Raw genomic sequence first — 57,671 nt, 5'->3', positions numbered from 1 at the left:
TTCCGCCTATATCAAGGGTCTCGACGGCGCGGCTGCCGAGGTCGTGGCCGATATCGTCCGCTGGACGCTCACGGCGATCTGACAACGCCGTGCTTCGACGCCGGAGCGGACGAACAGACCGCTTCGCGCGGTCTGTTGATGTCGTCACGTCCGGTCGGATGGAGCGCGTGCGGCTTCAGCCGCGGGCCGCGGGGATCGTCATCTGGTTGATCACCTCGTCGACGCCCTCGATCGACGTCGCAGCCTCCACCACACGATCGGCCTCGTCCGGCGAGCCGATGAAACCGCCGAGCACGATGGTGTTGCCCCGGGCCACGACGCTGACGTCGCTGACCTCCACATCCCGCATGGCGGCCAGCATGTCGGCCACCCGGGCTTCCAGGCCCGCCGGCTGGTTGGCCGCCGCATCGCCCGGGTCCGTGCCGAAGAACGTCCGTTCCTTGTAGACCATCATCGCGTCTCCTCTGCTCCTGCGCCATGGCGCGAAAACTCGTCCCGAGGCAAACGTCTCTGGCGATGATTGGTTGCGCGCGTGCCGACCCGGCGCGCCAAGCCGTCAGGGATAGCGGACGACAGGCGGGAGCGAGGAGAGGATCGATTCGACATTGCCGCCGGTCTTCAATCCGAAGATGGTGCCGCGGTCGTAGAGCAGGTTGAACTCGACATAGCGTCCGCGCCGCACGAGCTGCTCGTCGCGGTCTTCCTCCGTCCAGGGTGTGTTGAAGTTGCTGCGGACGATCTTCGGATACAGCATGGCAAAGGCTCGCCCGACATCCTGCGTGAAGGCGAAATCCGCTTCCCAGCCGCCCTGTTCCGCCGGGGAATGCAGCCAGTCGTAGAAGATGCCGCCGGTGCCCCGCGGCTCGTTGCGATGCTTGAGGAAGAAGTATTCGTCGCACCAGGCCTTGTAGCGGGCGTGATCGGCGACGGAGTGACGACCGCAGGCAATCTCGAGACCCTTGTGGAAGAGCACGGTGTCCGGGTCGGTCATCACGCGGCGCCGATCCAGCACCGGCGTCAGGTCGGCACCGCCGCCGAACCACTGACTGGTGGTCACCACCATGCGCGTGTTCATGTGCACTGCCGGAACATTGGGATTGACCGGATGAGCGATCAGCGAAATGCCCGAGGCCCAGAACCGGGGGTCCTCGGTGGCGCCTGGGATCTGCGCGCGGAACTCGGGCGAAAATTCGCCATGGACGGTCGAGGTGTGCACGCCGACCTTTTCAAAGACGCGTCCGGCCATCATCGACATGACGCCGCCGCCGCCTTCGCCCCCATCCCGCTGCCAGGGTTTTTGCGTGAAGCGTCCCGGAGGCTCGTCGGCGAGCGGCCCCGTCAGGTCGTCCTCGATCGCCTCGAAGGCGGTGCAGATCGTATCGCGCAGGCTCTCAAACCAGGCGCGCGCCTGCCGCTTCTTGTCCTCGATATCGTCGGGCAGGCCGGGTGTCAGGTCGGGTCTTTCCATCGCGGCGGTCCTCGATACGTTCTGATCCGGCAGTCCTAGCCCATTTCGCAGGCCAGCGGAATCGTCACGCCGGCCTATCCTGTTGTTTTCCCGGATTTCCGGGGCAATGATTCGACTCGCAAATCCGCGTCGCGACGCCTATCTTCAAGAAGGTACCAGATCTCCCGAGACGAAAGGGCGTGGCATGGCAAGACCTCCGACACCTCCATCCCTTGATGGGTTGAAGCGGCAGATCGCGCGGCATCGCGACCAACGCAGCGCGTCGGGCGGCAGCCTGTTCGTTCGCGAGACCTTCCTGCTCGATCGCGCGTCCGCACGCCGGAAGGCGTTGGAATGGTTCGAGCATTTTCCGAAGGCGGCCTACTGGACCGAAGTCGAAAGCTGGCGCCAGCTGGAGGGCGACCGGATCGAGTTCACGATGCGCCGCCTGCCGACCGCCGATTAAACCGAGGACGGGAACGGCGCCGTGGATGTCTGTCGGAGCGCTTCGCCCGCGATCATCGCCACCGACATGGCAAGATTGAGCGAGCGCTGGCCTTCGACCATCGGAATGACGACGCGGGCATCGGCGGTCGCGTGGACCGTGTCCGGAACGCCGGCGCTTTCGCGGCCGAAGAGCAGCGTGTCCCCGGGTGCAAAGGAAAAGCCTGTATAGGGCAGCGCGGCCTTGGTGCTCGCCAGCACCAGCCGCCGTCCCTCGGCCTGCCGCGCTTCCTCGAAGGACAACCAGTTGACATGACGCGTCAGCGTGACAGAGGCGATGTAGTCGAGGCCGGCGCGCTTCAAGTTGCGGTCGGAAAGGTCGAAGCCGGCGGGCTCGATGATGTCGACGCCGAGGCCGAGGCAGGCCGCGAGCCGCAGGATGGTGCCCGTGTTTCCGGCGATGTCGGGCTGATAGAGAGCGATGCGCAGCATGGATGTCGGGTAGGCGATCCGTGCCGAATTGGCAACAGGGCAAGCGCCGTCACCCGGCCGCGCGAAAAAAGCCGTCCGGCGATCTGGCACCGGCCTTAAAAAATCGTTAAAGGGTTGTCAGCGCCCACACGAACGTACGGAGGATTGCATGGATATCACAGTGACCGTCAACCTCCGGGTGATGTGGCTCCGACCTGTTCGGACGACCTCTCGCCGCTGACCGGTTCGCGCCGCTTCTTTTCCGCTCGAGGAGAAACCAGCGCCGCTCGCCGAGGTTCGATCATGCTTCTCCAGCCCTGATCCCCGTAACCTTCGTCTGACGCCCATCGCGGCCCCGTTATCCCGAATGCGGACGTTTCCGCCTTCCTGACCCCCACTTTTCGCCGCGATCTCGTGGACCGACCGCATTGCGGTCGTCGGGAATCGCTCCGGAATCTCCTGTTCTTGGAGTCTGATCATGTTCGGCTGGTTTGAATCCCGCCTCGAAGCCTATCCCGAGGCGGAGCCCGAAGCTCCGCCGGAGGGGCTGTTTGCCTTCTGCTGGCACTATTCACGGCCAGCGGCCCCGTGGCTGCTGCTGATGGCCATCTGCGCGATGCTGATCGCCGTCGGGGAAGTCGCGCTGTTCCAGTTTCTCGGAAATCTCGTCGACTGGCTGTCGGCGGCCGACCGGAACACGTTCTTCCAGACGGAGGGAACGCGTCTCATGATCATGGGCGCGATCATCCTCATCGGCCTGCCGGGCATCGTGGCGTTGAACTCCATGGTCATGCACCAGATCCTGCTCGGCAATTATCCGATGATCGCGCGCTGGCAGATGCACCGCTACCTCCTGCGGCAGAGCATGACGTTCTTTGCCAACGAGTTTGCGGGCCGCGTCGCCACCAAGGTCATGCAGACGTCGCTGGCCGTTCGCGAGACGGTCATGAAGATCCTCGACGTGTTCGTCTATGTTGTCAGCTACTTCGTCTCGATGCTCGTCGTCGTGGCGGCGGCCGACTGGCGGCTCTTGGCACCTCTCGTCCTCTGGATGGCGTGCTATATCGGCATCGTCGCCTATTTCGTGCCGCGCCTGCGCAAGATCTCCAAAGAGCAGGCCGATACGCGCTCGATGATGACCGGCCGGATCGTCGACAGCTACACCAACATCGCGACCGTCAAGCTGTTTTCGCATGCGGGCCGGGAAGAGGTCTATGCGAAGGACAGCATGGACGCCTTCCTCGGCACCGTGCACCGGCAGATGCGCAAGGTCACGCTGTTCCACGTGCTGGTCTACACCAACAACTGCGTCGCGCTGTTTGCGATCGCCGCCCTCGGCATACACCTGTGGATGACGAGCGACGTGTCGATCGGCTCGATCGCGATCGCGGTCTCGCTCGCCATGCGCATCAACGGCATGTCGCAATGGGTCATGTGGGAGGTTTCGGCGCTCTTTGAAAACATCGGCACGGTCTATGACGGGATGGCGATGATGACGAAGACGCACGACATCATCGATGTGCCCGATGCCAAGGTGCTCGACGCGTCGCGCGGCGGGATCGTCTTCGAAGCGATCGGCTTCGACTATGGCAAGCACAAGCAGGTCATCGACCGGCTGTCCCTGTCGATCGCGCCGGGCGAGAAGGTGGGGCTGGTCGGCCGGTCGGGCGCCGGCAAGACGACGCTGATGAACGTGCTGCTGCGATTCTACGACCTTAAATCCGGTCGCATCCTGATCGACGGGCAGGACATTGCCCAGGTGACGCAGGACAGCCTGCGCCGGCAGATCGGCGTCGTGACGCAGGACACCTCGCTGCTGCATCGCTCCATCCGCGACAACATCGCCTATGGGCGGCCGGAGGCGAGCGACGCGGATATCATCGCCGCCGCCAAGCGCGCCAATGCCTGGGACTTCATTGCGGTCCTCGAGGACAACCAGGGCCGAAAGGGCCTGGACGCGCAGGTCGGCGAGCGGGGCGTCAAACTGTCGGGCGGCCAGCGCCAGCGGATCGCGATCGCGCGCGTGTTCTTGAAGGACGCGCCGATCCTGATCCTCGACGAGGCGACCTCGGCGCTCGATTCGGAAGTGGAGCAGGCGATCCAGGAGAACCTGTTCGCGCTGATGTCCGGCAAGACTGTCATCGCGATCGCCCACCGGCTGTCGACGCTGACGGAGATGGATCGCCTCGTCATTCTCGAACAGGGCGAGATCATCCAGACCGGCACCCATGCCGAACTCGTCGCGACCAAGGGTCTCTATGCCGACCTCTGGTCCCGCCAGTCGGGCGGGTTTCTGCAGGAGGACGACGCGACGGACGCGGCGGCGGAGTAGGCGCCTCGGGTCGGCGCAGGCTGCCGACCGTCATGCCGCATCTCGATTTGCTCCGTGGGCTTGGCTGTCCTTCTTCTCTCCGTCTTCCCTTTCCGTCTCCCCGTGCGCGGGGAGACGGTCGCGCCCGTGAGACGAGAGCCAAGCCCTATCCCTCGGCTCGGTCCATCATGGACGGAATTTAACGCGCCCTGACGCCGCCCGTGCATTGTCGTGACCGGCTTGGCGCGTATATTCCCCGCCATGTTCCTGCGCCCCATCTTCCGCACCTTCGAAACCTGGATCCAGCCCTTTGCGCACAAGGAGGCCCTGCAGCCCCCGCGCGGTTTGGTCGGGTTCATCTGGTTCTATATCCGGCAGGCCAAGGCGCCGTTCGTCGCGATGCTGGTGCTCGGCGGAATGAGTGCGGCGATCGAGGCGGCGCTGTTCTGGTTCGTCGGCCGGCTCGTCGATATCCTGGCGACGGTGGACCGGAGCGCGGGATGGGACGGGCTGCTCGCGAGCCACGGGCGGGAACTCGTCGGCATGCTGCTCCTCATCGGCGTCGTGCGCTTCGTGGTCACGCTGCTGATGGCGCTGGTCGATCAGCAGATCATCACGCCGGGCTTCTACAATCTGGTGCGCTGGCAATCCTATCTGCATGTGGCGCGGCAGTCGGTCTCCTTCTTCCAGAACGACTTTTCCGGGCGGATCGTCACCAAGGTCTGGTCGGGCGGGCAGGCGGCGGGCGACGTCGTGACCTCGCTCATGGAGAGCGTCTGGTTCGTCGGCATCTATTCCGTCTCGACGCTGGTGCTGGTCGGGCAGCTCGACCTGACGATGGCGGCGGTCGTGCTCGTCTGGCTCGTCATCTTCTCGGCGCTGGCGCGCTATTTCGTGCCGCGCATCCGGGCCCATTCGAAAGAAACGGCCGAGGCGTCCTCCATGCTCTCGGGCCGGATGGTCGATGCCTACTCCAATATCCAGACGCTGAAGCTTTTCGGGCGCGACGAGGAAAACGATCGCTACATGCGCGACGGTTTTGATACGTTCCAGGCGACAACGCTGCGCTTTACCCGCTTCATCACGGGCGTGCGGGCGTCCATGGCGCTGCTCTCCGGCATCATGATCGTGACGATGGCCGCCCTCAGCGTGCATCTCTGGCTTGCCGGCGCCATCAGCTCCGGCGCCGTCGCCTTTACGCTGGCGCTTGTCCTACGGCTCAATTTCCTGCTGTCGCGGATGATGGTGCAGTTCAACGGCATCATGCGCAATATCGGCACGATCCAGAACGCGGCCGACATGATCGCCCAGCCGATCGATCTCGTCGACAGACCGAAAGCGCCCGACCTCGTGGTGCGGCAGCCGAGCATCGCCTTTAAGGGCATCCGCTTTCACTATGGGCGCGGCCAGGGCGTGATCGACGACCTTTCGCTGACGATCCGGCCGGGGGAGAAGGTGGGCATCGTCGGGCGCTCGGGCGCGGGAAAATCGACGCTCGTCAACCTGCTTCTGCGGTTCTACGATCTGGAAGGCGGGAGGATCACGATCGACGGGCAGGATATCGCCGGCGTCCGGCAGGAATCGCTGCGCGCCCAGATCGGCATGGTGAGCCAGGACACCTCGCTTCTGCATCGCTCCATTCGCGACAACATCCTCTTCGGGCGACCGGATGCCGACGACCGCGCGCTGCGGCTGGCGGCGGAGCGGGCCGAGGCGCTGGCCTTCATCGAGCGGCTGGAAGACCAGCGCGGGCGCACCGGTTTCGATGCGCATGTCGGCGAGCGGGGCATCAAGCTTTCCGGCGGGCAACGCCAGCGGATCGCCATTGCCCGCGTCATGCTGAAGGATGCGCCCATCCTCGTGCTCGACGAGGCGACGTCGGCCCTCGATTCCGAGGTGGAAGCGGCCATCCAGGACAATCTGGACGAGCTGATGAAGGGCAAGACGGTGCTGGCCATCGCGCATCGGCTTTCGACGATCGCGGCGCTCGACCGGCTGATCGTGATGGATGGCGGCGCGATCGTGCAGGACGGCACGCATGCCCAGCTGATCGCCCAGAAGGGGCTCTATGCCGAGCTCTGGTCCCGACAATCCGGCGGCTTCCTTGCCCGGGAAGAGGCGGCCCAATAGAGCGGTGTCGCCGGGCCGGCAGCGAGGGTCACGGCCTGCGGATGGCAAAGTCGGCGACGAGACCGTAATGGTTCGATCCGAAATCCCGATCGAGCCGCTTCACCGATAGCGGAACGAGGGGCGGGCGGCTGAAGATGTGGTCGATCGCCACGCCGACCCCCGTATCCACCAACTGGACCGGCCACGTCGCGGGCTCGCGCGGGACGGTGCGGAAGCGCAGCAGCCGGACCATCTTCTGCATGTCCGGTGCGATCGTGCCGGAGTTGAAGTCGCCCGCCAGCACCACCGGTTCCGTCGTATTGCGCAGGAAGGCGGTGAGGTGGGCGAGTTCCCGGATGTGGTAATCGTCGAAAAAGGGTTTCGACAGATGCGCGGCCACCATGCGGAAAGCGCCGCCCGGTAGCGCGATCCGCGCCGACATGACGCGATCCTTGCGAAGGTCGCTGAGGTCGCCGACGGCGATGTCCGTCATCGGGTATTTCGAGAACATGAGCAAATCGCAGGTCGGCGTGTGTTCGCCGCAGCCGAGCCGATAGGGGTAGACGGCGGCCAGACGCTGCAGCTGCATGAAGAGCGGCTCGCCCTCCAGGATCACGACGACGTCGGCCTTCGACGCCATCACCATGTCGGCCACGGCAGTAGCGCCCGTGAGATTGTCGCCGAGCATGTTGAACGAAACGATTCGCAGCGCCGGCCCCGCAGCTTTGTCCGCAGCCGTCGCCTCGATCGCAAATTCGCGCTTCATCAGGACGCCGTGACCGGCAAGCCCGAGCGCTGCGACGAGCAGCACAAGGCTGACGCGGCTCCGGGTCAGCAGGAACGCGACCAGCATGGACAGCGCGATGGCCACGGCGACATGGGTCTGCATGCTGTTGAGAAGCAGCAGCGGCCAGAGGACCACGACATAGCGGAAGGCGCATAGGGAAAGGCCGATGACCGCAAGCGTGTTGAGGACGGTCCCGAGGGTCTGGCGCATAGCAGGGCTCCTTCTGCCGATCCGGTCAAGCGCCGGTAGCACGAAGCGGCAGATGCTGCAATGCAGCATAAGCTGTCCGGCATAAGCCCGCGGGCCTATCCGCGGCTGTGCGGGCCAAGGCGAGACCTCTCCTGCGGTCGAGGCCAAGCCGTCTGTTCGGGACGGAAACCGCTGTGCCTTCGGCCTGCGACGTTCGGCCGCGACAATGCGTCACGGCGGACCTGACGCAAGGCTGCCCTGCGGCGTTTGCAAGGCTGGACAGGCCGGTTTTTCAAGCATAGAACCCCCGGACAAGGCTCGGGAATCCGCAGCAGCTGACGGCTGCCGGTTGCCCGACGGGAGGCCGCGGGGCAAGCGGTGAAGAAAATGTGGCGAGCCGGGCTCGCCTTATTGATTTGGCGCCGTTCTTTCGATCAAGTGCGGGAGGACAGAACCGGCGTCGGGGACGCGTGCGCGGCTTTTTTGAAGTCGCCGGGTTGAGAGGATGAAGAAGGCCGTGAGCGAACACCACACGACAAGCGAGACACCGAGCGAGCCGACGCGCCGCGACTTCCTGTATCTGGCGACCGGCATGGCCGGCGCCGTCGGCGTCGCAGCAGTGGCCTGGCCGTTCATCGACCAGATGCGGCCGGATGCATCGACGCTGGCGCTGGCGTCCATCGAGGTCGACGTGTCGAGCCTGCAGCCCGGCATGTCGCTGACGGCGAAATGGCGCGGCAAGCCGATCTTCATCCGCAACCGGACCGAGAAGGAAGTGGAAGAGGCCAAGGCCGTCCAGCTGTCCGACCTCAAGGATCCGGTGGCGCGGAACGCCAACATCGCGGCCGATGCGCAGGCCACCGACATCGACCGCTCGGCCGGCGAGGGCAAGGAAAACTGGATCGTCATGATCGGCTCCTGCACCCATCTCGGCTGCGTCCCGCTCGGCCAGGCCGGCGATTTCGGCGGATGGTTCTGTCCCTGCCATGGCTCGCACTACGATACGGCGGGCCGCATTCGAAAAGGCCCGGCGCCGATGAATCTCGCCGTGCCGAATTTTGCGTTCACATCCGATACAGTCATCAAGATCGGTTGAGGGGGATTGCCGATATGAGTGGGGAACATTCAACCTATACACCGACGACGGGACTGGAAAAGTGGGTGGACTCGCGGCTGCCGCTGCCGCGGCTGGTTCATGACAGCTTCGTCTCCTATCCGGTTCCGCGGAACCTGAACTACGCCTATACCTTCGGCGCCATGCTCTCGGTGATGCTGATCATCCAGATCGTCACCGGCGTCGTGCTCGCCATGCATTACGCCGCCGAAACCACCGTCGCGTTCAACTCGGTCGAGAAGATCATGCGCGACGTGAACCACGGCTGGCTGCTGCGCTACATGCATGCGAACGGCGCGTCGTTCTTCTTCATTGCCGTCTACCTGCACATCGGACGCGGCCTCTATTACGGCTCCTACAAGGCGCCACGGGAAATCCTCTGGATCCTCGGCGTGGTCATCTACCTCCTGATGATGGCGACCGGCTTCATGGGCTATGTGCTTCCCTGGGGGCAGATGTCCTTCTGGGGCGCGACCGTCATCACGGGCTTCTTCTCCGCCTTCCCGCTGGTGGGCGAATGGATCCAGCAGTTCCTGCTCGGCGGCTTCGCCGTGGACCAGCCGACGCTCAACCGCTTCTTCTCGCTGCACTACCTGCTGCCCTTCATGATCGCCGGCGTCGTCGTGCTGCACGTCTGGGCCCTGCATGTGACCGGCCAGACGAACCCGACCGGCATCGAGGTCAAGACCAAGACGGACACCGTGGCCTTCACGCCCTATGCCACGCTGAAAGACGCGCTCGGCGTATCCGTGTTCCTGCTCGTCTATGCCTGGTTCGTGTTCTACATGCCGAACTTCCTCGGCCATCCCGACAACTACATTCCTGCCAATGCGCTGAAGACGCCTGCCCATATCGTGCCCGAATGGTACTACCTGCCGTTCTACGCGATGCTGCGCGCCATCACGTTCAATGTCGGCCCGATCGATTCGAAGCTCGGCGGCGTTCTCGTGATGTTCGGGGCGATCATCGTCCTGTTCTTCCTGCCCTGGCTCGACACGTCGAAGGTCCGCTCGGCCGTCTACCGCCCCTGGTACAAGCTGTTCTTCTGGCTCTTCGTCGTCAACGCCATCCTTCTCGGCTGGCTCGGCTCGCGCCCGGCAGAAGGCGCCTATGTGGTGATGTCGCAGATCGGTACGCTCTACTATTTCGGCTTCTTCCTGGTGATCATGCCGGTTCTCGGCCTGATCGAGACACCGCGGCGCATTCCCAACTCCATCACCGAAGCGGTGCTGGAACAGAAGGCCCGCAAGACCCCGGTGGCGGCGTGATGCCGAGAGAAGAGACCAAGGAACGTACGACGATGAAACAGCTGATCACCGGCCTCTTCCTGACGGCCTTCGTGCTGGGCGGCACCGGCGCCGGAAGCGCGCTGGCGCAGGAAAACGCGCCGCATGAAGGCAAGACCGCCACCGAGGAGCATGGCGGCGGCACGCCGCACTTCCCGATCAAGAAGCCGCAGGAAGAAGACTGGACCTTCGCCGGTCCGTTCGGACACTACGACAAGGGCCAGCTGCAGCGCGGGCTCAAGGTCTACACGGAAGTCTGTTCCGCCTGCCACTCGATGAACCTCGTGGCCTACCGCATGCTGGAAGAGCTTGGCTATTCCGAAGCGCAGGTGAAATCCTACGCGGCCAACTACGAGGTCCAGGACGGGCCGAATGCGGACGGGGAAATGTTCACCCGCAAGGCCCTGCCGTCCGACCATTTTGTGTCGCCGTTCCCGAACGTCGAAGCCGCGGCTGCCGCCAACAACGGTGCGGCTCCGCCCGACTTCTCGCTGATCGCGAAGGCCCGCGGTATCGAACGCGGCTTCCCGACCTTCATCTTCGACATGTTCACGCAGTACCAGGAAGGCGGCCCGGACTACATCCACGCGCTGCTCAACGGCTATGAAGAGCCTCCGGCCGGCGTCGAGATCGCGGCGGGCACCCACTACAACCCGTACTTCGCCAATGCCGCGGCGCTCGCCATGGCCAAGCCGTTGTCCGACGGTCAGGTGACCTATGAAGACGGGTCGCCGCAGACGGTCGAGCAGTATTCCCGCGACGTGGCGTCCTTCCTGATGTGGGCGGCAGAGCCCCATCTCGAAGAGCGCAAGCGGACCGGCTTCATGGTGCTGATCTTCCTCCTGATCTTCACCGGCCTGATCTACCTGACCAAGAAGTCCGTCTACGCCAACAAGGAACACTGAACCGTCCCCGGCAGAGGCCGGATCGTTCGGCGACCTTGAGGACGACACCCATCGTAAAAAGGCCCCGCATTGCGGGGCCTTTTTCGTTGGTGGGTATTTCGGGAGCCGATCGGCGCCTGCCTGGGCGGCCTATGACCAGAAGCGGCGGAAGGTCGGGATGTGGTCGGATTCGGCTTTCCGGTAGCCGACGCCGTGGCCGATGAGGAAGCCGGCGAGGCCGACGAGGCCGAGGAGCAGGAGGGTCGAGGAGGGATGCTCTGCGGCCGTCTGGCGAACGGCCGTGGCTTCCGAGCGGACGAGGTTTGCCGCCTTGGTTGCCGTCGATTCGTGTTCGCGATGCCCTTCGGGCAGGTCGAGATTGGTCATGTCTTTCTCCTTTGCTTCATGGTCCGCCCGTTGCGGAGGCCGGAAGAACCGCCCGAGCGGCGGGCGCTTGTCCTGTCCGCAAAACCGACGATGGCTGCCGCTGCACGGGACTCAAGTGCGTTGCGTCAAAAGGGTTCACCCAACGCGCTTTGAGGTCTTGTTTTGATGCATCTCGTTTCCCGAAATCGCTGCACACGTTCGGGCGACATGCATTAGCGATTGTTGTCGATGTCCAACTCGATCTGGCGTCGCGAAATCAGCTCGAGCGACCGGTCCGGAGCGACGCGATAGGTCTCCTGCCACTCCCGCCCGTCGGGTGCGCGGAACCGGTGCGGGAACGTGCTGCCGATCGGCGATTTGGTCAGCCTCGTGGTCGGTTGCCCACGATAGGTGATGCTGCCCGGAATGGGTTCGACCGCATTGCCGGATGTGCCCGAGGCGGTTCCCTCCGTGGTGCAGGCCGTGAGGCCGAACAGCGCGGCGGCGACGATGGCAAGAGCCTGTTTCTTCATGGATCACCTTTCTGGACATCGTCCCGCTGAGGGGCGCGAGGTCGCCGATTAAACGCGCCCGAAGGGGCGATCGTTCCACAACAGGTGATCTGGCGTTGCGCGCCGACATGTCAATATCTCGGGGTTTTTGCTGCGGCCGGAGCGACGGCGCGAGCGTCGGGACGCGGAACCCGCGATGGGCTCAACCGCCAAACGCCTGACGTGAAAAACCCGCCGCACGGGAAACCGGGCGACGGGTCGAAGACATCAGAGAAGCTCGGGACCGCTGTGCCCCGGCAGAATGGCCGGCGGGAGCGATTGTGCCCCCGCCCGGCGAGATCAGCTGAACCGTCCGGCGGCATGGGCCAGCATGGTATAGACCTTGCCGGTGTCCGAGGTCAGGTAGGTCTGCGTGATCACGCGATCGCGATCGTTGCGGGCGACGTCCGCCAGCAGCTTTTCGAAATCGGCGATGTAGCGATCGACGGCCGTCCGGAATTCCGGCTCGCGGTCGTATTTCCGCTGGATCTCGTCGAACGTCTGCTGCCCCTTCAGCGTGTAGAGGCGGCGCGTGAACACGTCGCGCTCGCCGCGCTGGTAGCGGCGCCAGAGATCGACCGACGCATCGTGATCGATGGCGCGGGCGATATCGACCGAGAGCGAGTTCAGCGATTCCATCACATGGCGCGGATTGCGGCTGTCGGCGCTGCGCTGGCCCTGGGCCGCCGGGGCAGGCGACGTCTCGGGCCGCAGCCGTGCGGGCGGGATCTGTTGCGGCTCCTCGTCACGCGAGGCACCGCGCAGCAGGTCGCGCATCCAGCCCGAACCGCCTTCGCGCATGTCGTCTTCTGCCGCGGCCGGGCGGAGCGGCGAGCGATCGGCAAGGCCGACGCTGCCCCGCAGCGGCGTGTCGGCCGGTGCGGAGGGCCGCAGGGGCGTTGCCGTTTCCTGCCGGGCGCGTGCGGCGTCCGCCTGCGGACGGGCGGCGGCTGCCGCCGAAGACGAGGCCTCCGCCCGGGCCTCGGACCGGGTCTCAAAGCGGCTCTGCGGCGCGGACTGGGCCGGCTCGACCGACTCTTGTGCGGGCTGGTTGGGTGCCCGGGTCTGCACAGGCTGGCGCTGCGCCGGCTGAGACGGGGCAGAGGCAGGGGTCTGGGCCTGGGCCTGGGCCTGGGCCTGCGCAGGGCTCGTCGCCGGGGTTGCAGCCTGTCTGTCCTGCGGGGCCTGCCTGTCAGACGGGGCGTCAGCGCGCTGTTCGGTCGCCTGCGGACGGTCCATTGGCGCAGGACGCGGCGTGGCGGACGTTGCCGAGGCCGGGGTTGGTGCCGGGGCCGGGGTCGGAATCGGGGCCGGGTGGCGGCGCGGCGTCATCTCGGCCTGCGGCGTCGACACGGGCCGGACAGCGCCGGCATCCGACGTGCGGGCGCCGAGAAGCGTCCCGGGCGTTGCCGGATAGGCCGCATAGGGATTGGCCGGGGATGCCGGGGCCACGGCCGTCTGGACCGGCTGCGGCTCGGCAAAGAGCGGCTGTGCATAGGTCTGCGTGGCGGGCGCATAGGCCTGCTGCGGCATGCCCGGCTGACCGAAGGCCGGGGCAGGCGCAGGCTGGGCATAGGCGGGCTGGGCATAGGCAGGCTGGGCAGGTGCCTGCTGGGCAGGTGCCTGCTGGCTCGCCATCCGGGCGCGATGCGGCGTCGGTTCGCCGATCTCGAGCTGGCTGGACGAGCGTCCGACGATGTCGGACAGTTCCTGCAGGGCCTTGATCTGTTCCGACACGGCGCGGCGCATGACGGCCGCGTTTTCCTTGGCTTCTTCCGGCAGGTCGAAGGCGCCGCGCTTCAGTTCGGCGCGGGTCATGTCGAGTTCGCGGCGAATCTCCTCGCCCGAGCGGCGGATTTCGTCCGTCGCGCCGGCGAAGCGCGCGATGGCTTCGTCGACCGACTGACGGATCTGCTCGCGCATGGTCTCGGAGACGGCGTCGGAGCGCTTGCCGGTTTCGTCGAGCAGGCCGTCGATCTCCGACAGCGACGCCGCGACGCTGCCGCGCAGGCGGGCCGCAACATCGCTCGAGCGTTCGTCCGCACGGGCAAACGTCCGGTCGACGGAGGCGCCGGCCGCATCGGTTGCGGCAGCGATCGCCTCGCGCATGGCGTCTCCGGCGGTCCGGGTGCGGGTTTCCGCCTCGGCCAGCGTGCGATCGACATCGGAGAGGGCGCCACGGACGCCGTCGCGCAGCGTGCCGGCGACCTGGCCGGAGCGTTCCTGCGTCCGGGCAAGCAGCGCGTCCACGGACTGACCGGCATCCTCGCCGGCCTGGGCGAAGGCATCGCGCATGGCGCTGGCGGCCGTCTGCGTGCGCTGTTCCGCATCGGTGAGGATGCGGCCGACCTCGTCAAACGAGGTCTGGATGCCGGTGCGCAGATTGCCGGCGATCAGGTTCGAGCGATCCTCGGCGCGCTGGAACGAGCCTTCCACGAAGCCTTCGAGGGCGCGCATGGTGCGCTCAATGTCCTCGGAGCGGCTGACGAGGCCGACGGACAGGGTGCGAAGGGCCTCCTGGCGTTCCTCGAGCGTGCCGGCGAGGTTGGACTGGGCAGCGGCCAGGAGATCGGAGGCCTGGCCGAGCATGCGCGAATGGTCTTCGAACCGGCCGACGAGGCTGCCGACCTGGGACAGCGTGTTGGACGAGATCGCGACCAGCCGGTCGGCCTTGCCTTCGAGCAGGCGGGTGGAGGCCGACAGCATGTCGGATGTCCGGCTTGCCGTTTCGGAGAAGCGGTCGCCGGTGGCATTCAGGCGTTCGTCCATGTCACCGAAGGTGCTTGTGGCTTCCCCGACGACATCGGCGATGGCCGCATTGCTGGCGGACAAGCGATCGATGAGCGCTTCGGCGGTCGACTGCAGGCGGTTCTCGACCATCTGGATCGCCCGCGCCGTTTCCTCGGCGCGCTGCGAGATCGCACCGAGCTGTTCGCCCGTGCGGGCGGAGAGGGCCGTGACGAGGGCGTCGTTTTCGGCGCGCAGGCGCTCCGCACCGTCTCGGGCGGCCGTCGTGAGCCGGTCGGCAGCCTCGCGGCCGGCGACGACGTAGGACTCGACGACCGGGCGGGCCTGCTCCTCGATCAGGCGCGACAGTTCGCTGGTGCGGCCCGACAGCATGGCGTTCAGATCGCGCGTCCGCGCGTCGAGCGTGGTGCGGATCGCTTCGCCGCGGGCTTCGAGCGCCTTTTCGACATCCGAGAGATTGCGCTGCAGGGCGCTGCCCTGTTCGGCGATGCGGTCCTGCGTGGCGGCGGCGCGGACGAGGGTCGCATCTGCGGCCTCCCCGACGCTACGCGCCAGTTCGGCGCTGCGCATGGCGGCCGTGGCCGCCGTCCGCTCGATGGCGTTCTGGAAATCGGCCTGGCGCGCGGCCATGGCTTCGGCGAAATCGCCGCCGACCTTGGCGAGCACGTCGGACGACCGGACGGCTTCGGCATCGATATCCTGGGTGGTGTCCGAAACGGCGGTGCGCAGGCTGCCGACGAGATGCGCGGCCTTGCCCTCGATCGTGCGGCTGACATTGTCGAGGCCGACGGTCAGGGCGCGGTCCATGGTGCCCAGGCGCTCTTCCAGACGCCCCGTGCCGCGATCGATCGACGTTTCGATGCGCGTTGCGGCTTCGTTGCTGATCCGGTCGAGGTCGTCGGTGCGCGAGGCCAGGGTTTCGGCGATGCGGCTGGCCGCCTCGCTGCTGATCCGGGCAATCTCGTCCGTGCGTCCGGAAAGGCTGTCGGAGATCCGCTCGGCGGCCGTGCGGCTGGCCTGATCGAGCTCGGAGACGCGCTCCGAGAGGGTGCCAACGATGCGGTTGCCGGCCGCGTCCACGCGGGCATCGACCGTTTCGACGCTGTCGCGGACGCGGGTCTCGAACTGGCCGAGGCTCGCCTCGATGCGGGCGCCGGTTTCGTCGAAGCGGGTGGTGATGCCGGTGATGGACGTGTCCATCCGCTCGGTCAGGCCGTCGGCGGCGCGCGTCAGTTCGGCCATGGTGTCGCCGAGGCTCAGAGCCATGCGCGTGGCGCTGTCGCGCAGGCGGTTGTCGAGGGCTTCGGCGCTCTGGTCGATCGTGCGGGCGAGGGCCTCCTGGCGCTCCTCGAGTGTCATCTCCAGCATGCCGGCGCTGGCGGCGATCGTGGTGGCGATGGTCGCCGCCTGGTCGTTCAGCATGTCGGCAAGCTGGCTGGAGCCATCGGCGACCGCCGTGTTGAGCGCCGCGATGCGGGTGTCGAGCGTGACGCGCAGACGGTCTTCCGTGGTGGACATGGTCTGGTCGAGGCTGGCGGCGCGGGCCGACAGGGTCTGTTCGATCGCACCGGCGCGGACGTCGATGGCGGCGGCCAGTTCTGCGGCATGGGCCGACAGCGCACCGGCGATTTCGCCGCTCGCGCCCGTCATGGTGCCGGCGATGGCGGTGACGCGGCCGGTCATGTCGTCCGCAATCTGGCCGCTGCGGGTGGTCAGGTCGCGGTCGATCTCGGCGATCCGGTCGGTCAGCGTTTCCGAGATGGTCGTCGCGCGGAAGGCCAGCTGGTCGGCGATGTCCTCGACACGCGTCGTCAGGGTGTCGCCGAGTTCCGAAGCGCGGCCGGTGAGGATGCGCGACAGGTCTTCCGTGCGTTCGGCAAGCCGGTTGTCGATGGCGGCGGTCTGCCCGGTCAGGGTCTCGTCGAGGGCGCGGGCGTGCTGGTCGATCATCGTGCCCAGGCGGGCGGTGGTGCCGTCAAGCGCCTGTTCGATCCGATCGGTCGCGCCTGTGAGGGAGCCCGACAGAGCGGCAGTACGCTCCTCGATGCCGCTGGTGGCGTCGTTCAGTATGTCGCCGATGCTGGAGGCGCTGGTGGCCAGCAGGAAGTCCAGGCGTTCGGTGGTGCCTTCGATGGCGTTCTCGATGGCGGCGGTCGAGCCGCTGAGCACGCCGGTCAGCGCCGAGGTGCGGCTTTCGAGCATCGCGTCCATGCGGTCGGCGGTGCCCGATACCGTCTTGTCGAGCTGGCGCGTGGCTTCCGAGAGCGTGCTCCGGATCGTGCCGGCGCCGCGGACGAGAACCGCGTTGATATCCTCGGCATTGCCGTCGACGGCCGCCTCGATGGTGGCGCTGGTGGCCGCCAGCTCGCGGGCCCGGGCGGCAAGGACCGCGTCGATGCGCTCGGCGGATCCGGCGAGCGTGCCGTCGAGCAGAGTGGTCGCACCAGCAAGCCGTTCCGATAGACCGGTCGTGCCGCGGGCAAGAAGGCTGTCGAGCTGTTCGGTGCTGCCCTCGATCACGCCTTCGATGCCGGCGGTGGACGAGGCGAGAACGCCGGAGAGCGACAGGGTGCGCTCCGACAGGACCTCGTCGATGACATGCGCGGAACCGGCAAGCGTCGTGTCGAGCGCGCGGGTGGCAAGGTCGAGCGTCTGGGACAGTTCGGCCGTCCGGCGGGAGAACACCTGGTCGATCTGTTCGGAGGTTCCCTCGATCGCACCCTCGATGCCGGCGGTGGACGACGCCAGCACGCCCGACAGGGTCATGGTGCGCTCGGTCAGGATGTCGTCGATGCGCTCCGCAGTGCCCGTGAAGGTTGCGTCGAGAGCGCGCGTGGCCTCCGACAGCGAACCGGTGAGGGTCGTCGTGCCGCGGCTCAGCACGCGGTCGATCTGCTCGGCCGTGCCGTCGACGGCGCTTTCGATGCCGGCAGTGGACGACGCCAGTACGCCTGACAGGGTCATGGTGCGTTCGGTCAGGATGTCGTCGATGCGCTCTGCGGTGCCCGTGAAGGTGGCGTCGAGCGCGCGCGTGGCCTCCGACAGCGAACCGGTAAGGGTCGTCGTGCCGCGGCTCAGCACGCGGTCGATCTGCTCGGCCGTGCCTTCGACGGCGCTTTCGATGCCGGCAGTGGACGAGGCCAGCACGCCCGAGAGCGACATCGTCCGCTCGGCCATGATGTCTTCGATGCGTTCCGCCGTTCCGTCGAACGTCCGGTCGAGAGTCCGGGTGGCCTCGGCCAGGCGGCCGGTCAGGTTTTCGGTGTTGTGCGAGAGAATGCGGTTGATGTCGCCTGCGGCACCCTCAACGGCGCTTTCGATGCTGGCGGTCGAGGAGGCGAGGACGCCGGACAGCGTCAGGGTGCGTTCGGTCAGGATCTCGTCGATCTGCTCGGCCTTGCCGGCGAATGTGGCGTCGAGGGCACGTGCGGCCTCTGATAGCGTGGTGTTGAGGGTGGTCGTGCCGCGCGAAAGGATCTGCTCCATCTGCTCGCTCGTGCCTTCGAGCGCCGCCGTCGACCCCGCGAGGGCGCCGGCCAGACGGGTCGTGCGCTCCGCCATGACCTCGTCGATGCGATCGGCCGTTCCCGAGAACGTCGCGTCGATGGCGCGCGTAGCGCCCGTCAGGCGCTCAGAGAGGTTCGCCGTGCCCTGCGACAGAAGCGTGTCGATCTGCGCGGTGGTTCCCTCGAACAGGCTTTCCATCCCGGCCGTCGTGCCGGCGAGGACGCCGGAGAGTTCTAGCGTGCGCTCCGTCAGCAGGGAGTCGATCTGTTCGGCCGTGCCTTCGAGCGCCGCCGTCGAGCTGGCGAGAACGCCCGAGAGCGTCATGGTGCGCTCGCTGATGATGTCGTCGATCCGCTCCGTCGTGCCGGTGAATGCGCCCTCGATCGTGCGTGCAGCGTTCGACAGGGTGACGTCCAGCGCGCCGGCGCGGTTGCTGATCAGCGATTCGATGCGCGCCGCATTGTCGGACAGCGTTTCGGTGATGGTGGCCGCGCGGGCTGCCATGATGCCATCGATCCGGGCGCCATTGTCCATCAACGCACTGTCGAGCGCTTCGGTGCTGGTCGCCAGCATGATCGAGAGTTCGAGCGTGCGGTCCGACAGGGTCTCGTCGAGGCGCTGATGGCTGCTGGCGATCGTTTCGGCCAATTCGTCCGCCCGTGCGGTCAGTGATCCCTCGATGCGACCCTGGGCAGCATCGAGGCCATCGAGCAGGCCGCGGGCGCGGGTATCGAGCGTGTCCTGCAGGCGCTGCTCGGCACTGCCGATCGCCGCGGCGACATCCTCGCTCCGCGTTGCAAAGGCCTGTTCGATATTGCCCCGGGCCGCGTCGAGCGCGCCGAAAAGGCGCTCGCTGCGGCTGTCGAAGGCATCCGACAGGCGTCGTTCCGTCGTGTCCAGCGCCGCCGTCACGGCGCTCGTGCGCTCGGCCAGGAGGCTGCCGATCCGGGCCTCGGTGGCGCCAAGACCGCCGATGAGGGCGCTGGTCCGGGTGTCGAGCGTTTCGGTCAGGCGGGCCTCCGTGGAGCCCAGCGTCGTTTCGAGCCGTCCGGCACGGTCGGCAAAGCCGGTCTCGATCCGCTCCTGCGCGGCGGTGAGCGCACTCATGAGCGAGCCCGACCGCGCTGCGAGAACGCCGTCGATCCGCTCATGCGCCTGGTCGATCGCGCTGCCCATCTCGCCGGTCCGCGCCGAAATGCTTTCCTCGATGAGGGCCTGCGACGTGCCGAGCGTCGTGGCGATGGCGAGCGACTGGTCGCTGATGGCCGAGTGAAACTTGTCGAGCCCGTCGTCGAGCAGGCGACCGAGCGTGTCGGACCCGCCGGCCACGGTCCGGTCGATGCGCGAGAGGCTGTCCGCCATCTTGGCGTCCAGTAGGCCGGCGCGGCGATCGAAGGCGGTGGCGAATTCGTGGAACCGGCTGTCGAAGGTCGTCGCCAGCTGGCCGACCGTGCCCTGCAGTTTCTCCTCGAAGAAACCGGAGCGCAGGTCCAGATCCATGATCGCGTCGTCGGCCGCGGTCTTCAGGTTCTGACGGAAGCTTGCGCCCTTCTCGTCGAGCGCGCCGTTCAGCGTGTTGAGAATGTCGTCGAGGCCGCCGGTGATCGCCTGCTGGCCGATGACGAGGCTTTCATTGAGGTCGCGCGTCCGGGCGATCAGCGTTTCGTTGAGCTGGCGCGCCCGCTCGTTCAGCGCGGCGTTCAGCTTTTCCGTGCTGCTGTCGAGCGTCGAGGCCCGCGTCTCGAACTGTCCGAGCAACTGCTGGCCGCGTTTGATCAGCGTGTGGTTCAGGGCTTCGAGGCGGGTGTCGAACTCGTCGGTAATCTCCGCACCTGCCGCCGTCAGGCCGGTGACGAGCGCTTCCGCGCGGGTGCCGAGGAGCGTGCTGATCGACTGCGATGCGGCCTGCGACTTCTCCATGAGCGCGGCGGCACGGGTCTCGATCAGCGACGCCGCCGCTTCGCCCGAAATGGCGAGACGCGTCTGCAGATCTTCGCTCGCATGCGTCAGGTCGTCGCGCAGCTGGGCATGGACGCCGGTAATGGAGGAGCGGATGCGCTCGGCATGGCCGACGATCGCCTCGCGCTCGAGACCGAGTTCCTGCACCAGGGTGCGAACCCGCAATTCATTGTCGCTGTAGCTGCGTTCGAGGGCATTGACCTCGGAATGCACGAGGGTCTCGAGCTCCGTCGCGCGGGCGATCGTGCGTTCGATGCCTTCGTTCATGGCCGAGACTTCGCGGCGAACGGCCTGACCGACGGTCATGATGCGGTCGGATGCGGTGGTTTCCGGCTCGGCCAGGCGGAGTGCGACCTCCGTCATCGAGCGTGCGGCGTTCCGCATCTCCTGCGCACGCGCCATCATCACCCCGAAGGCGAAGAAGAGCATGACCGGCAGGACGATGAAGATGGCGGCGACGATGGCGCCGGGCAGGGCGGCGAGCGCCGCCAGCGAGCGGATCTGCCAGATCTCCGGTCCGTAGAGCAGGTTGGAAATGCCGAGGCCGGCGACGATCCAGACGAGCGACAGAATGGCGGCACCCCGCATCGCGGCACGGCCCGAGCGCGTCTCGAGCGAGCGCAGCATGGCGGGGCCGGAGCGGCGGCTGTCGTCATTGGCCGGGACGAAGGTCGGCGATTTCGCGCCCGGTGCGGCCGGCACGGCCTCCGGCGCGAGGCTGCGCGGCACGGCCAGCGGATCGTCGATGGGCTGCTCGGCGCGCGACGGCGCGGCTGCGGCTCGCGCGGCGTCTGGTCGCTGGGCTTCCGGTCGTTGTGCTTCGGGTCGTGGTGCGGGTGGCCTCTGGCCTGCGGCTCCGGTCACGCCTGCGGGCTGGGCGGGGCGGGCAGACGCTGCCGGCCGGGCGGGGCCCGCCGGACGGGACGGGGCGGCTGCGGCGCCCGGCGCCTTCGGCGCGGGCCGGCTCGCTTCCGGCGATGTCTCGTTGAGGGCGGACTTCAGTTCGTCGAAGTCGATCCTCAAAGCGTCTTCGAGCGCTTGGAAGGCCTTGTCGTCGATCGACTCGTTGCTCTTGTTCGTCGCCATGCAGATACGCCTCGTTACCGAACTTCCGTCTCGACATCGCGCAGCCGCAAGGCTGCCGACGACGCCGGATCGGGGGGTGAGGACAGTTCCTGCGCATTGGATGCACGCAATACAATGACCGCACCAATTTCATACCGCGACCGGCACTGCTTTTCCCATGGTCGCACAGCCATGGAAAGAGCCTTCCGGACAGATGTCGGTCCCGCTGAGAAACCGATATCCTGTAACGTATCGTAGTGACACATCCGGGGTAGTCTTACAATTAACGCCCCCGGCCAATCGTTAAAATGCTAACAAGTTCTTAACGAAAAACACGCCTGCGAGGCTGCGAACTCCCTGCAATGCCGCATGTTTTCCCTTGTTAACCATAGTTGACGAAAGGCGCCCTGATTGCGCCCCGTTTTCATCTGATAGCAGCCGCGCTGCTGTGAAATCCACAGGAGACGCCGATGCGGCTGCAGGCCGGGCGCGCAGGGCCGAAAGGTGCCTGCCGATCCGGCGATCACGACAGACCGCAACGACGAAAACAGGACAAGGAACACCGCGCATGGCCGCCCTCAATATCGCCTTCGACAGTCCCGAAACGGCACTCGACCCGCTTCATGGACGCGGCCGCCCGATCGACCTCGAGCATCTTGCCCACCAGACGATGGGCGACAAGGCGCTGGAGCTCGAGGTGCTGCAGATGTTCGCGCGCCAGTCGCGCCAGATCGTCAAGACGTTGATGGACGGGGATGCCGAGGTCCGCAAGGCCGCCGCGCACCGCCTGAAGGGTGCAGCGCTTGCCGTCGGCGCGTTCCCGGTCGCCGAGGTCGCCGCCGGCGTCGAGGACCGCCCGGAGGAGGCCGAGGGGCTCGCTGCCTTGTCGTCGGCCGTGCTCGACGCCGAGATCTTCATCTTGAAGCTCTGCCGCTAGGCTGACGCTCCCCAAGCGCTGCTCATCGACGACTCTCTCGGGCGACCCTCCCGGGCGAGCCATGAGCAGCGCCCAAGGCGATCGCCGCGGAGCAGGCGGGAACGTGTCTTTGGAGAACAACCGACCTGTTTTCTTGACGGCCCGTGCGAAACAGTGTGAGAAAAACGGGCACCCCTTTTTGCGGGCGCCTTGCCTCCCGGCACCGGCGGTCCCGCGCAGTCAGCACTCGAGACCGCACCATCATGACAAAACTCAGCATCATCGCCTTCGACGGCACCCGCCACGACCTCGAGGTCCAGACGGGATCGACCGTCATGGAAAACGCTGTCCGCAACTCCGTGCCCGGTATCGAGGCCGAGTGCGGCGGGGCCTGCGCCTGCGCCACCTGTCATGTCTATGTCGACGAAGCCTGGGCGGCGGCCGTCGGAGCACCGGAAGCCATGGAAGAGGACATGCTGGATTTTGCCTATGATGTCCGCCCGACCTCGCGGCTGAGCTGTCAGATCAAGATGAGCGACACGCTGGATGGTCTCGTCGTTCACGTGCCGGAACGGCAGGCCTGATCGCGCCCTGTTCTGCGCCGTGTCACAAAAAAAAGCCCCGCCTGTCACAGGGACAAGCGGGGCAGGAGGGCGCATCGCACACAGGATCAGGGAGGGATCATCTGCGGCAACAGGATACGCCAGGAGAACAACGGGGCAGAGCAAGCATTTCCGATCGCGACGCGACCAAAAGTCCTGCAGCTCCTGCAATTTCATCATCAGCCTTACATCGAGAACGTCGCGGTTACGGCTCGCGTCTGCATCTCGGTGGCTTTTAAGCTTCGTCTATTCTTCGGTTTCGATAATGAGACTATAGCTCAACATCATCGTGTAGACTATCGCTAGAAATCACCAATGAGTTATTGCGCCCGTCCGTTGTGCGGACGTGCGGATTCCGAGCCGGCGTCGGGTTCATTCCGGCCTTGCGCGTTTGGAAAGAGGCGTCTTAGCGCCGTTCGGACCCGGCTTTCTTCAGGCGCTCGAGGCGATACTGGAGGAGCCGCACCATGCGGACGTCGAAGTTGACGGCTTCGCGCCGGTCGAAGGCGGCCTGGTCCTTGTCATGCGCGGCGATCGCGTCTTCGCTGACGCGGGCGACGCGCGCCTGCATGCGCTCGCAATCCGCTTCCGGCTGCAGGGAAAGGAGCGCCTTCTCCATGTCGCGCGCGTGATTGCGGGCAATCTCGGCGTGCCGTTCCTCATGGCGCTTGATATCGCTCGACAGCGTGTCCCAGACGAGCGCGAGATCGCGGCCGGCCTTGTTGCGGTTCGTCCACCGCGGCAGGATGAGCTTGGTGTTGAGCGTCACACGGGCGCTGCCGACGGCGCAGAGACGGCCGCGGCGGACATAGCTGACCGTGCCTCCGAACTTGATGCGCGTGGCGCCCGGATGGCGTGCGCCGGTCTCGCGCATCTGCGGACCCTGCGACGACAGGGCCGCGTCGAGTTCGGCCGCGGTGTGGCCGCCGACCGCGAAATAGGTGATCGTCTTGTTCATCACCGTTTCCGCGCCGGCCGAGAGCGGTTCCGAGAGCATCACGAGCGCAGCCAGCGGAACAAGAAGGTATTTGCGGGCCGTGTTCATGGATAAGCTGTCTCGACGGTTGATGTCGTCCGAAGCTTGGGGCATAGGCTGGGCAAGCGCAACTGGAAATGCCCGCCGCCTGCAAACAAGGTTAGCGCGGCTGCCCCACAAGGTCGGCCCTTGTCGCCGAGATCCGTCATGGTTGATTCCATCAAAGCCGCCGACCCGTTTTCCGCCTTCGAATGGTCGCTCGCGCACGGGCGCAGCCTGACGCTCGGTCCGCGCGGCATCCTCATGGCGATCGTCAACGTGACGCCGGACTCGTTTTCGGACGGCGGGGCTTTTCTCGACGGCGAGCGCGCATTCGCGCATGCGCGACACTGCCTGGAGGCGGGCGCCGAGATCCTCGACATCGGCGGCGAATCGACCCGACCGGGCGCCGATCCCGTGTCGGCGGCCGAGGAACAGGACCGCGTGCTTCCCGTGATCGCGCGCCTCCGGCGCGAAACGGACGCCGTGATCTCGGTCGACACCTATCGCGCGGAGACCGCGCGGCTGGCGCTGGCGGCCGGCGCGCACATCGTCAACGACGTGCACGGCCTGCAGCGCGAGCCCGACATTGCCGACGTCGTGGCCGCTGCAGGTGCCGCGGTCTGCATCATGCACACCGGCCGCGGGCGTGAGAAAGCCGTGGACGTGATCGAGGATCAGAGGATCTTCTTTCGACGGTCGCTGGAGATCGCGGCCTCGGCGGGGCTCGGTGCGGAGGCGATCGTGCTCGATCCCGGCTTCGGCTTTGCCAAGGACACCGCCGAAAACTGGGCGCTGATGGCACGGCTCGACGCGCTGCACGGGCTTGGCCACAAGCTTCTGATCGGCACATCGCGCAAGCGGTTCCTCGGTGCGGCGACCGGGCGGGAGGCGGACGCGCGCGGTGTTGCGACGGCCGCGACCACGACGGCCGCGCGCCTGGCCGGGGGTGCGATTTTTCGCGTCCACGACGTCGCTTTCAACAGGGATGCCCTGATGGTCGCAGATGCTATTCTGGCGGCACGACCCTGACGCCTCGACTTTTCCAAGCGGCCGGCCTCATGCCGGGACCGCCTTTCCTCGGCAGGAGACCTTGTGATGACGCCGACCTACACGATCACGCTCAAGAACTGCGCCTTCTTCGCGCGGCATGGCGTTCACGACGAGGAGGAGTTTCTCGGACAGCGCTTCTTCGTCGATGCCGAACTGGTGGTCGAACAGGGCTCGGCTCTCCGGGATGACCGGATCGAGGACACGGTGCATTACGGCATCGCCTTTGCCGAGATCGAGAAGATCATCACCGGCCGCAGGCGCTACCTCATCGAGGCTCTGGCGCTCGAGATCGCCGAAATGCTCTGTTCGCGCTGGCCGCAGATCCACCGGGCAAGGATTACCATCCGCAAACCGAATGCGCCCGTACCTGGCGTGCTCGACCATGTCGCGGTGACCGTCGAGCATGTCGCCAAGCCATGACCGCGATCGATGACGGACGATGGCACCAGGCAGCGATCGGGCTTGGAGGCAATATCGGCGACGCCGCGACCGCCATCGCGCGGGCGCTGGCGCAGCTCGACGCGCGTTCCGACGCGACGATTCTGGAGGTGTCGCGCCTCTACCGGACGCCGCCCTGGGGAAAGACCGATCAGGACTGGTTCTTCAATGCCTGCGCGGTGGTGCAGACGACGCTCGACCCGCTGGGGCTTCTCGAAGCCTGTCTCGACGTGGAAAAGGCGATGAAGCGGCTGCGGCTCGAACGCTGGGGACCGCGTACGATCGATCTCGACGTCCTGACCTACGATACGATCACGATGGAGACGCCGGAACTGACCCTGCCGCATCCGCGGATGACGTCGCGCGCCTTCGTGCTTCTGCCGCTGTGCGACATCCTGCCGGACCACGTGGTGGCCGGGCGGCGCATTGCGGCCTGGGCTGGGGATGCCGATGCGGCGGGGATCGAGCTGGCCGACGGTCGCGCGGACTGGTGGCGCGACCGGGTCTGAGTCCCATCACAGGATTCCCGGGCATGGGACCGCGGAAAGGCTCTGGCGGAAAGCCGGAGACGGCGTCCCGGTCCGGTCTAGCGGATCGCGCCCACGGCCATCGAATCGGTCTGGCGTGTCAGGGCGACGCCGATGACGGGAACCATGGTCTCGTCGACCTTGACGGAAATGGTGATGTTGAGCAGCGAAGGATCGGACATACGGGCGATCATCGCCCCGTTCAGCTTCTTGCGGTTGATGCCGACGACGATCTTGTCCTTCGAGACATTGCCCGACACGATGTCGAGGCCCTTGCCGTCGGCGCCGTCGAGGAACGTGCCGGTGTAGCTGTTGCCCTTCTGGCTGATGACGGCCGACATCGGCTGCTTGAAGACGCCTACACGGCAGAAGCCGTCCAGCTTGATGCCGGTGGCCTCGGTGGGTTCCCCCGAGAGTTCGCAGGTGAATTTCGTGCCCTTGTACTTGCCGGCGACGATTTCGCCGGGGCCTTTCCACTGGCCGCCGACCTGCTCGAAGAAGGCCTTGTCGCGGCCTTCGGCAAGCGCCGGGGCAGGGACGGCAGCCAGGGCCGAAAGGGTCAATGCGGCGATACAGGCGGCAGGGCCGCGCGCGATCAAAGAAGGGCGCGAAAACATGGGCGATCCTTGAGGGTCGGTGTCGAGAACGTGATGTGACATTGGCACTTGAATGGTTAATGGAGCGTTTCAGTCGGGCAAACGGCGCGCGCAAACCGCGACGATCCGAGAGAGCGCTGCAGATTTGCAACGCTTTCTCTCCGTCGCGGCCACGCGCACTTGCCATGGCCCGTGCTCGGGCATTTTGGTAGGCTGCAGCATGCGCCTTCAACACGCGCCTTCACTATGCGCTTTCACTATGCGCTGGGGATCGCAAGCGGCGATCACGGCGGGGGAGATCATCGATGACGCCTGTTTCCGAGGAAGCCGGTTCCGGCACGACACGCAAAGGTCGGCTGATCTACCGGCATGGGATCATGACGCGGCTGACGCACTGGGCGTGGGCCGTCGCGCTCTTCTTTCTGCTCCTGAGCGGCCTGCAGATCTTCAACGCCCATCCGACCCTCTATATCGGGGCGCAATCGGGCTTTGCCTTCGACAACAGCGTCCTGAAAATGGATGCGATCTATGGGCCGGATGGCCAGCCGCAGGGCCGCACGACGGTGCTCGGCCACAGCTTCGACACGAGCGGCATGTTCGGCATGAGCGGGCCGGCGGAAAACCCCTCCTATCGCGGGTTCCCGGCCTGGGCGACGATCCCGTCCTATCAGGATCTCGCCACGGGTCGCGTCGTGCATTTCTTCTTTGCCTGGGTGCTCGCAATTACGCTGCTCGTCTGGCTCGTTTCCGCGATCGCCACCCGCCGTCTGCGGCGCGACCTCCTGCCGTCGGGCCGGGAGCTCCGTCACATTCCGCGCGATATCGCCGACCATGCCCGCCTGCGGTTTCGGCATGACGGCCGCTACAACGTTCTGCAGAAGCTGTCCTACGGGGGCGTGCTCTTCGTGCTCTTTCCCCTGGTGATCCTGACAGGGCTGTCGATGTCGCCGACGATGAATGCCGCATGGCCGTTCCTGCTCGATCTCTTCGGCGGACGCCAGACGGCGCGCACGCTGCATTTTGCCTGCATGCTGGCGCTCGTCCTGTTTTTCGTGGTGCATCTCCTCATGGTGTTGCTGGCAGGGCCGCTGAACGAGTTGCGCTCGATCATCACGGGGCGCTACCGCACGCGGGACGATGCGCTTGCGACCGAGGCCGTTTCCGGAGATCCGAGATCATGAGCCGAACCTTCCTTGCCAATCGCCGCCGCTTCCTCACGCTTGCCGGCGTGGCCGCCTCCACCGTGCCGCTGTCGGGCTGCGACGCCTTCGATGGTCTCCTCTCGGGCGACAGTGCCGTCCGCCGGACGCTCGCCTCGGCCAACAGCCTCAGCTATCGCGTCCAGCGCATGCTGGCGGGCGACAGGCTCGCGCCGGAGTTTTCCGCCACCGAGATCCGGCAGGGGCAGCGTCCCAACGGCTCCACCGATCCGAACGGCGCCGACTATCTCGCGATGAAGGCTGCAGCGTTCGCGACCTACAGGCTGCCGGTCACAGGGCTGGTGGAAAAGCCGCTCGACCTCGGCCTCGACGAGATCCGTGCCATGCCTGCGCGGACCCAGATCACCCGCCATGACTGCGTCGAGGGCTGGAGCTGCATCGCCAAATGGACCGGCGTCCCGCTCGCGACCATCCTCGACGAGGCCAGGGTGCGGCCGGAAGCCCGCTATGTCGTGGTCCGCTGTTACGACGCGATGGATCTCGGACGGGGCGGACCGACGCCCTACTACGAATCGATCGACCTGCTCGACGCCCGCCACCCGCAGACCATTCTGGCCTATGGCTGCAACGACGAGACCCTCTCGGTGGCAAACGGTGCGCCGCTGCGCATGCGGGTCGAGCGGCAACTGGGCTACAAGATGCCGAAATACATCAAGTCGATCGAACTTGCCGCGACGCTGGCCCCCTATGGCGGCGGCAAGGGCGGTTTCTGGGAAGACGTCGGCTACGACTGGTATGGCGGCATCTGAGCGGTCGACCGCGCTCTCGCCCGGCTTTCCCGGCCTTTCAGCCCACGGTCCGCCCGCGCTGATCCTGCCGCGGCCGAACCGGTGTCAGACGTCGTCCACGACCGGCTTTCTCTGGCCGGGCGTGAGGTCGCCGATGAAGTCGCCGACGCCCGGGCGCTTGAGGGCGCGGAAGGGCATGGGGCGGCAGAGATCCATGGCGGCGATGCCGATGCGGGCCGTCATGAGGCCGTTGACGACGCCTTCGCCAAGGCGGGCCGACAGCTTGGATGCGATGCCGTGACCAAGGACCTGCTGGACGAGACCGTCGCCGACGGCAATCGACCCGGTGACGGCGAGGTGGGCGAGGACATCGCGGATGAGGCGGACAAGGCCGAGCGTCCCCGGCCGGCCACCGTAGAGATCGGCCATCGCGCGAATGAGGCGCGACGATTCGAACACCACATAGCCGAGATCGACCAGGGCACGGGGGCTGACCGCCGTGACGATCGAGACGCGCTTGGAGGCGTTGAGGATGAGGGCGCGCGCTTCCCGGTCGAGCGGCGTCAAGAGTTCGCGCTCGGCAAGGTCGATCAGGTGGGGGCCATCGATGATCTCGCCCTCGGTCGCCTTCAGCCGCTCGCGGCCGCGGGCGGTCTCCGGGCGCGCGGCGAGATGGTGCACGAGGTCCGCCACGGTCTTGCGCGCGACCGCATGACCGCTTGCCGCGACCGCGGCGCTCACCTCCGCCTTCAGGGCCTGGACGGCCTTCAGCCGCATCAGGCCGAGCACCTCCCGGCCGATGATGCCGAGAACCGCGAGCACGACGATGGCGGCGGCGGCGATGGCGATGAAGCCGAGCGCGTCATTGCGCGAGAACAGGTCGCGCACGAGGCTGTCGATCCAGAGACCGAGGGCGAGCGACACGAGGACGCCGAGCGCGCTGAAGGCGAGCTTTGCCAGCGAGAAGCGCCGTTTCGGACGTCGTTCCTGCAGCGCCGTGACGACCGGGGTCGCGAGCGTGGTCTCGGCGAAGGGGTCCTCTGCGTCCGGCGTCAGGACGACGCCGTCACCGAAGCTTGCGGGCGCGCGCTTCGGTTGCGGGCTTGCCGGCGGTTCTCCCTCGATGGTGAAGGCGGCGGGTCGGCGGGGAAGGTCGCTCATGCGAGACGGTCTCCGAACAGGAACTGCATGGCCCGATCAAGCCGGATATGCGGGACGGACAGCTTCAGCCCGCCGCCGGTCTCCTCGATATGGGGCGGACGGAAGCGCACGAAGTTCACCTCCGGCGCGTGGTCCGGCCCGTGGTCCCGCTCGGGGCCAGGCCCGGACCCAGCCAGTCCCTCGGCGTGCTTGCGAAACAGCGTGTCGGGATCGCGCGGCAGGTCGCCCGGAAAGATCGCCGTCTTGCGCTCGCCGTCGAAGAGTTCGCCATTGATGCGTTCGCCGGCGATGGGCGTACCCACGATGACCGGCAGGGGGTGGCCATCATGGTTGACGGTCGCCTCGCGCGTGGCGCGCACCGATGCGAGCGCCATGACCTCGACGCCGGCACCGCTTCCACCGATGCGTTCCACCGCCCGGGCGACGATGCGCGCCGTGATGCGTTCCAGCCGGTCGTGGCTCTCGTGATGCAGGTGGTCGGCCTTGGTCGCGGCGATGAGCACCTTGTCGATGCGGCGGGTGAGAAAGGACGACAGGAAAGAATTCGTTCCCGGCTGGAAGCAGCCCATGACGTCGGCCAGAGCATTTTCCAGATCGAGCAGGGCCTCGGGGCCACGGTTGATCGCCTGCAGCGCGTCCACGAGAACGATCTGCCGGTCGAGGCGGGCAAAGTGCTCGCGGAAAAAGGGCTTCACGACATGGGTCTTATAGGCCTCGTAGCGGCGCTCCATCATGGCGTGTAGCGAGCCGGACGCGGCGCGGCCGTCCGGCAGATCCGGCAGCGGGGCGAAGGTGAGGGCGGGGGAGCCCTCGAGATCGCCCGGCATCAGGAAGCGCCCGGGCGGCAGGGTCGACAGCGAGCGCTCGTCCGTGCGGCAGGCGCGCAGATACCGCGTGAAGGCGTCGGCCAGCGCGCGCGTGCGTGCTTCGTCCGCCTCCGCGCCGGCCTGCGTGGTGTCGCAGAGCGCCAGCCATTCGGCGGACAGCTCGCGGCGGATGCCGCTGCGGGCCCGCGCGACCGTGGCGGCACTGAACTGGCGGTAGTCCTGCGAGAGCAGCGGCAGGTCGAGCAGCCATTCGCCGGGATAGTCGACGATGTCGATGGACAGGCGGCCGGGCGAAAACATGCGGTTCCAGCCGCTGGCGCTTTCATAATCGAGCGTGATCCGCAGCTGCGAGATGGCGCGGGTCGAATCCGGCCAGACGCGGTCGCGCACCAGGGCCGTGATGTGATCCTCGTACTGGAACCGCGGCACGGCATCGTCGGGCTGCGGCTCCAGACGGATCTTCGACACGCGACCCGAGCGAACGGGCTCAAACACCGGGAGGCGGCCGCCGTTCAGGAGATTGTGGACGAGGGAGGAGATGAACACCGTCTTGCCCGCCCGCGACAGGCCGGTAACGCCGAGGCGCACGGAGGGATTGACCAGCCCGGCGGCGCGATCGGTGAGGGTATCCAGAGCGAGCTTCGCATCATCGGACATGCGGGTAAGAAATGACACGCGGCGGGGCTTCCCTCTTGAGAAATCGATGGTATGCGCGGATATCCGGGCCGCAGCGACCCGGATGCGGGACGACGTTGGGGCCGGAGACCCGGATGCGATATAGGGAGCCGCACGCTCTGCGGAAAGATGAACGGGACGGTTCTCGAGACCGGGCGGCCGGTCGCATCCTCGCGGTTTATGGTTTCAGAACCGCCACGAGCCGGCTCGGACGCTCGTCCGGGGCGGCATCCCGCCTGCGGGCGATCGCGACGACCATTCCCGGCAGGAAACCTGTCGGCAGGGCGCCCGCCGCGACCGTCGTGCCGAGACACTCCCAGGCCAATTGCTCGAGGATCGGGTTGTGCCCGACGATCGTCAGCGGCCGGCCAGGGTCGGCTGACGCGCTGTGGTCGTCGATGGCGGCGAGATAGGCATCGAGCCCGCCATCGTAGAGCGGTTGCGCAAAGGAGATCGATGCCGAGGGCGCGGCGCCCTGCAGAATGCTGGCGGTTTCGCGGCAGCGGCGTGCGGGCGAGGCGGTGATGTCGCCGAGAGACCAGCCTTGGTTCGCGAAGAGGTCGGCAACGCGCGCCGCGTCGCTCCGGCCGACATCGTCGAGGGTCCGGTCGAAATCCCTTTCTCCGGCCCTTGGGGCTGCCGCACGCGCATGACGCACGAGAAACAGGGCGGGATGGGACATTTCGGACGACATGGATCGGGCACCGGACGACTGCGATCCGGTCTTGTCTCCCGCGCGCCGGCAAAGATCAAGCGTCCTCGCGAATTCCCGCGAGCGTTGCGGGGACGACCTGACGGGCGCGCGAAAAACTTTGCCCGTTTTTTGGGCCGCGATTGTATCCTGTGTGATCCCGAACCTGGCGTGGCAAGGCAGCGCGTCGGCGTCGACCCATCGGGTCACTGTCATGGTCTTGTAATTCTGGTGAAATATGAGGCCGCTAGCTTCGTTTTCGAGCAATTTGAAATATGCGCGTGGCTCTTGCTGAGACTTGAAACACGCAGTTCATAGGTCTATAGACCCGCCGCATGAGATGTTCTTCAGGAGAATCGCGTTGAGTGAGAAGATCGATCTTGGTACCTTCGTTCTTTCCGAAGACGATGAATTCATGAATTCCAACCAGCGCGCCTATTTCAGGGCGAAGCTGAATGCCTGGAAGAACGATATTCTCCGGGAAGCGCGCGAAACGCTGGGCCACCTTGCCGAAGAAAGCGCCAACCACCCCGATCTTGCCGACCGCGCCTCTTCGGAAACCGATCGTGCCATCGAGTTGCGCGCGCGGGACCGCCAGCGCAAGCTGATCTCCAAGATCGACGCCGCCTTGCAGCGGATCGACGAGGGCACATACGGTTACTGCGAGGAAACGGGAGAGCCGATCGGCCTGCGCCGCCTCGACGCCCGTCCGATCGCCACCCTCTCCATCGAAGCGCAGGAACGCCACGAGCGTCGCGAGAAGGTCTATCGCGACGAGTGATCGTTCGCCCCGACCGATCCGTCCTGTCCCCCTGCCAAATGGTCGCCTCCGGCGGCCATTTTTCGTGACGAACGAGGCGCTTGTCACGTCAGCCTGGTGTCGGACGTGTCGCGCACAGGTCTTTCAGGACACCGGTAGTTCTTTCAGGAGACGGGCGGTGGTTCACCGGGCATGATCGCTTCGTCGCGAAACGCGACCGACGCCTTACGCCTTTCGGTCGTTCCCCATCTCGCTGAGCATGCGGTTCATCTCTTCCTCCAGCGTTGGCTCCTTGCGCGGCGCGGCGCGGGGCGCTTCGATCGAGGGCGCGCGGGGTGCGGGGTCCGCTGCGAGGCGGCCGAGATCCCCGGAAATCTGCGCGTCGAGCAGGCGCTCGAAATCGCGGGCCTCGTCGCGCCTGCCGGCTTCGGCTGCTGCGGGACCGCCCTTGGCCGCAGTTGCGGGGGGCGACGATAGCACTGGGGATGTCGCATGCGACGGGGCCACCGCGGCGGGCGCCGCGGCGATCTGCGGAAGAACGCGCGCACGGGCGGCCTCGAGGATGTCTTCGGGCGCGGCGCGGGGTGCGGGCGCTGCTGCGCGCGGGGTCGTGCTGGGCGATACAACGGCGCGGGGGTCGGGCGCGGTTCGGGGGGCGCTTGCTTCCTCTCCGTAGAGCGCCTGGCCCATGTTGGACACGCCCGTCGCGGCGACGGCCGGAGACGGTGCGGCCGGGCTGGATGGGCGCGCCACGGGACGGGTGTCCTGCCGGGTCTCGAGACGCGCGTCTTGCCGCGCATCGGGCCGCGCCTCGGGCCTGGCTTCGTTGCGGGCATCAGGCCGGGCGGGCGGTCGCGGCTCGGCACGGGTCTCCGCCGGTCGCTCCTGCGCGATCCGTGCGGCGGGCGCGGGCAGGGCGTCGGCCCGCGGGGGTCGGGCAAGGTTCGCCGGCGCGGCTTGAGGGGCGATCCGGGCCGCCGAGGGTGCGGCTGTGATCGCTGCGTTTCCGGCGTTCATCGGTTCCAGTCCCGGATTGGCGCCGACGATCCGGCTTTCGATGACGATATCGGTCGGACCGCCGATCATGATGAGATGCTCGACATCGTCGCGACGCACGAGAACGAGGCGTCGGCGGGTGTCCACCGCGGCAGCATCGAGGACGGCGAGGCGGGGCTGGCGATTTTTGCCGCCGCGGATGAAGGGCGACGAGGCGCGATTGCGCATGAACCAGAGGACGGCCACGAGCAGCAGCAGCCCGGCAGCCACGGCGACGGCCGCGATGATGAACCGACCGCCGTTGTTGCCGACGACATCTTCAAACATCTTCGCTCTCCTCGTCTGAAACGGACGGCGTGGGACGACGCCGTAAAATGGGAATTGACGTCTTTTTGCCGGTGGAAACAAGCCGTGAGAACGCGTTGTCCCGGTAAATGGAGCGGGAGGCGATTGCGTCCAGAGATCGAGGGGTGGAAAACCGGCCGCATCGCGCAAATCGCGGCGGACGCTTCCGCTCCGGTGCCGACGGTTGCGGGGGCAGGCTGAGGCGGTCCTCTCGGGACGTATGTCTTAGCGGGCAAGCGACGGGGCACGCACGCGGCCGAAGGCCGGAACCCGTGCCGGAATAGGTCCCGTTCGGCTACGATCCCGAGATTCCTTGTGAATTCGGATCGGTTTTGTCCCGGTAACCCCCTGAGAACGCTTTGTCAGACGGACGCCGGCTGATAAAGAGAATCGACCAATGACGTCGCATGCGCGGACCTTTCATGGGCCGGGACCCTTCAGGCGGCGGGGCAACGAGGACCCTGATGACGAAACTGCGACAGGCAGACGAGTATCGCATGCCGATCGTCGATCGGGGAACGCGTCCGGGGACCGTGCTGCGCATCGTGCTTCTGGCGATCGTGCTGATCGCCTCGGCAGCGACGTTCGTGATCTTCAAGAACCAGCTCGGCAACGAGGTCGTCCTCGGCATTCTCGGCATCCTGGCGATGGTGGGCATCTTCTTCCTCGTGTCCGCCGTGATCGGTTTCATCGAGGTGATGCCGCAGTCGCGCCCCGACGAGCTCGCGCGCGCCTTTCTGGACGGGCATCCCGAGGGCACGCTGATCACCGACCGCAAGGGACGGATCGTCTATGCCAACGCCGCCTATGGCGCGCTGACCGGCACGGAGAAGGCGACCGACGTGCAGTCGCTCGAGACCATTCTCTCGCGTGATCGCGAAGCGACCGAGGCGATCTACCGGCTGACGAACGGACTGCGCGAGGGCAAGGCCGGCCACGAGGAATTCCGGCTGATGAAGCCGTTGCGCGCGGCCGGCGGGTCGGCCGGCTCGGGTGCGCACTGGTTCCGGCTGAAGGCGCGCGTGCTGCCGCTGGAAGATGCCGACCGCAATCCGCTCTACATCTGGCAGATTTCCGACATCACGGCCGATCGGGACGACCAGGAGCGCTTCTTCAAGGAGCTGCAGAACGCCATCGACTATCTCGACCATGCGCCGGCCGGCTTCTTCTCGGCGGGCAAGAAGGGCGAGATCTTCTATATCAACGCGACGCTTGCCGACTGGCTGGGTCTGGACCTCACGAAGTTCCAGCCCGGCTCGATGACCATCGCGGATCTCGTGGCAGGCGAGGGGCTGGCGCTGGTGCAGTCGGTCCAGGCGGATCCCGGCCTGCGCAAGACGAAAACGCTCGATCTCGACCTTCGCCGCGCCAACGGACAGAGCTTTGCCGTGCGCATGGTGCACCGGGTTTCGTCTGCCCGCGACGGAGCGCCCGGCGAAAGCCGGACCATCGTGCTGGCCCGCACGGTGGACGAGGAGGCCGATCCGTCCGCCTCGCTTGCGGCCATCCGCTTCACGCGATTCTTCAACAACACGCCCATGGCGATTGCCTCCGTCGACGGCAACGGCCGGATCCTGCGCACCAATGCGCCGTTCCTGAAGCTCTTCTCCGGCGTCGTGTCGCAGGACGACATGGAGCGCGGCGCGCTGCTGGAGAGCGTGGCCCGCGTTTCCGAGCGTGGCCGCCTGCAGGAGGCGCTGGCTGCGGCCAAGGATCGGCAGAGTGATATCGCGCCGCTCGACCTGCCGCATCCGACCGACGACCAGCGATTCTTCCGCTTCTACGTCAACGCCGTGATCGACCAGAGCGAGCAGGCGCCCGAAGAAGCGGCGATCGTCTATGCGGTGGAGATCACCGAGCAGAAGGCGCTGGAGACCCAGATGGCCCAGACGCAGAAGATGAATGCGGTGGGAACGCTGGCCGGCGGCATTGCGCACGACTTCAACAACGTGCTGACCGCCATCCTCCTGTCGTCCGACCACCTTCTGCTCTCCGCCCGGCCATCGGACGCGAGCTTTGCCGACCTGATGGAGATCAAGCGGAACGCCAACCGCGCGGCGGTGCTGGTGCGCCAGCTGCTCGCCTTCTCGCGCAAGCAGACCATGCGGCCGACGGTCCTGAACATGACGGATGTCATCGGCGACCTGCGCATGCTGGTCGACCGCATGACTGGAACGCATGTGAAGCTCGAGGTCGAGTATGGCCGTGACCTCTGGCCGGTCCGCACAGACCTCGGCCAGTTCGAGCAGGTGCTGATCAATCTGGCGGTCAACGCCCGCGACGCCATGCCGAACGGCGGCACGATCACGATCCGGACGCGCAATCTTCCGGCCGACGAGGCGGCGGCGCTGAACCGGCGCGAGCTTCCGGCGGAGGATTTCGTGATCGTCGAGGTCAGCGACGAGGGCACGGGCATCGCGCCCGAGATCGTCGACAAGATTTTCGAACCGTTCTTCACCACCAAGGAGGTCGGCAAGGGAACGGGCCTCGGCCTCTCCATGGTGTACGGCATCGTCAAGCAGTCCGGCGGGTTCATCTATCCGGAATCCGAAGTCGGCAAGGGCACGACGTTCCGCATCCTTCTGCCGCGCTTCATCGAGGAGGCGCTGCCGGCCTCCGGCGAGGCCGGGGCGGCTGACCAGGCGTCGACGATCGCGACCTCCGCGCCTGCCAAGGCCGAGGAGCCGACGGACCTGACCGGCGACAGCGCCATCGTTCTGCTCGTCGAGGACGAGGAGGCCGTGCGCCGCGGTGGCAAGCGCATGCTGGAAACACGGGGATACAAGGTCTACGAAGCGGGCTCCGGCGTCGAGGCGCTGGAAGTGATGGAAGAGCTGAACGGCATGGTCGACATCGTGGTGTCCGACGTCGTCATGCCCGAGATGGACGGGCCGTCGCTCCTGCGGGAGCTGCGCAAGACCTATCCCGACCTCAAGTTCATCTTCGTGTCGGGCTATGCGGAGGACGCCTTTGCGCGCAACCTGCCGGCCGATGCGAAATTCGGCTTCCTGCCGAAGCCGTTCTCGCTGAAGCAGCTGGCTGTGGCCGTACGCGAGATGCTGGACAGCTAGCGTGCCCGCGCGACGCGGTCGTTGACGGCCCTGGGCCAGACTAGGGACGGCCCTGAGACGGCCCTGGCCGTGTCGCTCGGTCATGGACAACTGAAATGCTGCGACACGGTCCATGGTGGCCGTCAACGATCGGGATCTGTCGATGCGTCTGCTGCTGCTTCTCCTCGGTACGGTTCTCGTGCTGTTTACCGCCGGGCCGAGCCTCGCGGACACCTTCAAGACGCCCGAGGCCCTGATCCGGGCGCTCTATCGTTACGACCCGGACGACACGGATGCGGAAGCGCCATCGCCTTATACGCCCTTCTTCTCGGATGCGCTGAACGCCCGCTTCCAGGCCGACCGCGATCGCACGCCCGACGGCGAGGTCGGCGCGATCGACTTCGATCCGGTGATTTCCGGCAATGACGGCCGCGCGCGACATGTGACGCTCAGCCCGCCGATCGTCATCGATGACCGGGCCGAGCTGGAGGTGAGCTTCGAAAATGGGGAACGGGTGACGCTCTACTACACGCTGGTCCGGGAGCATGGCGGCTGGAAGGTCGACGATATCGCCAACCAGCAGGGCGACGTGCCCTGGAGCCTGACCGGGCTGTTGGACGACGCCAACAGGTGAGGCGGCGCCGAAGGCGAGCCGGAGCAGATAGCGAGCAAGAATCCAGGCGAGACGGAAAGCAGGCGAGACGGCAAGCACGCGAGACGGGGACGGTGCACCCGTCTCGCTGGTGCCTTGCCTTACATCATGGCGACGGCGATTTCTGCGGCGAGGCGCGCATTGTTTTCCACCAGGGCGATATTGGTTTCCAGGCTCCGGCCGTCGGTCAGCTCGAAGATGCTCTGCAGCAGATAGGGCGTGACGGCCTTTCCGATGATCTTGTCGCGATCGGCATTGTCGAGCGCGCGGGCGATATAGATCTCCATCTCGTCGCGCGGGATTTCGCTTGCCTCGGGCACAGGATTGGCAATGAGCATGCCGCCATCGATGCCAAGGCGATCGCGCATCCGCTGGAAATTGGCGATTGCCGCCGGGCTGTTCAGCATCAGAGGGCTCTTCAGGCCCGAGTCGCGCGACCAGAAGGCCGGGAAGATCTCGCTGTCATAGGTGACCACGGGCACGCCGCGGGTCTCGAGCACCTCGAGCGTCTTGGGGACGTCGAGGATGGCTTTCGCGCCGGCGCAGACCACGATGACGCCGGTACGGGCAAGCTCTTCGAGGTCGGCCGAGATGTCGAAGGTCTCCTCCGCCTTGCGATGCACGCCGCCGATGCCGCCGGTGGCAAAGACGCGGATGCCCGCGCGCGCCGCGGCGATCATGGTGGCGGCAACCGTCGTCGCCCCGGTGCGGCGCTCGGCGATCGCGAAGGCAAGATCGGCGCGCGAGACCTTCATCGCTCCGCGCGTCTGGGCCAGCGCCTCGAGCCGCTCGGCATCAAGGCCGATGTTCAGCGTGCCGTCGATCACGGCGATGGTTGCGGGAACGGCGCCCTGATCGCGAATGATCCCCTCGACGCTCCGGGCCATGTCGAGATTGCCGGGATAGGGCATGCCATGGGTGATGATGGTCGATTCCAGCGCCACGATGGCCGAGCCGCGCGCCTTTGCGGCGGCAACCTCGGCGGAGTAGGCGATCGGGAGATCATGCGAGATGGGGCGGGTCATGGGGCATCCTTTTCGGCACTGCTGTGATGGGCCTGTGAAGACAGGATTTCGGCGGGAGACACAAGGCGCAATTCCTGCGCCAGCCGTTCGGGTGAGAGATCCTCGGCGACGGCGAGTGGCGAGCGCACGGTGACCGCGGCGGCGGCAACGCCCGCCTGCAGGCAGGAGCCGAGATCCGCACCCCCAAGGAATGCGGCCAGGAAGCCGGCTGCCAATGCGTCTCCAGCGCCGGTGACGTCCGCAAGCGCATCGATATCGGGTGGCCGCACGGTGGCGACCAAATCGCCGCGAAAGGCGACGGCGGCGCGGCCGCCACGCGTGACGACGCCGGCGGCAATGCCCGCCTTGCGCAGGATCGCCGGCCAACCCTCCGCCGTCACGCTCTTCTCGCCGCCGATCGTCGTCGCCTCGGCCTCGTTGAGAAACAGGGTGTCGAGATGGGCGAAGGCCGCGGCAAGCTTGCCGACCTTTGCCGGGGAGATGGCGATGGCCGCCGTGGCCGCGCCGGCCTGCTTGGCCATCCGCAAGGCGTGATGCAGCGTATCCGACGGCAGGTTTGCATCGACCAGCACGAGGTCGGCGGCGTCCACGAGATCGCGCAGCGCCCGTTGCCGAAGCCTGCGCGGCGAAAACAGGGCGTAGAGATCCATGTCGGCAAGTGCGACGATCAGGTTCCCGTCGGCCTCGAGGATCGCGGTGTAGCTCGGCGTGCGACGGTCGAGAAAGGTGAACGACCGATCGACGACGCCCGCCGCCTCCGCTGCGCGCGAGACCGTCTCCCCCTGCGCATCGCCGCCGCGCGGCGCGACCATGCTGACAGCGCAGCCGAGGCGCGCAAGGCCACGGGCCGCATTGAAGCCGCCGCCGCCCGCTTCTTCGAACCAGTGTCCGGGATTGCTGGCGCCAAGCGTCGTCGCACCGGCGATGCGGCCCCGGCGATCGATATGCGCACCGCCGAAAACGACCACGTTCTTCATCGCGTTTCTCCCCGTTTCCCGCTGTCCATAAACCGATTCGCGGGGTGGCGGCGTGCGAAACAGGGATTTGCATCAAGGACATGGGAGATGTGGAACGTCCAGCGAACAAACATCGAATTCGATTGCTGCGTCAATGCGTTGAAGGCCTCTTGCGAAATGAGAACAAAAAGAGTACATACAGACCAGCGGCGGGTTCATTGCCTCGATTGACCCGATAACCTAAAGGTGGATGAAATGGCTCAGAACTCTTTGCGGCTCGTAGAGGACAAATCGGTGGACAAAAGCAAGGCGCTGGAAGCAGCACTCTCCCAGATCGAACGGTCGTTCGGCAAGGGATCGATCATGAAGCTCGGTGGAAAAGACAGCATTGTCGAGATCGAGACCGTTTCGACGGGGTCTCTCGGCCTGGATATCGCACTCGGCATCGGCGGGCTCCCCAAGGGCCGCATCATCGAGATCTACGGGCCGGAAAGCTCGGGCAAGACGACGATGGCGTTGCAGACCATTGCGGAAGCGCAGAAGAACGGCGGCGTCTGCGCCTTCGTGGATGCGGAGCACGCGCTGGATCCGGTCTATGCCCGCAAGCTCGGCGTCGATCTCGAAAATCTTCTGATCTCGCAGCCGGATACCGGCGAACAGGCGCTCGAGATCACGGACACGCTCGTTCGGTCCGGCGCGATCGACGTGCTCGTGATCGATTCGGTTGCGGCCCTGACGCCGCGGGCGGAAATCGAGGGCGAGATGGGCGACAGCCTTCCCGGCCTGCAGGCCCGCCTGATGAGCCAGGCGCTGCGCAAGCTGACGGCGTCGATCTCCAAGTCGAAGTGCATGGTGATCTTCATCAACCAGATCCGCATGAAGATCGGAGTCATGTTCGGTTCGCCCGAAACGACGACGGGCGGCAATGCGCTGAAGTTCTATGCCTCGGTCCGTCTCGACATTCGCCGCATCGGCGCGGTCAAGGAGCGGGACGAAGTGATCGGCAACCAGACCAAGGTCAAGGTCGTCAAGAACAAGATGGCACCGCCCTTCAAGCAGGTCGAATTCGACATCATGTATGGCGAAGGCGTCTCCAAGACCGGCGAACTGGTCGACCTCGGCGTCAAGGCGGGCATCGTCGAGAAGTCGGGCGCCTGGTTCTCCTATAACAGCCAGCGCCTCGGGCAGGGCCGCGAGAACGCCAAGTCCTATCTTCGCGACAATCCGGAAACGGCCCGCGAGATCGAACAGTCGCTGCGCCAGAATGCCGGCCTGATCGCCGAGAAGTTCCTGGAGGACGGTGGTCCGGAGCCGGACAGCGACGGCGACGACGCCGCGCTCGGCTAGGACAACATCGGGGGAGGCACCGTTCGATCGGTCGGCCTCGCCCGGGGTTCCGGCATCTAGGACGGCGGTCACGGCCTCGCGCTCTCGCCTTTTTTGTTCGTCGTCATCGTGCGGCGTCATCCTCGGCCGCTCCTGCCTGGAGCGGCCGTTTTGCCGTCTGCATGCTCCGTTTTGCCGTCTGCACGCTGGTTTCCTTCTGGAGAGGCGGTCTTGCAGGGGGGCGTCGTTCAAAAATGCGGGTGATTGTTTGCGGGATCGGGAGGTTGCGGGTCGTACAGCCGGACATGCGGCTGGACAGGCATTTGCGCGAGCGATAAAAGCCTCGGGTTCGCGCGAGCGCCCTGTTTCGATGGACGGCGCCTTTGCGAGTACGATCAACCATCGAGATTGCCCGGAGCCGCTCGTCAGCAGCCGCCAGGGTGCGCAGGGACGAAGGACCAGACATGAGCGGCGTAAACGAGATCCGGTCGACTTTCCTCGACTATTTCAAGACGAACGGCCACACCGTCGTGCCGTCGAGCCCGCTGGTTCCGCGCAATGATCCGACGCTGATGTTCACCAATGCCGGGATGGTGCAGTTCAAGAACGTCTTCACGGGCCTGGAACAGCGCCCCTACTCGACGGCAACCACCGCGCAGAAATGCGTGCGGGCCGGGGGCAAGCACAACGATCTCGACAATGTCGGCTACACCGCGCGCCACCACACCTTCTTCGAAATGCTCGGAAACTTCTCGTTTGGCGACTATTTCAAGGAACGCGCGATCGAGCTGGCCTGGAACCTGATCACCGGCGAATTCGGCATCGACGCCAAGCGGCTGCTGGTCACGGTCTACCACACCGACGACGAGGCCTTCGGTCTCTGGAAGAAGATCGCCGGCCTGTCGGAAGACCGCATCATCCGCATTCCGACCAGCGACAATTTCTGGGCGATGGGCGATACCGGTCCCTGCGGTCCCTGCTCGGAAATCTTCTACGATCATGGCGACCACATCTGGGGCGGTCCTCCCGGCTCGCCGGACGAGGATGGCGATCGCTTCATCGAGATCTGGAACCTCGTCTTCATGCAGTACGAGCAGGTCACCAAGGAGCAGCGTCTCGACCTGCCACGCCCGTCGATCGATACCGGCATGGGCCTCGAGCGCGTCGCGGCCCTGTTGCAGGGCAAGCATGACAATTACGACATCGATCTCTTCCGCGCGCTGATCTCGGCCTCCGAGGAAGCGACGGGCGTCAAGGCTGAGGGCGACCGGCGTGCCAGCCACCGCGTGATCGCCGATCACCTGCGGTCGGCAGCCTTCCTGATTGCCGATGGCGTGCTGCCGTCGAACGAGGGCCGCGGCTATGTTCTGCGCCGCATCATGCGCCGCGCGATGCGCCATGCCGAACTGCTGGGTGCCCGCGAGCCGCTGATGTGGAAGCTGCTGCCGGCCCTGGTCGGCGAGATGGGCCGAGCCTATCCCGAACTGGTCCGGGCAGAGCCGCTGATCTCGGAAACGCTGAAGCTCGAGGAAACGCGGTTCCGCAAGACGCTCGATCGCGGGCTCGGTCTGCTTGCGGATGCGACGGCCACGCTCGACAAGGGCGACACGCTCGACGGCGAGACGGCGTTCAAGCTTTATGACACCTACGGCTTTCCGCTCGACCTGACGCAGGACGCGCTGCGCGGCCGCGGCATCGGCGTCGACCTCACCGGCTTCACCGACGCCATGCAGCGGCAGAAGGCCGAGGCCCGCGCCAGCTGGTCGGGGTCCGGCGACACGGCGACGGAGACCATCTGGTACGAGCTCAAGGATCGCTTCGGCGCAACGGAGTTCCTCGGCTACGATACGGAGACGGCCGAAGGCGTGGTGCAGGCGCTGGTGCGCGGCGGAGCGCTCGTGGAGGCGGCATCCGTCGGGGAGAGCGTCCAGATCGTCGTCAACCAGACGCCGTTCTACGGCGAGTCCGGCGGCCAGATGGGCGATACTGGCGTCATCGCATCCGATGGTGCACGCCTCGTCGTGACCGACACGCAGAAGCGCGGCGAGGGCGTCTACGTCCATACCGCGACGGTCGAAGAGGGCAGCATCAAGGCCGGCGATGCGGTGGCGCTCACCGTCGATCACGCGCGCCGCGGCCGGCTGCGCGCCAACCATTCGGCCACGCACCTGCTGCACGAGGCATTGCGCGAGGTTCTCGGCACCCATGTGGCGCAGAAGGGGTCGCTCGTCGCGCCCGAGCGCCTGCGGTTCGACGTCTCGCATCCGAAGCCGATGAGCGCCGAAGAGCTGAAGATTGTCGAGAACATGGCCAACGAGATCATCGTCCAGAACACGCCGGTGACGACCCGCCTGATGAGCGTCGACGATGCGATCGCCGAAGGCGCGATGGCGCTGTTCGGCGAAAAATACGGCGACGAGGTTCGCGTCGTGTCCATGGGGCAGGGCGTGCGGGGCACGAAGGCCGGCCGTCCCTATTCGGTCGAACTTTGCGGCGGCACGCATGTCGGTGCAACCGGCGAGATCGGGCTCGTGCGGATTCTCGGTGAAAGCGCCGTCGGTTCGGGGGTTCGCCGCATCGAGGCGCTGACGGGCATCTCGGCGCTCACCTATCTCGCCGAACAGGACGAACGCGTGAAGACGCTGGCGTCTGCCCTCAAGGTTCAGCCCGGCGACCTCATCGGTCGCGTGGAAAGCCTGATGGACGAGCGGCGCAAGCTCGAGCGGGAACTGGGCGATGCGCGGCGCAAGCTCGCGCTTGGCGGTGGCGGCGCCTCCGGCTCTGCCGATGCCGCGCGCGACATCGGCGGCATCAAGTTCCTGGGCAAGGTCGTCACCGGCGTCGATCCCAAGGACCTGAAGGGGCTTGCCGACGACGGCAAGCAGAGCCTCGGCTCCGGCATCGTCGCCTTCATCGGCGTGGCCGACGACGGCAAGGCCAGTGCGGTCATCGGCGTGACGGCGGACCTCGTCACGTCCCACAGCGCCGTGGATCTCGTCCGCATCGCCTCTGCCGCGCTCGGCGGCAAGGGGGGCGGCGGCCGCCCCGACATGGCCCAGGCCGGCGGCCCGGACGGCACCCGTGCCGCGGAAGCCATCGAGGCGGTCGCACGGAGCATCGCCGAGATCGCGGCTGCGGCCTGATCGAAGGGCGGGATCTTGACCATATCGGCCGCCGTCACCGGCGGTCGTTGTCGTCTGCGCAGGTATCGCGCGTGGACGTCATCAGCGAGGATGGGACGGGGCACTGCCGGGCTGAGCGCCGCGTCTCCTCGAAAATCTCAGGGTGATCCGTGGGCACCGGCGCATGCCGTGGTGATTGGCGCATCGCGTTGGCGGACGATTCTGCGCGTTGTCGGTACCTGGTCCGGAGAACCGCCTTGCGCGCCTCGGCCGCCCCGCCCTTATCGCCTTGATTGACGACGGTCTGAAGCGCGTTGAACCGGAAGACGGCCGTGCGTGCCCCATCCTGCGGGGACCAGTTATGATGCCGTATGATGCGTGAAGGCGGTTTCGCCGATTGTCCATCGGAACGTTCTGCGTCAGACCCCCGAGGCGGTGCGGAGGCTGCGTAGCAGACGCGTGGTACCATCGTGTTGGCTGGAGATATCCGCCAGGACATGCGGTCACCCAATTCCCGAGCTTCCCGGACCAAGCGCCTTCGGGCCCTCGCTCGACCTCAATCTTCATGAAGCCACTGAGGTTTTCGACGAAATCACGCGGAGTGCTCCGATGACGTCCGTCTTCCCCGTGAAGTGCAGAGAGAAGGATCCCTTGAAGACCCCTGCACCGAGGCCATGTTCTCAATGGGCGGTTCTCGTCCGCTTTTCGAAAGACAAGCCGTCGGTTGTCGTCATCAACGGACGGCAGGGCTCTTCGAATGGGGCGCGTTCGGGCCGTGCTTTTAATGCGCGTCGCGTGGAAAAAGGAGTCACGCAATGCGCTTAAGTCCTTGTTTTGATGCACGTCGTTTCCCGAAACCGCTGCACACCTTTGGGCGACATGCATGGGGATCTCGACTGTCAAGATTCGCGATGCGCCTCACATGCTCGGCTGGCGGCGCTCGGGTTCCGCTGCGTGCAGATATCCGGCAAAAACATCCCGCATGGCGGTTGCTTCGATGTCCGGAACGAGCCGCCCAACCTCGCCGCGGTGATAGCCGCCATGCGTGATGACGTGGGCCAGCATCTCTTCGCGCGACATGCGCCCCTTCTGTCCGTCCGTGAAGGTGAAATCGATGCGCTCGTCCAGGTCCGCATCGGTGACGCCGGTGATGTACGCGATGTACCAGGTGTCGATGTCGCGCATGGACTGCGAGAGCTCGTCCAGCGAAGGCGGGACGAGCTGCCAGCTCCCCCTGAAATCGTGGGTGCGTCGCTGAAGATGGGCGGCGAATATCGTGTCGACGAGATGCGCATGATGCAGAACGCGGCGCGCGGCCGTCATCGTATCCGTTGGCACGTCATCCTCGCAGGACGCCAGAGCCCTCAGGATTTCATCGTCACTGCGGTATTTGTAGTGGGCCAGAGCCATCAGAAGAGTCTTTGCTGACATCCGCATCTCCCTCCGCAGTGGACCCAACATGAGCAATGCCTAATGAGAAGTCAATCGCTCCGTCCAGGTAACGGTATCGATTGAGCGTCGTCGAAGGGCGCCTCGGTCCATTCCCCCGTTTCCGATGCCTCGCCGCCTTGTTACGGCTCTAGATGCTTCCGGTACTGAACAAACCCGGAGGCGGCGGCGATGCGGTCGTAGAGGCGGCGGGCGGGAGCGTTGGTGTCCTGCGTCAGCCAGTAGAGGCGACCCGCCTGTTTTTCCCGCGCGAGATCCGCGGTGGCTTCGATGAGGGCGGCGCCCGTGCCCGACCCGCGTCTGGCAGGATCGACGAAGAGATCCTGCAGGTAGCAGGTCCAGTCCGGCAGCCAGCAGGACCGGTGAAAGATGATGTGCGCAAGGCCGATGAGCCGACCTTCGCCGGAGAAGGCACCGAGACCGTGCATCGGCTCTGCGGAATCGAGCAGCCGTTCCCAGGTCAGGTCGTATTGCGCCGCCGGCAGCTCCGTCTCGTAGAACGCGAGATAGGCACGCCACATCGGTTCCCACTCAGCCCGGTCCTGCGCGATCAGGGGCGGATCGTCGGTCGGATTGCTTCGGGCATCGGGACTCCACGGCTGATATGTCATGCGGGAACGCGGAGCGCCGAGGATGCCGTCTCCTCGTGCGCTGTGTGAGAGACGTTCTCTATGTGATTCCGCCCAATGTTATTTCATAGAACACGTATATATCCTGAGAAGGCGTGGCCTAAACGAAAGAACCCGGCGGTGAGCCGGGTTCCGATGTTTTCCAGACCTGTTCGACCGTCGATCAGGCCGCCATGGCCTTGCGCAGGTTCTCGTCGATCTTGTCGAGGAAGCCTGTGGTCGACAGCCAGGGCTGGTCGGGACCGATGAGGAGCGCGAGATCCTTGGTCATGTAGCCGTTCTCGACGGTCTCGATGCAGACGCGCTCCAGCGTGTCGGCAAATCGCGTCAGCTCTGCATTGCCGTCAAGCTTGGCGCGGTGGGCGAGACCACGCGTCCAGGCGAAGATTGAGGCGATCGAGTTGGTCGAGGTTTCCTCGCCCTTCTGGTGCTGGCGGTAATGGCGCGTGACCGTGCCGTGGGCGGCTTCGGCTTCGACCGTCTGGCCATCCGGCGTCATCAGGACCGAGGTCATCAGGCCGAGCGAGCCGAAGCCCTGCGCCACGATGTCGGACTGGACGTCGCCGTCATAGTTCTTGCAGGCCCAGACGTAGCCGCCGGACCACTTGAGCGCCGAGGCGACCATGTCGTCGATCAGGCGATGTTCGTACCAGATCTTGGCTTCCTTGAACTTGTCCGCGAATTCCTTCTCGAAGACCTCCTGGAAGATGTCCTTGAAGCGGCCGTCATAGACCTTGAGGATGGTGTTCTTGGTGGACAGATAGACCGGCACGCCGCGCTGCAGGCCGTAGTTCAGCGATGCACGGGCGAAATCGGTGATCGATTCGTCGAGGTTGTACATGCCCATGGCCACGCCGGCAGCCGGCGCGTCGTAGACTTCGTGCTCGATTTCCGTGCCGTCGTCGCCGACGAACTTCATCGTCAGCTTGCCCTTGCCGGGGAACTTGAAATCGGTCGCGCGGTACTGGTCGCCGAAGGCATGACGGCCGACGATGATCGGCTTGGTCCAGCCGGGGACGAGACGCGGCACGTTCTTGCAGATGATCGGCTCGCGGAAGATGACACCGCCGAGAATGTTGCGAATCGTGCCGTTCGGCGACTTCCACATCTTCTTGAGGCCGAATTCCGCGACGCGGGCTTCGTCCGGGGTGATGGTGGCGCACTTGACGCCGACGCCGTGCTTCTTGATGGCGTTGGCAGCGTCGATCGTGACCTTGTCGTCGGTTGCATCGCGGTTTTCCATGCCGAGATCGTAGTATTCAAGGTCGATGTCCAGATAGGGGTGGATCAGCTTGTCCTTGATGAACTGCCAGATGATGCGGGTCATCTCGTCGCCGTCGAGTTCGACGACGGGGTTGGCAACCTTGATCTTGGTCATGAAAACGTGCCTCGTAGCTTGGAATGGGGCTCGATGGTGTGAATGCCCCCGTTTGCGGAACGGACGATAGCTGGCGCTATAGCATTGGCAAGGCCGAAGGCAAAGGCCCCAGAACGGCCGGCGGGTGCGAAAACATGGGCGGGTTTTGCGATCTTTTCGTTTGAAAACAGGCGACCAGCGGGTCGGGCATGATGGTGGATATCTCGTCTCTTCGCGACCGGTTGCTGGCGAACGACCCGGCCTTTTCACGGCTGCGGACCGGGCTCCGGGTGACGCTGAGCGTCTGCCTCTCCGTGGCCCTGCTGGCGGCGCTGCAGGGTTTCTGGCTTCCTCTGCCCAAGGCTGCCTATGCGCTCGCCATCACGCTGTCGATCCAGAGCGGTCTGTCGGTCAAGGACACCACGCTGCACGACCAGTTCGTGACGCGGCTTCTCGGCTGCGGCCTCTGCGTTGCGGTCGTCGGGCTTGCGGCTCTCCTCGAGGGCACGCGGCTGGTCTCGGACCTCGTCTTCCTCGTGCTGATCTTCGCGGCGACCTATGCCAGACGCTTCGGGCCCCGCGGTTTCGCGCTCGGCATGTTCGCCTTCATGTCCTACTTCATCGGCGCCTACCTGCGGCCGGCGCTGCCGGACCTGCCGGCGACGGCGCTCGGGCCGCTGACGGCGCTTCTGGTCGGGCAGGGGGTTCGCCGCTTCGTCCTTGCGGAGGACTGGCGGCTCGATCTCGTCCGGTCCGTCGCCGCCGTGGAAACACGGATCGACCGCATTCTCGCGCAGCTGTCCTCTGCGCGCGGCGCGAACGACGCGCGGATGTGGCCAGCGACCGATCGGTCGAAGACGGACCGGCATGTCGAGCGGCTGAAGGATGCCGTTCTGATGGCCGAGAGCTTCGTCCCGGCACGCCCGGAGACGGATGGCCGCCATGACGCCGAGCGGGACGACCCGCGTCGGAGCGCGGTGACGATCGCGCTGTTCGAGGCGCATGTCGTCGCGGAAAGCCTCGTCATGCTCTCGCGGCAGGCGGCGCTACCGGCGCCCCTGATCGCTGCGCTGCAGAAGGGCTCCCGGGAGGCGGTCGAACGGCATGCAAGGCGCGCGGGGCATTCCGCAGGGGAAGATCCCGATCGGCTCGAGGCCATCGACGCCTGCCTGTCGCTCGACGCGGTGCGCCGCAGGCTTGCGGGTGCGGTGTCCGAGCTCGTCTCGGCGCCGGACGGTGCGCCAACGGCAAAGCCGGGTCCGGCCGAGCCCGGTGCGGCCACGACATCCGGCATCTCGCTGGACGATCCGGCGGTGCGGCGCGCGATCCAGATCACGCTCGCGTCTGCGATCGCCATGGTCTTCGGGCTGATGCTGTCCCGGGAGCGATGGTTCTGGGCCGTGCTCTCGGCCTTTCTCGTCTTCACCAACACGCGCTCGCGCGGGGATACGGCGATGCGTGCCGTGCAGCGGTCGATCGGGACCTTCTTCGGGATCACGGTCGGCCTCGTCGCTGCAAGCTTGCTGCAGACGATGACATCCGTCATTCTGGGGCTGGCCGCGGTCTGCGTCTTTCTCGCCTTCTACCTCCTGGCTGTCTCCTATGCGGCCATGACCTTCTTCGTGTCGATCGTGCTTGCCCTGGTCTATAGCCTGATCGGCAGCCTGACGCTGAACGTGCTCGTGCTCCGGCTCGAAGAAACGGTGATCGGTTCGCTCGCCGGGCTTGCGGTGGCCTTCCTCGTCTTTCCGTCCCGCACCGACGCCTTGGCGGGCGAGGCGCTGCGGCACTGGTGTACCGCCCTGCGGCGTCTTCTGCACGACGCCGCCGAGGGACGCAGCGGCTTCGATCTCATCCACGGCTCGCAGGTTCTGGAGCAGGCGTATGCGGAGCTCGCCTCCGTCGTCCGACCGCTCGGCTCTCCCTGGCAGCTCGTGACCCGGCCGGGCGTCGTTCGCCAGACCCTGATGACGCTGATGACGGCGACTTACTGGGCGCGCACCTTTGCCGGCGGGCTGGCCGCAGCGCCCGTCGGGAAGCTCTCATCACGAGACGAGGCCTCGAGGGAAGAGGACAAGTCCGCGGAGGACGGTCGGGAAGCCTGCGATCCTTCCGAGGACCGGATGGCGTTTCTGGTGGCGGAGGCGCTGGCCGCCGTCGATCGGATCGAGGCGAGGGGCGGCAGCTTATTTTTGACGAAGCGCCCGTCGCTGCCGCGCAAGCGCCGTCATTTCCGCCTATCGCGGCCATCGTCCCTTGTCGGCCTGGAAATGATCGCGCAGACACTGTCGCGATTGGAGCCCGCGCCGCAGGCGGAGGACGCGCCACAGACACCCCCGCGAGACGGTCCGGGGACGCACCAGGAGAGCCTTGCGTGAAACGATCCATTTCCTTTCTTCTATCCGTGACCGCATCCGCCATCGTGGCGACGACGTTGACCGCCAGGGCGGCACAGGCCGCCGATGTGACGGCGCCGGTCAAGGAAATCATGGCCGAAGCGCAGAATGGCTGGTCGGAAACGCCGGTGGGCGAACCGCGGGACTATTTCGACGACGAGCGCCTGAACCGGATCTACAGCCGGGATTTTACCCGCGTCTACAAGGACGCGACCCGGTTTCCGGCTTTCGAAGACGGCGATTCCCCGCTTGATTACGATCCGATCGTTAGCGGGCAGGACAGCTGCTCGCTGAAGGACGTCAAGATCGTGCCGGCGGCGCCTGTCGATGCCCGCGCGGACGTCGCGGTCACCTTCGACAATGTGTCCTGCCTCGAGGATCCCGGCGAGCGCAAGCCGGCCGAACTGCACTTCATCGTCGTCGAGGAGAACGGAAAGCCCGTGATCGACGATATCCTGCGCGGCGGCGAGCAGGGGTCGCTCAAGAACGAACTCGCCGCGATTGCCGCCCAAGGCGCACAGTAGGCGGCGTCTTTCAAAATCTGCCGATCTGTGCGACGTAGCGGCAAACGAGGACGGCTGCAGGACAACGCGGCATCGGGGGTCGGCCGTGCGGTGCCCGCCCTATCGCGCACGCAGAAACGCCGCGCACGCAGGAAACGAGGACGATATGGCAGGCACGAACAGCGAGCGCCCGCTTCTGGCGGAAGGACCGGCGATCATTCTGGTTCATCCGCAGCTGGGCGAGAACATCGGCATGGTGGCGCGGGCGATGGCGAACTTCGGCCTCGTCGAACTCCGCCTGGTCAACCCGCGCGATGGATGGCCGAGCGAAAAGGCGCAGGCCGCCGCAAGCCGCGCCGATCACGTCATCAATCAGGCCAAGCTCTACGAAACCACGGAGGAGGCGGTCGCCGACCTCAATTTCGTCTATGCGACGACGGCACGCGACCGTTACGGCTACAAGCCGGTGCGCGCGCCGGGCGTTGCGGCGGAGACGCTGCGCGGGCGCTTCTCACGTGGCGAGAAGACCGGCATCCTTTTCGGGCGCGAGCGTACGGGCCTGACCAATGAGGAGATCGCGCTGGCCGACGAGATCGTGACCTTTCCGGTCAATCCCGCCTTTGCGTCGCTCAACCTGGCGCAGGCCGTGCTTTTGATGTCGTACGAGTGGATGAAGACGTCCATGGCGTCGGAGGATGAGACCTCGTTCCAGGCGCTGCCACAGCAGCCGGCGACCAAGACGGATCTGCAGGGCTTGTTCGACCATGTCGAGGAGGCGCTCGACGCCCGCGGCTACTTCCGCCCGCTCGCCAAGCGTCCGAAACTCGTGGACAACCTGCGCGCCGTGCTGACGCGGCCGGGTTTCAGCGCCACGGAAATCCGCGTCGTTCGCGGCGTCATCTCGTCGCTCGACCGGTTTACCCGGGAAACGCCGCGCGGTGCGGGCGCACCGGCCGACGGACGGAGCGGGGCCGGCCGGACGGTGGCGCCGGAAACGACGATGCCAGACGAGAGCGAAGGCTGACATGAAGCCCGTCCTCGTCTTCGACAGCGGTATCGGCGGTCTGACCGTGCTGCGCGAGGCGCGCGTGCTGATGCCGGAGCGGCATTTCGTCTATGTCGCGGATGATGCCGGTTTTCCCTATGGCGGCTGGACGGACGAGGCGGCGCTGAAGACGCGCATCGTCGGTCTCTTCGCCGATCTGATCGCCCAGCACGACCCGGAGGTCTGCATCGTCGCCTGCAACACGGCGTTCACGCTGGTGGGGGCGGACCTGCGTGCCGCGTTTCCGCAGATGCGCTTCGTCGGCACCGTTCCCGCGATCAAGCCAGCCGCGGAACGGACCCGGTCCGGCATGGTCACCGTGCTCGCGACGCCTGGCACGGTCAAGCGCGCCTATACGCGCGACCTCATCCAGTCGTTTGCCGCGCAGTGCGATGTGCAGTTGGTGGGGTCGCAGCCGCTGGCCGCCATGGCGGAGGCCTATGTGCGCGGCGAGACGCTCGAGGATGCGGCCGTGCTGAGGGAGATCGCGCCCTGCTTCCAGGAGGCCGGAGGCCGTCGCACGGATATCGTCGTCTTGGCCTGCACGCATTATCCCTTCATGGCCAATCTCTTCCGCAAGCTGGCGCCCTGGCCTGTCGACTGGCTGGATCCGGCGGAGGCGATCGCGCGGCAGGCCCGCCGGCTGGTGCCCGCGGCCGAGAGCTACGTGCCGCTGACGGGCATCGACCCGGCCATCTTCACCTCGGCCGCCCCGGATTTTTCGACCCGGCGGCTGCTGCAGGGATTCGGGCTCACGGTGTCGCCGCCGCTTTAGCTGTGGGTTGCGCCCGATGGCGGGCGCAGCACGGCGGAAACTCTGATAGACCTGCAGGCTGGTGGCGTGGCGGCGCGGCAATTCGGATGAGAACGAGGGTTTCATGAAGGTCGGCATCGACATGGGGACGGCGCTCGACGGCAAGTCCGTACCGCTCGATATCGAGGAACTGCTGGCGACGCGGCTTCTGGTGCAGGGCAATTCCGGCTCCGGAAAGTCGCATCTCCTGCGGCGTCTCCTCGAGCAGTCCGCACCCTGGGTCCAGCAGTGCATCATCGATCCGGAAGGCGACTTCGTCACGCTGGCCGACAAGTTCGGCCATGTCGTCGTCGAGGGCGAGCGCACGGAAGCGGAACTGGTGGGCATCGCCTCGCGCATCCGCCAGCACCGTGTCTCCTGCGTGCTCTCGCTCGAAGGGCTCGACATCGAGCAGCAGATGCGCACGGCCGGCCTGTTTCTCAACGCGCTTTTCGACGCCGACCGCGAGTTCTGGTACCCGATCCTCGTGGTGGTCGACGAGGCGCAACTCTTTGCGCCGTCGGTTGGCGGGGACGTGACCGAGGAGGTGCGCAAGCTCTCGCTCGGTGCGATGACCAACCTCATGTGCCGTGGCCGCAAGCGCGGCCTGGCGGGCGTGATCGCGACGCAGCGGCTGGCCAAGCTGGCCAAGAACGTGGCGGCGGAAGCATCCAACTTCCTGATGGGGCGCACCTTTCTCGATATCGACATGGCGCGCGCCGCCGATCTCCTGGGTATGGACCGGCGCACGGCGGAGATGTTCCGCGACCTCAAGCGCGGATCCTTCGTGGCGCTTGGCCCGGCCCTGTCGCGCCGGCCGTTGCCCGTGACGATCGGAACGGTCGAGACCTCGGCGCGCTCCACCAGCCCGATGCTGACGCCGCTTCCGGAGGCTGTTGCGGATGTCGAGGATCTGATCTTCACGCCCGACCCGGACGAACTGACCCGGCCGCTGACACGCCGTGTCGCGCCGGCGCCCCGGCCGGCGACCGACATCCTGGCGGAGCTCTCGCGTCCGCGTCCGGAGCCTGTCGCGCCCGTCGAGGCGCGCCCGCAACAGCCGGACATGCCGCCGGCCGACCGGGAGGCGCTGCTGGACCAGATCCTCTCCGAAATCCTCGACCATCCCGGCGCGGCCTTCCGGGCCGATGCGGAGCTGTTCCAGGATTTTCTGGTGCGCTGCCGGATCAGACGGGTGCCGGGTGCGGCCCTGTCGCTGCCGGCGTTCCGCCGCAAGATGGCGATCAGCCGCTCCGGCGTCGATGCCGAAACGGCGGCAAGCGATACGTGGAAAACCGCCCTCGATCTTTCGCGGCAGGTCACGGAAGACCTGCAGGGCGTGTTCCTCAACGTGGCGCAGGCCGCGCTGCGGGGGCAGCCATGTCCGTCCGACCTGATGATCGCGCGGGCCTATGGCACGCATTCGGCCAGACGCGCCCGCCGCCTTCTCGGCTATTTCGAGGAGCAGGGGCTGATCGTCGTCCATGGCGACGCGGCAGGACGCCGGATCGTCGCCTTTCCCGATCTGAGTGCCGAGACGGCGCCTGGCGACCCGAACGCCGCCCTGGAGATGGACGAGCGCAGCGCCGCGGAGTAGACGTAAGCCTGTGGATACCCGAACGTCTTCGGCGCCGCCGAGGGCCGTGTCGACATGGATATGACGGTTGCGGGGCGGCGGACTTTCGATGCCGCGGGCCGAGACAACGGGTGTCAGTGCTCGTCCCGGAGCGCACGGTTTCACGATCGCAGGGTTTCACGAGCGCAGGCTTTCACGATCGCGGGGAGCGGGATCGAACGGGCGGGTTGCGTCCTGCCTTGTCCGCGCGCCGACCAGGTTGACAAGTCCGTGACTTGCCCCTAAACACCGCGACAACGCCGGGCCGAAACGCCCGGTGTTTTATTTGACATGTCCCGTGGCGTCTCCCTTAGCTTTATGTGAGATACCTGTCAGAACGGCGCAAGCGGTTCAGAGGAGGGCGTGTTTCCTTCATCCTGTCCGGCAACGGACGGGTGCAACGTTTTGAAAGGAAATGCGATGAGCAAGCGCGAATCGTCCAAGTACAAAATCGACCGCCGGATGGGCGAAAACATCTGGGGTCGTCCGAAGTCCCCGGTCAACCGCCGCGAATACGGCCCCGGCCAGCACGGCCAGCGCCGCAAGTCCAAGCTGTCGGACTTCGGTGTCCAGCTGCGCGCCAAGCAGAAGCTCAAGGGCTACTACGGCGATATCCGCGAGAAGCAGTTCCGCGCGATCTACGACGAAGCCAACCGCCGCAAGGGTGATACTTCGGAGAACCTGATCGGTCTGCTCGAATCGCGTCTCGACGCGATCGTGTACCGCGCCAAGTTCGTTCCCACGGTCTTTGCTGCCCGTCAGTTCGTCAACCACGGCCACGTCTCGGTCAATGGCGTTCGCGTCAACATCGGTTCCTATCGCTGCAAGGTCGGCGACGTGATCGAGGTTCGCGAGAAGTCCAAGCAGCTGGTCATGGTTCTGGAAGCCGTGAGCCTCGCCGAGCGTGACGTTCCCGACTACATCGAAGTCGACCACAACAAGATGGTTGCAACCTTCGCTCGCATCCCGGGCCTTGCCGACGTGCCTTACGCCGTCATCATGGAACCGAACCTCGTCGTCGAATTCTATTCGCGATAAGCGATCGTTACGGCTTCGGCCTTGCACAATCGGAAAAAAGCCGCTCCATTCGGGGCGGCTTTTTTCATGCGGAAACGGTCAGGCAACGACGTGAGGACCCCATGTCGGATACGGAATCTCTCGACCTGCAGTCGGTGCTCGACGACATCTATGCCGCCATCGCGCCACGTCGCGGCGAGGGAAAGGTGGCGGACTACATCCCCCAGCTGGCGCGAATCGACCCCCAGCGCTTCGGGATGACGATCGCGACCGTCGATGGGCCGGTCTATTCCGTCGGCGATGCCCAGATCCCGTTTTCGGTCCAGAGCATTTCCAAGGTCTTCACGCTGACGCTGGCGCTTGGCAAGCACGGAGAGCGCCTATGGTCGCGGGTGGGGCGGGAGCCGTCCGGCACGGCGTTCAACTCCATCGTGCAGCTGGAGCAGGAGGGCGGGAAACCGCGCAATCCCTTCATCAATGCGGGTGCCATTACGATCAGCGACCTCATCCTCGCCGGGCATACGCCGCGGGAGGTGATCGGCGAAATCCTGCGGTTCATGCGGATGCTTGCCGACGACGAGGACATCTCGATCGATCCGCAGGTGGCGAAATCGGAAGCCGCGACGGGGTTCCGAAATGCCGCACTCGCCAATTTCATGCGCTCGTTCGGCAAGCTCGATCACCCTGTCGATCATGTGCTGGGCGTCTATTTCCACCACTGCGCCATCGCCATGACCTGCGTCCAGCTGGCAAAGGCGGGCCTCTTCCTGGCCAATAATGGCCAGCAGCCGGGAACCGGCCATTCCATCGTCTCCCGCCAGCGCGCGCGGCGCATCAATGCCCTGATGCTGACCTGCGGCCACTATGACGGCTCGGGCGACTTTGCCTATCATGTCGGTCTTCCCGGCAAGAGCGGCGTCGGCGGCGGCATCATGGCAGTGGCGCCGGGGAAGGCCTCGGTCGCCGTCTGGTCGCCCGGGCTGAACGAGAACGGCAACTCGCAGCTGGGCTCGGTGGCGCTGGAGATGCTCGCAAACCGCACCGGATGGTCCGTGTTCGGCGCCTGACGCGCGCCCGTACCGATTTGTCTTGATCTTGCCGCGCAGGGCGGGCAAGGCAGGCCGTCCATACGTATTCGTGGCCGTCGGCGTTGTCGAACAACGCCCCCGCCGGAAAGCCTTGTTCGATGACATCTCAATCCACGCTGCTCCGCGACGACGAAGGCTTGCCGACCGCGCCTGCAACCGAGCTGCCGGCGATCTTTCACGGCATGCCGGACAGCGTCAGCTTCAACAAGCTGCGCAAGCGGCTGTTGCGCAATGTGCGCCAGGCGATCGACGACTTCGGCATGCTGAACGGCCAGAAGCGGTGGCTGATCGGCGTCTCCGGCGGCAAGGACAGCTACAGCCTCCTGGCGCTGCTCATCGACCTCCAGTGGCGCGGCCTGCTGCCCGTCGACCTGATCGCCTGCAATCTCGACCAGGGTCAGCCGAATTTTCCAAAGCATGTCCTGCCGGATTACCTGCGGTCCATTGGCGTCGCCCACCGCATCGAGTACCGCGACACCTATTCCATCGTGAAGGAAAAGGTGCCGGCCGGCGGCACCTATTGCGCGCTGTGCTCCCGTCTGCGGCGCGGCAATCTCTACCGCATCGCCCGGGAGGAGGGCTGCGACGCGCTCGTGCTCGGCCATCACCGCGAAGACATTCTGGAAACCTTCTTCATGAACTTCTTTCATGGCGGGCGGCTGGCGACGATGCCGGCCAAGCTCGTCAATGACGAGGGCGACCTGACGGTGCTGCGTCCCCTGGCCTATGCGGCGGAAGACGATCTGGCGAAATTCGCCGCCGCGATGCAGTTCCCGATCATTCCCTGCGACCTCTGCGGCTCGCAGGACGGCCTGGAGCGCAATGCGATGAAGGCGATGCTGGCCGATATCGAGGCGCGCATGCCCGGTCGCAAGGACACGATGCTGCGGGCGCTCGGCCATGCCAATCCGTCGCATCTGCTCGATCCGAAGCTCTTCGACTTCCAGTCGCTGACGACCCAGAAACCCATGACAACGGAACCCCACCCATGACCCGCGAGATCGACATTGCCGGACTGGCCAACCTGCTGCAGGAGGCCGCCGCGATCGAAATCCTGCCGCGCTTCCGCAATCTTTCGAGCGGCGACGTGCGGATGAAGACCGAAGCGATCGATCTCGTCACCGAGGCCGACGAAGCCGCGGAGCGGCTGATAAAGGCGCGTATCGGCGATATCGTGCCCGGCGCCCTGTTCATCGGCGAAGAATCGGTGGCTGCCGATCCGGCCTTGCTCGGCAAGCTGGCGGGCGCCGATCTCGCCGTGATCGTCGATCCGATCGACGGCACCTTCAACTACGCGGCCGGCCTGCCGCTCTTCGGCGTGATGGCCAGCGTGGTCGCCGGTGGCGAAACGATCGCGGGGATCATCTACGACCCCATGGGCAACGACTGGGTGATCGCCGAGAAGGGCTCGGGCGCCTGGGCGTGCCGCGCAGACGGATCGCAGGACCAGCTCTCGGTCACGCCGGCGCCATCGACGCTGGAGGATCTCGTCGGCTGCGCTTCGACGGGCTTTTATCCGCCGGAAGACCGCCGCACCGTCATGGGCAACATGGCGCGGGTGCGGATCGCCACCAGCTACCGCTGCGCGGCTCATGAATACCGGGCGTTCTCCGCCGGCCACTTCCACTTCCTCATGTATCAGAAGCTGATGCCGTGGGATCATCTGGCGGGATGCCTGATCGCCGAGGAGGCAGGCGCCTATGTGCGCCGTTTCGACGGTTCGCGCTATCAGCCACAGCACGTCGACGGCGGCCTGCTCGTGACGTCGGACGAGGCAAGCTGGCACGCGTTGCGCGAGAACGTCTTCACGGTCTGATCTTCGCATCGGTGCGAAACGCAAAAAGGGCAGCCACCGGGCTG

General features: G+C 66.0%; 46 protein-coding genes (1 of these 46 running past the window's edge). 28 read left to right on the top strand and 18 right to left on the bottom strand.

The features are described 5' to 3' along the window. On the top strand, positions 1-82 hold the end of the coding sequence (locus tag ASG03_RS15680; protein ID WP_062473737.1) for an ABC-type transport auxiliary lipoprotein family protein. Its footprint begins 530 nt before the window's first position; 82 of the gene's 612 nt are visible here — the last part of the coding sequence; its start codon lies beyond the left edge, outside the window; it ends in the stop codon at positions 80-82. A gap of 93 nt (positions 83-175) precedes the next feature. Here the strand turns inward: ASG03_RS15680 and ASG03_RS15675 are convergent, their stop codons facing one another. Together ASG03_RS15675 and hemF are read right to left on the bottom strand one after the other, a co-directional pair. Further along, the gene (locus ASG03_RS15675) at positions 176-454 is read right to left on the bottom strand and encodes a BON domain-containing protein (RefSeq protein ID WP_062473735.1); all 279 of its coding nucleotides are present in this window, start codon (positions 452-454) and stop codon (positions 176-178) included. 102 nt (positions 455-556) lie between these two features. Then, positions 557-1,468 (bottom strand): oxygen-dependent coproporphyrinogen oxidase, encoded by a 912-nt coding sequence (gene hemF / locus ASG03_RS15670; RefSeq protein WP_062694421.1) that lies wholly within the window; start codon positions 1,466-1,468, stop codon positions 557-559. A gap of 184 nt (positions 1,469-1,652) precedes the next feature. Between hemF and ASG03_RS15665 the strand changes: the two genes are divergently transcribed. Beyond that, on the top strand, positions 1,653-1,913 hold the full coding sequence (locus ASG03_RS15665; protein ID WP_062694419.1) for a hypothetical protein: 261 nt from the start codon (positions 1,653-1,655) through the stop codon (positions 1,911-1,913). On the opposite strand, the gene ASG03_RS15660 is transcribed toward ASG03_RS15665, so the two are convergent. After that, positions 1,910-2,383, bottom strand: a complete 474-nt coding sequence (locus ASG03_RS15660) for a tRNA (cytidine(34)-2'-O)-methyltransferase (RefSeq protein ID WP_062694417.1) — start codon at positions 2,381-2,383, stop codon at positions 1,910-1,912. The two genes, ASG03_RS15665 and ASG03_RS15660, sit on opposite strands and share 4 nt — an antisense overlap. Before the next feature lie 457 nt (positions 2,384-2,840). Between ASG03_RS15660 and ASG03_RS15655 the strand changes: the two genes are divergently transcribed. Beyond that, positions 2,841-4,694, top strand: a complete 1,854-nt coding sequence (locus ASG03_RS15655) for an ABC transporter ATP-binding protein (protein WP_062694414.1) — start codon at positions 2,841-2,843, stop codon at positions 4,692-4,694. Positions 4,695-4,934: 240 nt separating this feature from the next. Beyond that, positions 4,935-6,803: an ABC transporter ATP-binding protein gene (locus ASG03_RS15650; protein ID WP_062694413.1), complete on the top strand. Its 1,869-nt coding sequence runs from the start codon at positions 4,935-4,937 to the stop codon at positions 6,801-6,803. Between the two features lie 28 nt (positions 6,804-6,831). Here ASG03_RS15650 and ASG03_RS15645 read toward each other — a convergent pair whose 3' ends face one another. Next, positions 6,832-7,779 (bottom strand): endonuclease/exonuclease/phosphatase family protein, encoded by a 948-nt coding sequence (locus ASG03_RS15645; RefSeq protein WP_062694411.1) that lies wholly within the window; start codon positions 7,777-7,779, stop codon positions 6,832-6,834. 496 nt (positions 7,780-8,275) lie between these two features. On the opposite strand from ASG03_RS15645, the gene petA reads away from it, so the two are divergent. From petA to ASG03_RS15630, 3 genes are read left to right on the top strand one after another with little or no spacing between them, the layout of a single operon-like run. Next, on the top strand, positions 8,276-8,854 hold the full coding sequence (petA, locus tag ASG03_RS15640; RefSeq protein WP_062474532.1) for a ubiquinol-cytochrome c reductase iron-sulfur subunit: 579 nt from the start codon (positions 8,276-8,278) through the stop codon (positions 8,852-8,854). A 14-nt stretch (positions 8,855-8,868) separates the two neighbouring features. After that, positions 8,869-10,140: a cytochrome b gene (locus ASG03_RS15635; RefSeq protein ID WP_062473723.1), complete on the top strand. Its 1,272-nt coding sequence runs from the start codon at positions 8,869-8,871 to the stop codon at positions 10,138-10,140. A 32-nt stretch (positions 10,141-10,172) separates the two neighbouring features. After that, positions 10,173-11,063, top strand: a complete 891-nt coding sequence (locus ASG03_RS15630) for a cytochrome c1 (protein ID WP_062473721.1) — start codon at positions 10,173-10,175, stop codon at positions 11,061-11,063. Between the two features lie 129 nt (positions 11,064-11,192). Here ASG03_RS15630 and ASG03_RS15625 read toward each other — a convergent pair whose 3' ends face one another. From ASG03_RS15625 to ASG03_RS15615, 3 genes are all read right to left on the bottom strand, one after another. Continuing rightward, positions 11,193-11,429 (bottom strand): hypothetical protein, encoded by a 237-nt coding sequence (locus tag ASG03_RS15625; protein WP_062473719.1) that lies wholly within the window; start codon positions 11,427-11,429, stop codon positions 11,193-11,195. Between the two features lie 212 nt (positions 11,430-11,641). Beyond that, positions 11,642-11,941, bottom strand: a complete 300-nt coding sequence (locus ASG03_RS15620) for a hypothetical protein (protein WP_062473718.1) — start codon at positions 11,939-11,941, stop codon at positions 11,642-11,644. Between the two features lie 318 nt (positions 11,942-12,259). Further along, positions 12,260-21,259, bottom strand: coding sequence for a hypothetical protein (locus ASG03_RS15615; protein ID WP_062694409.1), 9,000 nt, complete (start codon positions 21,257-21,259; stop codon positions 12,260-12,262). A gap of 547 nt (positions 21,260-21,806) precedes the next feature. Between ASG03_RS15615 and ASG03_RS15610 the strand changes: the two genes are divergently transcribed. After that, positions 21,807-22,175 carry an Hpt domain-containing protein gene (locus ASG03_RS15610; RefSeq protein WP_062473714.1) on the top strand — a complete coding sequence of 123 codons (369 nt, stop codon included), beginning with the start codon at positions 21,807-21,809 and terminating at the stop codon, positions 22,173-22,175. A gap of 242 nt (positions 22,176-22,417) precedes the next feature. Further along, on the top strand, positions 22,418-22,738 hold the full coding sequence (locus ASG03_RS15605) for a 2Fe-2S iron-sulfur cluster-binding protein (RefSeq protein ID WP_062473712.1): 321 nt from the start codon (positions 22,418-22,420) through the stop codon (positions 22,736-22,738). Between the two features lie 424 nt (positions 22,739-23,162). Here ASG03_RS15605 and ASG03_RS15600 read toward each other — a convergent pair whose 3' ends face one another. Then, positions 23,163-23,801 carry a DUF922 domain-containing Zn-dependent protease gene (locus tag ASG03_RS15600; RefSeq protein ID WP_062473710.1) on the bottom strand — a complete coding sequence of 213 codons (639 nt, stop codon included), beginning with the start codon at positions 23,799-23,801 and terminating at the stop codon, positions 23,163-23,165. A 138-nt stretch (positions 23,802-23,939) separates the two neighbouring features. On the opposite strand from ASG03_RS15600, the gene folP reads away from it, so the two are divergent. The 3 genes from folP to folK all read left to right on the top strand — a co-directional run bounded on the left by folP (position 23,940) and on the right by folK (position 25,771). After that, a complete protein-coding gene (gene folP, locus ASG03_RS15595) occupies positions 23,940-24,803 on the top strand; it encodes a dihydropteroate synthase (protein ID WP_062694407.1) in 864 nt (287 codons plus the stop codon). Positions 24,804-24,869: 66 nt separating this feature from the next. Then, positions 24,870-25,244, top strand: coding sequence for a dihydroneopterin aldolase (gene folB, locus ASG03_RS15590; protein ID WP_062473706.1), 375 nt, complete (start codon positions 24,870-24,872; stop codon positions 25,242-25,244). After that, on the top strand, positions 25,241-25,771 hold the full coding sequence (gene folK / locus ASG03_RS15585; RefSeq protein WP_062694405.1) for a 2-amino-4-hydroxy-6-hydroxymethyldihydropteridine diphosphokinase: 531 nt from the start codon (positions 25,241-25,243) through the stop codon (positions 25,769-25,771). The genes folB and folK overlap by 4 nt, the downstream gene beginning before the upstream one ends. A gap of 77 nt (positions 25,772-25,848) precedes the next feature. Here folK and ASG03_RS15580 read toward each other — a convergent pair whose 3' ends face one another. Beyond that, the gene (locus ASG03_RS15580; RefSeq protein WP_062694403.1) at positions 25,849-26,406 is read right to left on the bottom strand and encodes a hypothetical protein; all 558 of its coding nucleotides are present in this window, start codon (positions 26,404-26,406) and stop codon (positions 25,849-25,851) included. Between the two features lie 284 nt (positions 26,407-26,690). Here ASG03_RS15580 and ASG03_RS15575 point away from each other — a divergent pair, with 284 nt between their 5' ends. After that, positions 26,691-27,566, top strand: coding sequence for a cytochrome b/b6 domain-containing protein (locus ASG03_RS15575; protein ID WP_062694401.1), 876 nt, complete (start codon positions 26,691-26,693; stop codon positions 27,564-27,566). Then, complete coding sequence (locus ASG03_RS15570) at positions 27,563-28,354, top strand: molybdopterin-dependent oxidoreductase (RefSeq protein WP_062694399.1); 792 nt, start codon at positions 27,563-27,565, stop codon at positions 28,352-28,354. The genes ASG03_RS15575 and ASG03_RS15570 overlap by 4 nt, the downstream gene beginning before the upstream one ends. An 84-nt stretch (positions 28,355-28,438) precedes the next feature. On the opposite strand, the gene ASG03_RS15565 is transcribed toward ASG03_RS15570, so the two are convergent. The 3 genes from ASG03_RS15565 to ASG03_RS15555 form a co-directional block, all read right to left on the bottom strand. Beyond that, on the bottom strand, positions 28,439-29,494 hold the full coding sequence (locus tag ASG03_RS15565; protein WP_062694397.1) for a YcjF family protein: 1,056 nt from the start codon (positions 29,492-29,494) through the stop codon (positions 28,439-28,441). After that, positions 29,491-30,978: a YcjX family protein gene (locus ASG03_RS15560; RefSeq protein WP_062694394.1), complete on the bottom strand. Its 1,488-nt coding sequence runs from the start codon at positions 30,976-30,978 to the stop codon at positions 29,491-29,493. Before ASG03_RS15560 ends, ASG03_RS15565 begins: the two co-directional genes overlap by 4 nt. Positions 30,979-31,174: 196 nt before the next feature. Then, complete coding sequence (locus ASG03_RS15555; RefSeq protein ID WP_062694392.1) at positions 31,175-31,690, bottom strand: SixA phosphatase family protein; 516 nt, start codon at positions 31,688-31,690, stop codon at positions 31,175-31,177. Between the two features lie 358 nt (positions 31,691-32,048). On the opposite strand from ASG03_RS15555, the gene dksA reads away from it, so the two are divergent. Next, positions 32,049-32,468: an RNA polymerase-binding protein DksA gene (gene dksA / locus ASG03_RS15550; RefSeq protein WP_062473690.1), complete on the top strand. Its 420-nt coding sequence runs from the start codon at positions 32,049-32,051 to the stop codon at positions 32,466-32,468. A gap of 204 nt (positions 32,469-32,672) precedes the next feature. On the opposite strand, the gene ASG03_RS15545 is transcribed toward dksA, so the two are convergent. Further along, positions 32,673-33,770: a flagellar biosynthetic protein FliO gene (locus ASG03_RS15545; protein ID WP_062694389.1), complete on the bottom strand. Its 1,098-nt coding sequence runs from the start codon at positions 33,768-33,770 to the stop codon at positions 32,673-32,675. A gap of 482 nt (positions 33,771-34,252) precedes the next feature. On the opposite strand from ASG03_RS15545, the gene cckA reads away from it, so the two are divergent. Further along, the gene (gene cckA / locus ASG03_RS15540) at positions 34,253-36,859 is read left to right on the top strand and encodes a cell cycle histidine kinase CckA (RefSeq protein ID WP_062694387.1); all 2,607 of its coding nucleotides are present in this window, start codon (positions 34,253-34,255) and stop codon (positions 36,857-36,859) included. A 142-nt stretch (positions 36,860-37,001) separates the two neighbouring features. After that, a complete protein-coding gene (locus tag ASG03_RS15535) occupies positions 37,002-37,472 on the top strand; it encodes a DUF3828 domain-containing protein (RefSeq protein WP_062695226.1) in 471 nt (156 codons plus the stop codon). A 119-nt stretch (positions 37,473-37,591) separates the two neighbouring features. Here ASG03_RS15535 and ASG03_RS15530 read toward each other — a convergent pair whose 3' ends face one another. Both ASG03_RS15530 and ASG03_RS15525 read right to left on the bottom strand, forming a co-directional pair. Next, the gene (locus tag ASG03_RS15530) at positions 37,592-38,515 is read right to left on the bottom strand and encodes a pseudouridine-5'-phosphate glycosidase (RefSeq protein WP_062473684.1); all 924 of its coding nucleotides are present in this window, start codon (positions 38,513-38,515) and stop codon (positions 37,592-37,594) included. Further along, positions 38,512-39,492 (bottom strand): carbohydrate kinase family protein, encoded by a 981-nt coding sequence (locus tag ASG03_RS15525; RefSeq protein WP_062694385.1) that lies wholly within the window; start codon positions 39,490-39,492, stop codon positions 38,512-38,514. The genes ASG03_RS15530 and ASG03_RS15525 overlap by 4 nt, the downstream gene beginning before the upstream one ends. Positions 39,493-39,726: 234 nt before the next feature. On the opposite strand from ASG03_RS15525, the gene recA reads away from it, so the two are divergent. Both recA and alaS read left to right on the top strand, forming a co-directional pair. Further along, a complete protein-coding gene (recA, locus tag ASG03_RS15520; protein WP_062473680.1) occupies positions 39,727-40,818 on the top strand; it encodes a recombinase RecA in 1,092 nt (363 codons plus the stop codon). A 443-nt stretch (positions 40,819-41,261) separates the two neighbouring features. Then, positions 41,262-43,940: an alanine--tRNA ligase gene (gene alaS, locus ASG03_RS15515; RefSeq protein ID WP_062694383.1), complete on the top strand. Its 2,679-nt coding sequence runs from the start codon at positions 41,262-41,264 to the stop codon at positions 43,938-43,940. Between the two features lie 897 nt (positions 43,941-44,837). Here alaS and ASG03_RS15510 read toward each other — a convergent pair. The 3 genes from ASG03_RS15510 to ASG03_RS15500 form a co-directional block, all read right to left on the bottom strand. Continuing rightward, positions 44,838-45,350, bottom strand: a complete 513-nt coding sequence (locus ASG03_RS15510) for a DinB family protein (RefSeq protein WP_062473676.1) — start codon at positions 45,348-45,350, stop codon at positions 44,838-44,840. Between the two features lie 140 nt (positions 45,351-45,490). Then, complete coding sequence (locus ASG03_RS15505) at positions 45,491-45,979, bottom strand: GNAT family N-acetyltransferase (RefSeq protein ID WP_062473674.1); 489 nt, start codon at positions 45,977-45,979, stop codon at positions 45,491-45,493. Between the two features lie 181 nt (positions 45,980-46,160). Beyond that, complete coding sequence (locus ASG03_RS15500) at positions 46,161-47,375, bottom strand: NADP-dependent isocitrate dehydrogenase (RefSeq protein ID WP_062473672.1); 1,215 nt, start codon at positions 47,373-47,375, stop codon at positions 46,161-46,163. 188 nt (positions 47,376-47,563) lie between these two features. Between ASG03_RS15500 and ASG03_RS15495 the strand changes: the two genes are divergently transcribed. The 9 genes from ASG03_RS15495 to ASG03_RS15455 all read left to right on the top strand — a co-directional run bounded on the left by ASG03_RS15495 (position 47,564) and on the right by ASG03_RS15455 (position 57,627). Then, complete coding sequence (locus tag ASG03_RS15495; protein WP_244475285.1) at positions 47,564-49,732, top strand: FUSC family protein; 2,169 nt, start codon at positions 47,564-47,566, stop codon at positions 49,730-49,732. After that, positions 49,729-50,274: a hypothetical protein gene (locus ASG03_RS15490; RefSeq protein ID WP_062694381.1), complete on the top strand. Its 546-nt coding sequence runs from the start codon at positions 49,729-49,731 to the stop codon at positions 50,272-50,274. The genes ASG03_RS15495 and ASG03_RS15490 overlap by 4 nt, the downstream gene beginning before the upstream one ends. A 145-nt stretch (positions 50,275-50,419) precedes the next feature. Then, a complete protein-coding gene (locus ASG03_RS15485; RefSeq protein ID WP_062473668.1) occupies positions 50,420-51,277 on the top strand; it encodes an RNA methyltransferase in 858 nt (285 codons plus the stop codon). Between the two features lies 1 nt (position 51,278). After that, a complete protein-coding gene (gene murI / locus ASG03_RS15480) occupies positions 51,279-52,073 on the top strand; it encodes a glutamate racemase (protein ID WP_062473666.1) in 795 nt (264 codons plus the stop codon). A 103-nt stretch (positions 52,074-52,176) separates the two neighbouring features. Further along, complete coding sequence (locus tag ASG03_RS15475) at positions 52,177-53,688, top strand: ATP-binding protein (protein ID WP_062695224.1); 1,512 nt, start codon at positions 52,177-52,179, stop codon at positions 53,686-53,688. Positions 53,689-54,126: 438 nt separating this feature from the next. Continuing rightward, positions 54,127-54,744, top strand: coding sequence for a 30S ribosomal protein S4 (gene rpsD, locus ASG03_RS15470; RefSeq protein ID WP_062473662.1), 618 nt, complete (start codon positions 54,127-54,129; stop codon positions 54,742-54,744). A 101-nt stretch (positions 54,745-54,845) separates the two neighbouring features. Then, positions 54,846-55,790, top strand: coding sequence for a glutaminase (locus ASG03_RS15465; RefSeq protein WP_062694378.1), 945 nt, complete (start codon positions 54,846-54,848; stop codon positions 55,788-55,790). A gap of 158 nt (positions 55,791-55,948) precedes the next feature. After that, a complete protein-coding gene (gene ttcA, locus ASG03_RS15460; RefSeq protein ID WP_443216634.1) occupies positions 55,949-56,803 on the top strand; it encodes a tRNA 2-thiocytidine(32) synthetase TtcA in 855 nt (284 codons plus the stop codon). Next, the gene (locus ASG03_RS15455) at positions 56,800-57,627 is read left to right on the top strand and encodes an inositol monophosphatase family protein (protein WP_062694377.1); all 828 of its coding nucleotides are present in this window, start codon (positions 56,800-56,802) and stop codon (positions 57,625-57,627) included. The genes ttcA and ASG03_RS15455 overlap by 4 nt, the downstream gene beginning before the upstream one ends. The last annotated feature ends 44 nt before the right edge of the window (positions 57,628-57,671 follow it).

The organism is Rhizobium sp. Leaf341 (assembly GCF_001424325.1).
GTDB lineage: Bacteria > Pseudomonadota > Alphaproteobacteria > Rhizobiales > Rhizobiaceae > Ferranicluibacter.
Note: the sequence above shows the minus strand (reverse complement) of the source record. Positions and strands in the feature narration are given on the sequence as shown.

Excerpts from the sequence above, each read along its gene's own strand:
- folB (WP_062473706.1), top strand. The coding sequence starts at position 24,870 with ATGACGCCGACCTACACGATCACGCTCAAGAACTGCGCCTTCTTCGCG.
- ASG03_RS15610 (WP_062473714.1), top strand. The coding sequence starts at position 21,807 with ATGGCCGCCCTCAATATCGCCTTCGACAGTCCCGAAACGGCACTCGAC.
- ASG03_RS15455 (WP_062694377.1), top strand. The coding sequence starts at position 56,800 with ATGACCCGCGAGATCGACATTGCCGGACTGGCCAACCTGCTGCAGGAG.
- ASG03_RS15655 (WP_062694414.1), top strand. The coding sequence starts at position 2,841 with ATGTTCGGCTGGTTTGAATCCCGCCTCGAAGCCTATCCCGAGGCGGAG.
- ASG03_RS15545 (WP_062694389.1), bottom strand. The coding sequence starts at position 33,770 with ATGTTTGAAGATGTCGTCGGCAACAACGGCGGTCGGTTCATCATCGCG.
- ASG03_RS15500 (WP_062473672.1), bottom strand. The coding sequence starts at position 47,375 with ATGACCAAGATCAAGGTTGCCAACCCCGTCGTCGAACTCGACGGCGAC.
- ASG03_RS15570 (WP_062694399.1), top strand. The coding sequence starts at position 27,563 with ATGAGCCGAACCTTCCTTGCCAATCGCCGCCGCTTCCTCACGCTTGCC.
- ASG03_RS15580 (WP_062694403.1), bottom strand. The coding sequence starts at position 26,406 with ATGTTTTCGCGCCCTTCTTTGATCGCGCGCGGCCCTGCCGCCTGTATC.
- ASG03_RS15525 (WP_062694385.1), bottom strand. The coding sequence starts at position 39,492 with ATGAAGAACGTGGTCGTTTTCGGCGGTGCGCATATCGATCGCCGGGGC.
- ASG03_RS15565 (WP_062694397.1), bottom strand. The coding sequence starts at position 29,494 with ATGAGCGACCTTCCCCGCCGACCCGCCGCCTTCACCATCGAGGGAGAA.
- ASG03_RS15660 (WP_062694417.1), bottom strand. The coding sequence starts at position 2,383 with ATGCTGCGCATCGCTCTCTATCAGCCCGACATCGCCGGAAACACGGGC.
- ASG03_RS15600 (WP_062473710.1), bottom strand. The coding sequence starts at position 23,801 with ATGAACACGGCCCGCAAATACCTTCTTGTTCCGCTGGCTGCGCTCGTG.
- ASG03_RS15645 (WP_062694411.1), bottom strand. The coding sequence starts at position 7,779 with ATGCGCCAGACCCTCGGGACCGTCCTCAACACGCTTGCGGTCATCGGC.
- ASG03_RS15575 (WP_062694401.1), top strand. The coding sequence starts at position 26,691 with ATGACGCCTGTTTCCGAGGAAGCCGGTTCCGGCACGACACGCAAAGGT.
- murI (WP_062473666.1), top strand. The coding sequence starts at position 51,279 with ATGAAGCCCGTCCTCGTCTTCGACAGCGGTATCGGCGGTCTGACCGTG.
- ASG03_RS15465 (WP_062694378.1), top strand. The coding sequence starts at position 54,846 with ATGTCGGATACGGAATCTCTCGACCTGCAGTCGGTGCTCGACGACATC.
- ASG03_RS15650 (WP_062694413.1), top strand. The coding sequence starts at position 4,935 with ATGTTCCTGCGCCCCATCTTCCGCACCTTCGAAACCTGGATCCAGCCC.
- folK (WP_062694405.1), top strand. The coding sequence starts at position 25,241 with ATGACCGCGATCGATGACGGACGATGGCACCAGGCAGCGATCGGGCTT.
- ASG03_RS15605 (WP_062473712.1), top strand. The coding sequence starts at position 22,418 with ATGACAAAACTCAGCATCATCGCCTTCGACGGCACCCGCCACGACCTC.
- folP (WP_062694407.1), top strand. The coding sequence starts at position 23,940 with ATGGTTGATTCCATCAAAGCCGCCGACCCGTTTTCCGCCTTCGAATGG.
- recA (WP_062473680.1), top strand. The coding sequence starts at position 39,727 with ATGGCTCAGAACTCTTTGCGGCTCGTAGAGGACAAATCGGTGGACAAA.
- ASG03_RS15535 (WP_062695226.1), top strand. The coding sequence starts at position 37,002 with ATGCGTCTGCTGCTGCTTCTCCTCGGTACGGTTCTCGTGCTGTTTACC.
- ASG03_RS15485 (WP_062473668.1), top strand. The coding sequence starts at position 50,420 with ATGGCAGGCACGAACAGCGAGCGCCCGCTTCTGGCGGAAGGACCGGCG.
- ASG03_RS15675 (WP_062473735.1), bottom strand. The coding sequence starts at position 454 with ATGATGGTCTACAAGGAACGGACGTTCTTCGGCACGGACCCGGGCGAT.
- ASG03_RS15620 (WP_062473718.1), bottom strand. The coding sequence starts at position 11,941 with ATGAAGAAACAGGCTCTTGCCATCGTCGCCGCCGCGCTGTTCGGCCTC.
- ASG03_RS15665 (WP_062694419.1), top strand. The coding sequence starts at position 1,653 with ATGGCAAGACCTCCGACACCTCCATCCCTTGATGGGTTGAAGCGGCAG.
- ASG03_RS15635 (WP_062473723.1), top strand. The coding sequence starts at position 8,869 with ATGAGTGGGGAACATTCAACCTATACACCGACGACGGGACTGGAAAAG.
- cckA (WP_062694387.1), top strand. The coding sequence starts at position 34,253 with ATGACGAAACTGCGACAGGCAGACGAGTATCGCATGCCGATCGTCGAT.
- ASG03_RS15555 (WP_062694392.1), bottom strand. The coding sequence starts at position 31,690 with ATGTCGTCCGAAATGTCCCATCCCGCCCTGTTTCTCGTGCGTCATGCG.
- ASG03_RS15505 (WP_062473674.1), bottom strand. The coding sequence starts at position 45,979 with ATGACATATCAGCCGTGGAGTCCCGATGCCCGAAGCAATCCGACCGAC.
- ASG03_RS15495 (WP_244475285.1), top strand. The coding sequence starts at position 47,564 with ATGATGGTGGATATCTCGTCTCTTCGCGACCGGTTGCTGGCGAACGAC.
- ASG03_RS15510 (WP_062473676.1), bottom strand. The coding sequence starts at position 45,350 with ATGTCAGCAAAGACTCTTCTGATGGCTCTGGCCCACTACAAATACCGC.
- alaS (WP_062694383.1), top strand. The coding sequence starts at position 41,262 with ATGAGCGGCGTAAACGAGATCCGGTCGACTTTCCTCGACTATTTCAAG.
- ASG03_RS15625 (WP_062473719.1), bottom strand. The coding sequence starts at position 11,429 with ATGACCAATCTCGACCTGCCCGAAGGGCATCGCGAACACGAATCGACG.
- ASG03_RS15475 (WP_062695224.1), top strand. The coding sequence starts at position 52,177 with ATGAAGGTCGGCATCGACATGGGGACGGCGCTCGACGGCAAGTCCGTA.
- hemF (WP_062694421.1), bottom strand. The coding sequence starts at position 1,468 with ATGGAAAGACCCGACCTGACACCCGGCCTGCCCGACGATATCGAGGAC.
- ASG03_RS15530 (WP_062473684.1), bottom strand. The coding sequence starts at position 38,515 with ATGACCCGCCCCATCTCGCATGATCTCCCGATCGCCTACTCCGCCGAG.
- rpsD (WP_062473662.1), top strand. The coding sequence starts at position 54,127 with ATGAGCAAGCGCGAATCGTCCAAGTACAAAATCGACCGCCGGATGGGC.
- ASG03_RS15630 (WP_062473721.1), top strand. The coding sequence starts at position 10,173 with ATGAAACAGCTGATCACCGGCCTCTTCCTGACGGCCTTCGTGCTGGGC.
- ASG03_RS15560 (WP_062694394.1), bottom strand. The coding sequence starts at position 30,978 with ATGTCCGATGATGCGAAGCTCGCTCTGGATACCCTCACCGATCGCGCC.
- ASG03_RS15615 (WP_062694409.1), bottom strand. The coding sequence starts at position 21,259 with ATGGCGACGAACAAGAGCAACGAGTCGATCGACGACAAGGCCTTCCAA.